The organism is Algoriphagus aurantiacus (assembly GCF_035156405.1).
Lineage (GTDB): Bacteria > Bacteroidota > Bacteroidia > Cytophagales > Cyclobacteriaceae > Algoriphagus > Algoriphagus aurantiacus.
In genome coordinates, this window is sequence record NZ_JAXRUT010000015.1 from 56,613 (window position 1) to 114,283 (window position 57,671).

Genomic DNA, 57,671 nt, shown 5'->3' on the forward strand with positions numbered 1-57,671 from the left:
ATGTCTTCAGTGGAACTGCCAAGAGAACCGCTAACAGATTTATTGTAATTCGCTAATAAAACACCTTCTTCCCCGTCATAAAGATTCATGTTCAAAATGGCTTTATTTGAAGCTCCACCAAATCCAACTAATAAATTCAATGCCAAGTTTGCCCCTTCTGACATGGGTTTATTAGTTTCAAATGTTCCCATGATAATAGCGTGAACCTCAAGAATATCTGCAAGTTCATTGGGTGTAAATTCGTCGAAGTTTTCAAAAGTTACTCCGAATTTTTTGAGTTTTGCATTAGTAGTAATAGGATCCTGAAACGCCACTGTTGAATTACCTTTTTTGTCTCTTTTTAGAAACCAGGAGTGCATTCCGTTTTGAACACTTATTCCTTCAGCTTGTTCCATTTTTTCAAGCTGATCAACTGACATGGATTTCATATCTTTAGGCCTCAATGTTATACTTGCATTAAAAGGCAGGATTGCAATTGTTTCATGAGTTTTTGCGTATTCTTCGAATTTTGGGTGTTCATATAAAGAAGTTTGTGCAATTGATATTGCACCCATCGAGATTAGAACTAGAGTTAGGAAAAAGTTTTTCATAAAATGTTATTGATGTTTTAGTTTAAGCATCAATAATAATTGCTTGAAGCCCCATAACCTATTTTTTTGGGTTTACTAAAAATAGTATTGCTTAACAGATTGATAGTCAGGGATGTTGATTTGTCATTATAATTGTGATTATTGTAATTATCTGAATAATGTAGTTCCTTTTTAAATTCAAACGTGAATGCTAAGCTCCTATCCAGTCTAAGTAATTGCCAGAATGAATCACCTCATAGCTCGCTTCAGGATAGGCTTTTGCCCAAGCGGCTGGGGCTTTGGGAGGTTTGTTGGGTTGGTATTTGAATTCAAAAGCCCGTAGCAAATCTCCCTCTTCTTCCACCCAGTCAATTTCCTGTTGATCGTATGTCCTCCAGAAATAGTTAATACAATGCATGTGGCTATAATTCTGACATTTCCTACGTTCTACCGCTAAATAATTTTCCCATAAATCCCCAACGTCCGCCCGCATATCTAAGCGGTTGAAATTTTGGATGATGGCGTTTCGAACCCCATTATCATAGAAGTACCAGCGACTATTCTTCACGATTTCTTTGCGGAGATTTCTACTATATCCGCCAATTTTGAACACAACGAATACTTTGGAAAGCAGATCCAAATAGCGCTCTACCGTATTTTTTGACATTCCAAGCTGCTTTCCGAGTTCTTCCAGTGAGACTTCTTTTCCTACTTGAAAAGCTACCAGTCGGAGCAAAGAATAGAGTTTGTCTGAATTTTTTACTCCATCGACCATCAGAATATCTTTCAAAAGATAGTCATTCATGATCTGGTAGAGGCAATCTTCCTTGTCCTTCCAATCGGGGTAACGCGTGAGCTCTGGATAGCCACCGAAAATCAAACGTCCTTCACGCTTTTCCAGTGTGGTTTTGAAATCTTCTATTTTCGCAAATTCCATCTGTGCTAGAGGATAAAGAAACAAGGTGTTCTTTCTCCCTACCAAAGGCTCACCTACCTGCTGGTGCATGTCAAATGATGATGAGCCCGTAGCGACTACTTGTATCCCATCAATACTATCCACTATTAGTTTTAGAATCAGTCCGATGTCCGGGATATGCTGTGCCTCGTCGATGACTAACAAGTTTTTGCCCGCCAGTAATCGACTGTAATTTGCCACTGACCTTTCCTGCAAAAGTGCTGCGTCCAACATATCTTCCCCATTGAGGATCAGGCTTCGTTGTGGATCGATATCTTTGGTAAACTGTCGTACAAGCGCAGTTTTCCCAGACCTTCTCGGGCCAAGGATCATTAATACCTTATTTGGCTTGAGCCTGCTGTGAAAATCAGCCTGTAGAGCTCTCGGGATATTTTGCACTGTCTATCGGGTTGAAATACAGTACAATGTATAGTTTTTTACTTGATTTTACTATTCAACTGACTCAATTAATGTAAATACCGTCAGTTGAATGACTCGATTAATGTAAATACCGTCAGTTGACTGACTCGATTAATGTAAATTCAGTCAGTTACTCTTTATTCTCATTATTTATCAAATTGGATCTGTCCAAGGTCTTTCGGGAGTTTGGCTGTTTTGACATCAACTTCAATACTTGTAGAATCATAATATGTAATCACCAGAGTGATAGTTTTCTCGGTAAATATTGAGAGGTTCAATTCGAAAAAACCGTTCATATCAGTGGCAGTTCCGGTGGTGGTTCCCTTGACTAGAATTGCAGCGCCAGGAACGGGTCCTTCCGATTTGTTAACTATTTGCCCTCTTACTATCGGATCTTTAGGTAAAGGGGTTTCAACATTGGAAGAAGAGGTTTGCGCAAAGCTGGAGTTCGAAAAGAACAACGAAAAAGCAGTCAGAGCTATCACTCCAACTGCTTTTGTAAAATTCAATAAAAAGTTAAGTTTTTTGATTTTCATTACTACCCTTAGTCAGTTTCTTTTTGCAGTGTGATTTTACCCAGATCTTTTGGCAATTTGTTCGTCTTCACTACCACTTCTGTGGATTCGTAGTCAATCATAGAGATTTTTAGGATTACAGTTTCTTCTTCGAAGTATTGCAGGTCCATACTAAAAACTCCATCTACATCTGTCACTGTTCCAGTAGTTGTGTCCTTGACATTGATGACCGCACCAGGAATTGGTTTCTTTTCTGGTGAAAGAATAAGGCCCTTTACAGTTTTTTCGGAAATATGTTTTCCTGTATCAGGAGCAGCAGTAAGCTTTGAGATAGAGAATGCTAAACCTCCAATGAATAAGCAAAGGATAGTCAGAAAACCAACTCTTAGCTTTCTTAAGTAGCGTTTGTGGGAATCATCTAATGTATTTTTCATAGTTCTACTAAATTTTAATAGTAAGAAAAATAAAATAGTTCACATATCCTAATCTTTTGATAATTAATTAGCTGGAGTGTGTTCCATTAAATAATCAGTGAGTAACGTGTACAAATGAAGGCTCGTTCCAGCTCCCTCATAGATTCCGTGAGACCGGTTTGGATAAGGCATCATCTGGAATTGTTTATTGTGTTTGATCAGTTCATTCATCAGCATTTCTGCGCCTTGATAGTGGACGTTGTCATCGCCAGTGCCATGTACGATCAACAGATTTCCTTCTAAGTTTTTTGCATAGGTGATGGGTGATCCCTTTACAAAATCCTCCATGTTTTCCTGAGGTAAGCCCATGTATCTTTCTTGATAGATATTGTCATAGATCAGTTGATTAGATACAGCTGCAACAGACATACCTGTTTGATAAATTTCAGGAAATTTAAACATCAAGTTCAGCGTCATAGAGCCACCACCACTCCAGCCCCAAACAGCAACCCGGCTTTCATCCAGATAAGGAAGCTTTAGCAGTTCTTTGGCAGCCAATCCTTGATCTTGGGCATTGATGACTCCTATTTTTCTATAAATACTTTTCCTCCAATCGCTTCCTTTCAAAGTTGGTGTGCCACGATTATCAATATCAATCATGAAATATCCTTTTTGCGCCAGTATAATATTGTAAAGTCCAACCTGAGTATCCGTGGCTACGGTGCTCCAAGGCTCACCATACACATGAAAAAGTACTGGATATTTTTTTGATTCATCAAAATCAACTGGGTAGATTATTCTTGCGTCCATTGTCACTCCTTCGGAAGTAGTCACTGTCGTGAATTTGATATCAGGAGTTTTAAGTGAAGCTAGTTTTTGGGAGTAGGCAGTGTTTTCTACAAGGTTTTTGATGATCGTGTGTTTTGGAAGGCTGATTAGTCGAACCGTTAATGGGTTGTTAGTACTCTGGTAATTGTGTATTGCAACTAGGCCATTTGGCGCGATATCATAGGTGTTTACTCCTTCAAAAGCTTCTGGAGTTACTCGTCGAAGATCACCTTTTCCAGCCAAATCAATAGCATACAAATATCGCTGAGTAGCATTGTCTGGAGAAGCGATGAAGTAAACCTCCTTATCTGTTACAGCCCCAAAAGAGGCAACATCAAATTCGCCAGGCGTGATCAACGTCTTTTTTCCTGTAGCTATCTCAACCTTATAAATATGTCTCCACCCATCATTTTCTGTCATTCGTAGAAAGGCTTTTCCATCATCAACTAGTGGTAAACTATTGTCGCTCCAGCCATTTCTGGAAAGATCCGGGTAGGCAAGATCCACCCAGGTTTCCTCCGTTTCTTCATAGATCTTTTTCAGTTCTTCACTTGAAGGATTGAAAGTCCAAATGGTCAGTTGATTCTGTTTTCGGTTCATCTGCTGGATCAATAATTGATCGGCATTGATCCATTGCATGCCAGGCAGGTAATTTTCCTTCTCTTCACCTGGAATTGGTATCCATTTGGTCGTTTTCGAAGCTATATCTATCAGACCGATTTTGGCTCCTGCGGGCTCTTGCCCGACCTTTGGATACTGTAAGGGAATTGGTTTGGAATAGACCGAGTCAGTATTATTGATCATATAAAAAGTGCCAATCTTTGATGCATCGATCTGCCAAAATGCGATGTTTGCGGCATCTGGACTCCAAGCAAAACCGTCCCGCTTTCCAAACTCTTCTTCGTAAGCCCAGTCAAATGTGCCATTGATGATCTTGTCAGTACCGTCATTGGTGAGTTGGGTGATTTCACCTGTTTTGAAGTTTTCCTGATACAGATTGAATTGATGCACGTAGGCTACATATTTATTGTCCGCGGAAAATTTTGCAAACATTAGCGAGGAAGGCTCGAACTGGCTTCCAAGCTGCTTTAATTGTTTACTTGCCAGATCATAAACCCAGTAATCGCCTTTGGTATTCGACCTCCACACTCGGCTTGAATTAGTGAAAATCAGGACTTTTGTCCCATCATCAGATAGGCTGAATGATTCGATGTAGATTGGGTTCCCGATGTTTTGCAGTGCTGAACCAGGGACGAACACACTTTTATCTAATGTTTGGCTATCCCATCTAGCCAATTCGTTTCCATTTTCTACGGTCACATAGGCCGCTCCGTTTTCTATCCATTGGATCGGCTGAAGTCTTTCTTGAGCAAATTCTCTAGAGTTATAGATTCTGTCGAGCGTGAGGAGTTCAGAGTTTTGGGCTGATATTTCGCTGATGATGAAAAACGCCAAAAGGAAGAAAATTGACTTTTTGAGTAAGAGTTTCATGATAAAGTAAGTAAGCAGTCTAATTACTAAAGTAAAGCTATATCTCCTAAATGGGATACTTAGGCTAAAATTTGAGAATAATCAATCAATCGAGTCGAAGACTGAATTTTATAAATTCCACCAATACGTGAACTTCAAAACCAATGAGCGATTTTTGGTGTAAAAGGGAGCGGGCAGGTAATTGTCTGTATAAACCAAAAACAGATCTGAAGCAGGCTTAAATCGCCACTGGAAGCGGGTGTTTAGATTAATATTTTCGATCTGCTCATTGTATTGGACGAAGGCTGTGAAAAATAGGGTATTTGTCATGGTGACATCAACTCTTGGTCCGATCAACCAAAAGCTGGTTGTATTCCAAGGCTCAGGTAAATGAATTTCATTATAGCCTGCATTCATCGTGATGCTCACATAGGGTTGAAATCTATAGCCAAGCTCAGCGGTGACGTTGTAGCGCTCGCCGTCTGCATAATAACCACCCAATCGTGTGGTAAAAGCATAAGTGAATACACTTTGTGGTTTGGAAGTATATTCTGCCCCCATGGCATACCATTGGTGTTCTGTACCAGTTGCAAGTGTGTCTCCGCTGTAATTTGTAGGGTCAAAGGGCCTCTGCAATTTCACATAGTCTGTGCTAGTCCAAAGCATAAAAGTGCTTTGGCTTCTCCATTTCAGATTATAAGCTAGGAATGAGGTGTTGTCTGTTTTTTCTCCCGTTTTATTGAAAAAGAACGTTGTGCTAAGATCAGGGCCGTGGCTCAGAATTTTTTCGCTTTTGGGAAACCAACGATAGCCTACCTGTGGGTTGATTTTATAAAATCCCCTTCTTGGCACATAGCCCACTTCTGCGGTATAGTCTTCAGATACGTATTCATGCTGCCAGTTCCAAGTGAGATTTCCGGCGGTATATTTCAAATTGGCAGCATGGACAAAGCCGTTGCCTATATTGTCGGGACCAAAACTCTGTAGAACCATTGCTTTTCCAGTCCAAAGGTTATTCGAAGAGGCTAGGTTATATTCCAAACCTACATTGCGGTTGAACTGAGAATAAATAGGGGCTTCTGAGGTAGGATCAGGATTATAATTGAGCGATTGCTTATTGATAAAGAGTCCTGTGATATTCGACCTTGCACCTACTTGTCGCTGAAGTGCCAAAACAGTGAAGTTTTGAGATGGCAATTCATCCTCTTTCACTTTTTCAGTTTGCATATTCATCGCTCCGACTCTCCAGTTTTTGTTGATTTTCCCACTCAGTCTTGCGCCAAATTGTATGGGAGCATTTAGTCCGATTCGTCTGGAGAAAAATGGGCGGATTGTGCTGTAGCCAAAACTTGCAAACAAGTCTCCGTTTTCCAGAAAAAATTGTCGTCTCTCTGGGAAAAACAATTCAAAACGATCTAGGTTGGTGACTTGTCGATCGACTTCCACTTGCGAGAAATCCGGATTTACAGTAAGATCCAAATTCAGAGAAGAAGTCAATCCTATTTTAGCATCCATTCCTACTTCCTTTCGGTATTCTGTCTCGCCTCCAGAAGACACTTCCTTGCTAAATCCTCCTAAAGCATATGGAATTACAGAAATATTGGCGCCAGTCTGTGGTGGAGCTTTGTCCCAAACAAGTATACCAGTGTAGGCTAAAGAAGCGGAGGGGAATTGTCGTGGAACCGGAGCCCAGCCTGATTTCTCAGTAGTTTTCAGATCGAGTCGGGAAAAGTTGATTCCCCATTCTGTGATTCCTTTTTTGTACCGTATTGATTTGAATGGGATTTTGGCTTCAAAAACCCACTTGTCATCGTAGTTAGTGACTTTGGAACTCCATTTATTATCCCAGCTGAGATCTACGTTGCCCCCGTTGAACATGATTCCATCCCATTGTGCACCCGCTGCATTAGCTCCAAAGGAAAAACCATTGGTCTGATCATCGAATGGATCCATGAAGAGCAGAAAGTTGTCATTCTTGCCAAAGTTGAAATCCCGGCGAAGTGACTCAACCATATAAGGGCCTTCTACTGCGTGGAAATTTTCTACCAGTAAATAGAGATGTTCATCATCATACGTCATCCTCACATCAGTCCTTACTTGGGCAAAGCTCGTGTCCATGGGCGTGATCATATAGAAATCTGTCGCGACTTCAGCGTCGAGCCAAGCTTGCTCATCCAAAGCTCCGTCAATCAAGATTTCTGAGGTGGCTTTCTGAATATGCAGCCGATATGAATCGTTGATTTTCTGTGCCGAAAGAATTGACATATTCACTATTCCCAACAGAAAAAACAGACTCAATTTGCGCATGGACTTACACTACTTAAAAGGTAGCTTAAGGGTTTTATTTTATGAATATTAGGTAAAAAATCAATAAACTTTTATTGTTTTAGCCTATAGCTTAAGGTTAGAATCAATTGTCGCCTTTGGTATTGGGAATTTCCCTCGGTATAGAAATTTACCCCTTCACTGATGTATCTATTTCTTCTGGAATTAAAGATGTCTGTAGCGTTAAAAACCAGAGTGCCTCGGTCTTGTAAAATACTTTTGCTGACAGAGAGATCCATAAAGAAAATACCTTTTCTTACTCCCTGAACAGTTTTCTGTCTTGCATCATAATTTGCGCGAAGCTGTATATCAAGCCCTTCAGCCACTGTAAATCTGGAGGTTTGTCGGAAGAGCCAAGAGTAAGTCTTAGTCTCATACCCGTTCTGGATATTTGTACCATCGATATCCGCGTGAAAGAAATTGGCATTGAAGTCAAGCTTCCACCAATCGTAAAGTTGGTAATCACTACTGAGTTCCACTCCAAATGAATTTTCTCCATTTAGGTTGAAAGGCAAGGTGGTAGAATTTCCTTCATCATCTACGGCACGTAACCGTTCGATTTTGTCAGATGTACTACGGTAGTAAACGGTGGTGAAAAGAGTCCCCTTGTCAAAATATTTAATGTGTCCTAGCTCAAAGGAGTTGGTGTATTCCGGGTTCAGGTCAGGGTTTCCACTGAAGAAATTCCGCGAATCTGAAAGTGTCACATAGGGACTTAAATCATTATAAACTGGGCGGCGGACACGTCGGCTATAGCTGATTTGAAAAGCATTTTCCTGAGTGATATTGTAGGTCAGGTGGGCGCTCGGAAAGAGGTTTGTGTATTTTCTTGGATTTTCTTCATTGGTTTCTTGCAGTGTAGTTTTCACATCTGTATGTTCTACCCGCAATCCACCTTGATAGCTCCATTTTTTTGAAGTATTTCCTACGATTCCGTAGGCCGCAAGTATGTTTTCATCATACAGGAAGATATTGTCAAGGCCAGGAATAGGTTCAAGAACTCCGCTTTCATTTGCTTCTTGCACGAGGTAGTCATTTTTCATTTCCCGGAAACTCGTTCTGAACCCGCTCTCGAATTTTCCTTCTTTACCAAATGGCTGTACATAATCGAGCATAGCCAAGTATTGATTTTCGTATTCATCATTTAGGGAAGTCTGAAGTACAGATGAGCCTGTGATTGGATTTCCCTGTGGCGTGTACCCAGCCTCGGTGAAAAGTTGATCAGAATTTTCCCAATAATTTAAATAAGTCAGTGTCCCGGTCAGTTCATGTCCCTTTCGCTCAAAATTTTTCTTATAATTCATTGAAATTTCTGAGTTTGGCTCCTCTTCCGTTTCATCCTGTTTCCTTAAGGTATAGCTCTGGAGATTGCTTAATGTATTCCAAGAATCTTCATAACGAATGTCTGTAATTCTATGCGCATCGCTTCTTCTCCACAGATAGGAAAGAGTTAGAATGCTATTTTCACTAAAGTAATAATCCAATCCACCGCGAATGTTATTATTAAGGCTTTTCACCACTCCTTCGTTGGTTTGGTTTAAGATAAATGTGGTGTCTTCTCCATAAGTTTCCTGATACAGTTCGCCTACATTTGGAGCTCTGCGATGGGTAAGGCTATAATTGATAAACCAATTGATCCGTTTGTGTCTATAATTAAGGTTAGCTGTGAAACCCAAGTTGGTAGGAACGCCTCCGACTATTTCGAATGAACCGTTGAATCCCTGATTATTGTCCTTTTTCAAAATAATATTGATCACGCCGGCCATGCCTTCCGCTTCGTAGCGTGCCGAGGGATTAGTGATGACTTCCACTCGCTCAACCATATTGGCAGGTAACTGGCGGAGACCCGCACTTCCCTTGAAACTAACCAGCCCAGAAGGCTTTCCATCAATCAATATCCGAACATTAGCTGAGCCTCTTAATCGCACGTTTCCCTCTGGATCTACAGCAATAGAAGGAAGATTCATCAGGATATCACTGGCATTTCCACCTGCATTTGCAAGGTCTTTCCCTACATTGAAAATCCGCTTGTCCAGAGAAAGCTCCATGATTGTTTTTTCACCTTGAACTACCACTTCATCCAAATCTCCTGCTGTGGTCTTCATCATTATACTGCCCATATCATATGAAGGAGAATCTCTAGAAATGGTAAAAAGATCGGATTTGTATTCTTCGTACCCCATGAATTCCACCAAAGCGTAGAATTCACCATTAGGAATATCGATTTGAAACTTGCCATTGTCATCTGAAAGACCTCCTGAGATCAAACTGTCAGCACTGGTATATATTCCTATAGAAGCAAATGGAAGTGGAGAATCAGAACCATCTTCAATGACTACTCCGCTAAGTATTCCTTTTTTGGATGATTGCTGAGCAAAAGAGGAATAACTAAAAAGAAAGCTCAATAAAAGCATCACTAAAATTTTGCTGGATGAGCACTTGCAATGGTTGGACATCAGATGTCTGTTTAGATATAGGTTTGGGTTGATTGGATTCCAAATCAAATCATGCGTTGAATTAAAATCATGGGAATATATTTCGATTTTCCGTCAAAATCAGTTAAAAAATTACCAAAGGTTGAATTTTGCGGACGAGTAGAAAACTCCAGTATCAGTTACGGTAAAGCTTATTTTCTTTTCAGAAGTCTAGCAACCGTCCTCCCTATCCAATCCAAGCGCTCAATAGGCCCTATCAGTGAGCCATGCATCATGTCCATTACGGGCATACCACCGGCTTTAGGTTGGTTAGGATAGATCAAAATAAAGCTGTGGTTTTTCAGCCAAATGTTAATCAGTTTAGGAACGCGCTCCAAGCGCGGGTGATAGGAGGCTTCCCCTTTTCGGCTCAGTACCATGATCAGATTATCGTCAGCTTTGAGGAGGATATCTAGATTTTCCAGTTCATCCCATTCTGGGAAAGGCCTAAAATCAACTCGAATTGGATGTTTTATGAGAATCTCACTGAGGTATGCTCTTGTTCCGTTTGTGGCATAGAAAATCATTCTTGACCCTGAATTTCTCGCAATATTCCAGACTTTTACCAGCCAAAAAGGAAAGCCTAATTCCATCTCAGCATTAGGAGGGATAAAAACCAAATGACGTCTGTGTGTGTCGAAAGGCTGATGTGGCTTATAAATGAACGTCGTTGTATTGCATTTGGTAAGTAGTGTCTCGGTCAGATTACCAAGAAAACTGTCGTCTATGGTTGTCTTTTCGTGGAGGCCAAGGACTAAGTCAGTGATTTTGTTTTCGCGAATAACACTTGATATTCCATGTTCGATATTGGTATCATAGCGCAGCAATTCGTATAGAAAATGATCAGTAGAACCTGCGGTTTTACTCGCTTGATTAAGCGTTTTTTGAGCCTTCATTTCGGCATTTGCATCTTCCAGTTCTGGATTGATAATGCTGAGCGCATAAAGATTAGAATGCTTTTGAGGTGATTTCAGCATGATGCTAAGATGAATTAGGTCATCAGATGTTTCTTGATTTCTCACTGGAATCAGGATACGTTCCTGTACATTGTCGCTTACATCTTCATCAAGTGGGGAATCCGCCAATGCGATTCTTTTCGCACCCTTCTGAGCTTCAAGAGAAGCAATGGTACACGTCACAAGGATCATAATGATGGTGCCGTTTAACACATATTCTGAGAGAAGACGGATTGGCTCTCCAGCTTCATCTGTTCCAATAATAATCTTGTATCCGACAGTTACAGCAGCCAAAGTTGCCGCAGCCTGTGCATTACTCAAACCAAAAATGACCCTGCGTTCATCCTTTGAAAACCCATAGGTCTTTTGCGTAGCAAATGCAGCCAGATACTTAGCTAGGGTGGCTACTATGGTCATAACACACGCAACAATAATCGTATTCCAACCATCAACAAATGCTGTGAAATCTACCAGCATTCCAACGCCTATTAAGAAAAAAGGAATGAAAATCGCGTTTCCTACAAATTCGATTCTATTCATCAAAGGAGAGATATGCGAAATTAGTGGGTTAACAGCCAAGCCTACAAGGAATGCACCAATGATAGGCTCTACTCCTGCCAATTCTGCTAACGCAGCCCCAGTAAAAACCAGCGCCAAAGTGAATACATATTGCGAGACATTGTCTTCATATTTCTTCAAAAACCATCGTGCGACTATAGGAAGTAAAAAAATAATAATGGTGGTAAACACGATTAAGGATATAACTAATTTTGTCCAAAAAATTGTATTTACTTCCCCTTTAGTGGCTCCTACGACGACGGCTAGCACCATTAAGGCCAATGTATCTGTGATGAGTGTGCCACCTACAGTGATATTGACTGCTTGATTTTTTGCAATGCCCATCTTAGAAATCATGGGGTAGGCTATTAGTGTATGAGATGCAAACATACTTGCCAGCAAAATTGAGGGCAACATTTCTAAATCCAAAATGTAGAGTCCAGCAGTTATCCCTAAAATCATTGGTATTAGAAAGGTGTACATACCGAAAACCATGCTTTTCTTACTGTTTTTCAGGAAATCTGCAAGATCGATCTCCAGCCCGGCTAGAAACATGATATAAAGCATTCCGGCTGTCCCCGAAAGGATGATGCCACTATCACGCTCTATCCAATTCAGCCCATTAGGGCCTATGATAGCACCAGCTATTATTAATCCGAGCAATGGCGGGATTTTTAGCCGATTAAGGGCAATCGGTGCAAGCAAAATGACCAACAGTATCAAAAGGAATTTGATTACCGGATTGTCAATGGGTAATACAAATTCCGAAAGTGGGTCTAGATGCATCAGGCTTTAATTTTAAAGAAATTTACATTTCCCCACTAACCAAATAAATGGTATATCCGAGGTACGATACCAAAAGAAGCGCGGCTTCCCAACGATCCAGTTTTTTTCTCTTGCCAGTAAACATGGCGACAAACAAGAAAATAGTTCCTGCCCCAAGAATGTACAGATCAGTATTGAAAGCTAGTGTATAATTGAGCGGATTAATCAGTGAGCTCACACCTAGAATCAAGAAGATGTTAAAGATGTTGGATCCAATGATGTTTCCGATGGCTATGTCGTTGTTCTTTTTCATCGAAGCAACTACTGAAGTAGCGAGTTCGGGTAGTGAAGTCCCTGCTGCAACGATAGTTAGTCCTATAATTTTCTCGCTGACTCCGAGTGATTGTGCCATCGCTACAGCATTGTCGACAACGAGTTTTCCTCCTACCACTAGTCCTGCTAATCCTACGAGAATCAGTGTCCAAATCTTGAGATTAGTATAATCCTTTTGGACTATATCTGAGCTGTCTGGTTCTGACTTCAGTTGAGTGAATACATAATAAAGAAAAGCGACGAAGAGAGCCAGTAAAATAATGCCATCTACTATCGAAAGTCCCGGAGACTCTGAGCTGAAGTAGTTGTTGGCAAGAAATAAAAGGACTACGGCTGCTAATAATGAAAATGGGATTTCCTTCCAAACTGAACTTGATTGCACCGTAAGCGGTGTTATCAACCCAGCTATTCCTAAAATTATAAATAAGTTAAAATTATTAGAACCAATCACGTTTCCGAAAACAATATCGGGATAACCTCCAAAAGAAGCGACAGAATTGACTACTAACTCTGGCGCAGATGTACCAAATGCGACTATGGTCAAGCCAATTGCTAGGTCTGATACCTTATGTTTTTTTGCCAAAACGGAGGCACCATCTACAAGCCAGTCGGCTCCTTTTACTAACAATACAAGACCGGCAATTAGAAGGATGATTTGAAGAATCATAGCAAATTTGTTTTTTCTTTTAAAGCTAACTGCTCACAAAAATCTTTCAAAAGTAGATTGAAAAACACAGGTAATTTTATGCTATATGAATAAATATTTTTTTACTCATATCTCATTCTGATCGCTTTTAATTTTTCAGAAGCTTTTGCACAAAGTGAAATCCCAAATCACATCAAAGAGAAAATCACCTATCCTGTATTCAATTCCATCCTTGGGTAGGTATGATGACCGTAGAAACTGGGACGTTACCTTATGACTCGTTGATTAATTACAAAGTTACCTTAGATGATCTATATGGTGAGGTGAAAGATTCTACTTCAATTCATCCAGTTTTTTTGGAGGTTGCAAGGACTTAAATCTCAACATAGCGAATGGAGTGCCTGCCGGAAAAATTCAGATTGCAGCAGTTATTCATGGTAAATTAGTTCAGGCAATTCTTTCTGAAGAGGGATATGAGAATAAATATCATAAATATTAAACTTCCAATCCAAACTTAGTTGCTATAAAAATAGTGAAAGGTAGGGGGATTAAATTTTATGTCTGCGGATGGAGTATGGGTTTTCATAATCTTGAAAATGAGAATATAACTCCAATGGTCAAAATGGCTGTATCGGTAAAAACAACTTTTATAACCTTGGATCAAAAGGGTTATTTATATCTCAATGGAAGTGATAATTGATCCCTAGAAATTACCGGGCTTTAAATATAATAGCCATGCCTTTGGTAACTAGGGAAGTAGCTAATATTTAACTATTTGCTTGTATTATTTAGGTTTACCTGTTATACTAAAATCTTTCGCTAGAAAAGGAATAGAGAATTTTAATTCTACATGGAAAACAATTTATAAGCTTTGATTCCATATGAGAGAATCGCACTGTCAGAAAAAATCTCAGTTTTAATTAAATCAGCATCTCTTAGATTCATCACTTCAAATTGAGAATGGATTTCGAGTGAAGAGTTTCAAAAATAAATTCGTTGAACGCATTATTCAAAATCACGGGGCGGTAAAGTATTAAAACAAAAAAAGAGCTCGGGCATGCCGAGCTCTTTTAATATTTATTTCCAGTACTAATTACTTCACTTCGAAGCTAGCTCTTCTAGCCATTTGTCTTGCATCTGCAGAAGACTTATCAACGCTAGTGTCTTCACCATAACCTTTGTAGGATAGTCTTGAAGCATCTACTCCAGAAGCTACCAATATGTCATAAACTGACTTAGCTCTTCTTTCAGAAAGTTTCATGTTATAATCTTCAGGACCCAATTCGTCAGCATATCCTTTGATCTCTACACTTACACCTGGATTCTTTTTCAGGAAGTTAGATACATAGCTAGCAGCGCTAGTAGAGTATCCAAGTGGCTTATCGCTATCAAATGCGTAGTAAACATTTACATAACCGTCGTTGATAGCTTTCTTGAAGAAATCAACTTCCTCTTTTACTTCTTCTACTGGACATCCGTCAGTTGAAGCTGGACCAGGAAGGAACGGACACTTATCCATGTGATCAGGAGTGCCATCACCGTCAGAATCCAAAGTCATACCTGAAGAATTTACTCTTGCTCCAGCCGGAGTGTTAGGCTCTTTGTCCAAGTAATCAGGAACGCCATCACCATCAGAATCTTTCAACATATCTTTAATACCGTTGATCTGAGTAGCAAGTTCTTCTTTAGTAGCATACTTGTCGGCTGCAATGAACCAATCAGCGTGCTCTTCACTCTTACCTAAGTAAAACTGAAGTCCAATTGTACCTGTCCACCACGTACTATTAGCTCCGAAAAATCCATGGTCAGCTGGGCCGATTGCAGTAGCACCATCCCAAGTGACAGTCTGTCTACCGTTAATAATGGTACTAATATCTCCTACTAAAGCAATGTTGTTACTTAATTTCAATTGAGGCGTAACACCAACAATAAAATTGTAGACATCATCAGTAAAACCACTGTGAAGATTCTCTTGAGGCTTTACGTTTCCGATACCAGCACCAAAATGGCCTAGTAAACCTAGAGATCTAGTAAATGATTCGAAATTCATGATTCTTCCAAGGTTAGAAACCATTTGAAGATTCAATCGGTAGTATTTAGTGTCAAATGAGCCAGTGTTAGCATCATCGCTTCCAGCCTCTTTCATTGAACCAAAACCGTAATCTAGTTTCAAACCGAACTTCTCGTTGAACATATACCTAGCGCCGAAGTCAATATGGCCAAGGTTGAGTGAGGGAGAAAGGAATCCTGGAGTGATTGGAGCCATTGGTTTATTAAAGCCACCTCCCACTTCAAGGGAAAATTTGTCGAATTCCTGTTCCTGTGCATGAGCTCCGAATGCCAAAGCGCCTGCCATAATTGTTGATAGTATTAGTTTTTTCATAACAAAAAATTTTTGTTCAAATTTTAAGTGTTGATTGATGTGAATACAAATTTATAAACTTTTAATTTACTACAAATCTAGCTGAATTATTTAAAACCCAATTGCGGATAAAAAATAAATCCATTCCTTTTTTCAAATTTAGTAATGAAATATTAACATAATTTATGCCATAATGAAATTTTTATACGAAATCCTCAAACAAAATAGTGTTTCGGGAGATGAATCTAGAACGTCAGAATTTATTTTACAATATATAGCCCAACGAAAGAATAAGTGGAATGTTTCACCAGATATCTATTTTGGAGAAAATTTTCATGATTGTATTTTATTGAAATTTGGTCAACCAAGAACTGCAGTCTTTGCTCATATTGATACTATTGGTTTTATGTCAAGGTATAATAATCAGCTGATTAGCGTAGGCGGTCCAGAGATAATTGAAGATACTATTTTAGAAGGGAAAGATTCTTTAGGTGAAATATCATGTAAATTAAAAGGTGACGAAAATAATATTTCTCATGATTTTCCTCGCGGAATTGATCCTGGAACTCGACTTTCTTTTTCTCAAAACATTAGAATTGATGAGGAATTTATTCAGGCTGCCTATTTAGATAATAGGTTAGGAGTTTATACCGCATTAAAACTTTGCGAAACTATTTCCAATGGTTGGGTGGTTTTTTCTACTTATGAGGAGCATGGAGGGGGTAGCATGCCTTTTTTGCTTAAATTTATTCAAAAGACATCACCTATAAAGCATGCACTGATTGCGGATATTACCTGGATTACGGAAGGAGTTCAATTTCATAATGGGGTTGTTATCTCTATTCGGGATAAATTTATCCCAAGAAAAAGATTCTTGGATAGAGTTATTCAACTCGCAAAGGAGAGTGGTGTTCCATTTCAACTTGAAGTAGAGGAGTTTGGAGGTAGTGATGGTAGAGAAGTTCAGTTTTCACCGTATGCAATAGACTGGTGTTTTATAGGTGCGGCTGAGGAGAATGTGCATACGCCGGATGAAAAAGTTTCATTGGTAGATTTGGAGGCAATGCTTAACATTTATCCATATTTGGTGGAAAGACTATAATTATTGGGCATGAGAATAAGAGTAAAAGACAAAGAATTTGAAATCTACTTGAGTGCTGTGGAAATTAATCTACGTAATGCCCAGCTTGGGCAAGCGATAACTCAGGATTTTGCAGGAGAAGAATTAGTAGTAGTAGGGGTTTTGAATGGTTCCTTTGTATTCATGGCTGACCTTTGTAGGCATATTGATTTGCCAATTTCTACCTCATTTATTAAAGTCAGCAGTTATTCTGGCACAGAATCCTCTGGAGAAGTACGCTCAATTTTAGGCTTGGAAGAAAAAATTGAGGGTAAAAATGTCCTCGTTGTTGAGGATATAGTTGATACCGGAATCAGCATGGATTATTTAATAAAGGCACTTTCTGAATTAAAACCTTCCAAACTTGCCATTGTTACTTTGCTTCATAAACCTGATGCTTTCAAGTTTAATTATGGGTTAGACTATGTCGGTTTTGAAATTCCCAATAAATTTGTGGTCGGTTACGGCCTTGATTACGATGGGTTGGGCAGAAATCTGCCTGATATCTATCAACTCAGTACTCCTTAAATAATAGACTTACGAATGTATAATATTGTATTATTTGGTCCTCCGGGTGCAGGCAAAGGCACTCAAAGTGAAAAACTTATTGAGAGATACGGATTTACTCATTTATCTACTGGGGATCTTTTCAGAAAACACCTTGGAGAGGGAACGGAATTAGGTCAGCTCGCAAAAAAGTATATGAATGAAGGTCGACTAGTGCCAGATGAAGTAGTGATTGGTATGGTGGAGGATAAAATCAATGAAACCAAAGATGCCCGTGGATTTATTTTTGACGGGTTTCCACGTACTACCGCTCAGGCAGAGGCTTTGGATGAAATGCTTTCAAAGCATACTATTGAAATCAGTGGAATGATTGCATTAGAAGTCCCTGAGAGTGTGCTTAGAGTTAGAATTAAAGAGCGAGGCAAAACATCCAACAGAGTAGATGACCAGGATGATGAGAAAATCAATACACGTATTAAGGTGTACTTAGATGAGACTCTGCCTGTGGCAGATTACTATGCTTCGCAAAACAAACTACAGAAAATCAATGGTGTAGGAGAAATCGATCAAATCTTCTCAGACATCACTTCGGTGATTGATAGCTACTGATTGCCTTAAATTTCCTAATTTTGCATTTCATATTTGGCTAGGCTTTTAAGCTTAGCCTTTTTTCTTTATCAAAAAATGGCTGATTCAAATTTCATAGATTACGTAAAGTTCTGCTCTAGATCAGGAGCAGGCGGACCTGGATCGACACATTTTCGAAGAGAAAAGCATGTCCCAAAAGGAGGTCCTGATGGTGGTGACGGTGGCAGAGGTGGACACATTATAGTAAGAGGGACTACCCAAGTTTGGACTTTGCTCCATCTGAAATATAAAAAACATGTGATAGCCGAAGCCGGCAAAAGTGGAGAAGGAGGAAGAAGAACTGGAGCAGACGGTAAGGACATTATATTAGAAGTGCCTCTAGGAACTATCGCTAAAGATGCTGAGACTGGAGAGAAACGCTTTGAAATCACTGAAGATGGACAGGAAGTAGTCCTTACAAAGGGAGGAAGAGGAGGTTTAGGAAATGATCATTTCAAGACATCGACCAATCAAGCACCTCATTATTCACAGCCCGGTGAAGACGGAATTGAAGAGTGGATCATCTTAGAGCTGAAGTTATTGGCAGATGTTGGATTGGTAGGCTTCCCAAATGCAGGCAAGTCCACACTACTTTCTTCTATTTCAGCCGCTAGACCAGAGATTGGAGATTACCCCTTTACTACCCTAGTGCCAAATCTAGGTGTAGTTGCTTACCGTGGAGATCAATCCTTTGTGATGGCAGATATCCCTGGTATAATAGAGGGTGCGGCAGAAGGCAAAGGTTTAGGGATTCGTTTCCTTCGCCATATTGAGCGTAATTCGATTTTACTTTTTATGGTGCCAGCAGATGCAGCTGATATTGGTGAGCAATACAGGATTTTATTAGGAGAATTAGAGAAATATAATCCAGAACTGCTCGATAAACGGAGACTCCTTGCAATATCCAAAGCCGATATGCTGGATGAAGAACTTGTGAAGGAAATGACAAAGGAAGTACCCGAGGGGATTCCTCACGTTTTCATTTCTTCTGTCTCGCAGTTCAATCTTGACAGGCTCAAGGATCTAATCTGGCAGGCTATCCACGAAGGTTAAGGTGTCAGTTTGTCAGAGAAAACGCTATGGCAACAATATTGTTAACCTCATTATGCCCAACTATTGTCTATTTCAATTATGAATAATAAAGAACAAGTGGATCAAGAAATGAATCTCAAGGACGAGAACATCAATGAGGATACAGTTGAAAACACTTCATCTGAAGTGGATTTCGAAGGTGTGGAACCTCAAACTGAAACAGAAGAGAATAAACTGGAATACGAAGTAGCTGATCTAAAGGATAAATACCTCCGTCTTTACTCAGATTTTGAGAATTATAGAAAAAGAACTGCTAAGGAGCGTTTGGATCTTATTTCTACAGCTGCAGAAGAAGTCTTGAAGGATTTGATCCCTGTGGTCGATGATTTCGAGCGGGCTTTCAAAGCTAGTGAGAATGAAGTAGAAGGATCAAAAGTGAGAGAGGGTAACCTTCTTATTTTTCAGAAACTAGTAAAAATACTAGGTTCTAAAGGTTTAAAACCGATGGATGACCTTATCGGTAAGCCATTTGACCCAGAAACTCAAGAGGCAATAACGCAGATACCTGCATCAAGTGAAGATCTGAAAGGTAAAGTTGTAGACGTAATCGAAAAAGGTTATGTCTTAGGAGATAAAGTAGTACGCTACGCAAAAGTGGTGATAGGAGCATAATATTATGGCGAAAAGAGATTATTACGAAGTACTTGGAGTTACCAAATCCGCATCTGCAGATGAAATAAAAAAAGCTTACAGGAAACTGGCTATTCAATATCACCCAGATAAGAATCCAGACAATCCTGAAGCTGAAGATAAATTCAAGGAAGCAGCAGAGGCCTATGAGGTTCTAAGTACTCCAGAGAAAAAGCAACGTTACGATCAATTCGGTCATCAAGGTGTAGGCGGTGCAGGAGGTTTTGGCGGTGGCGGAATGAACATGGAGGATATCTTCTCTCAATTCGGCGATATTTTCGGCGGTGGAGGCGGAGGAGGATTCGGATCTTTCTTTGGCGGCGGAGGCGGTGGCCGACGTACCAAAAAAGGAACAAATCTACGCGTGAAGATGAAAATGACACTTGCCGAGATAGCCAATGGCGTAGAAAAGAAAATCAAAGTAAAGCGCCATTTAATAGCAGATGGAGTGACTTTTAAGTCATGTTCTACTTGTCATGGATCAGGACAAGTCAAGAAGGTAGTGAATACCATGCTTGGCCAAATGGTTTCAGCAAGTACGTGTGGGGTTTGTGGTGGAAGTGGTCAGATCGTTGACAAGAAACCTGCCGAGGCTGATGCTAGAGGTCTTATAGTAAAAGAGGAAGTAATTTCTATCAATATCCCAGGTGGTGTTGCTGAAGGCATGCAGCTTAGTATGTCTGGAAAAGGAAATGAGATTCCTGGTGGAATCGCTGGTGATCTACTTATTGTTATCGAGGAAATTGAGGACAAGGTCCTTCAGCGAGATGGAAATAATGTTATATATGATCTGTATGTTTCCTTTATGGACGCTGCTTTAGGAGCATCTGTGGAAGTGCCTACCATTGAAGGTAAGGTTAAGATCAAGATTGATCAGGGAACCCAAAGTGGTAAAATGCTACGCTTGAAAGGAAAAGGGATTAAGGATATAAACGGATACACTAAAGGTGACCAACTTATCATGGTAAATGTGTGGACACCTACTCATTTATCGAGAGAGGAAAAAGAGGTATTAGAAAGTCTTCGGGATTCAGATAATTTCAAGCCTGATCCAGGGAATAGCGAAAAAACATTCTTTGATAAGATGAAAGAGTTCTTTTAATATAAAAAAAGCCAGAAGCAATTCTGGCTTTTTTTATATTTTTAAAAAACCTTTTTAAAGTCGCCTCGTAACCTAACCGTATGCTTAGAAAATTGTGTCTGCTTTTTCTGATGATGATTGGATGGGTAGCTGTGAGTAAGGCGCAACTGGTCAAAGAGTTCAAAGTGACAGAAAAAGACGGTTTTGATATGGTTGCTCTTGAGTTCACAACTTATAAGAGTACTACTCAGCTTAGGAAAACAAAGTCAAGTGATCCTGTCTATATTCATGGACATCTTGACCATACGAATATCCTTCCAGTTTTTTCACAGAAAAAATCAAATAATATTCTTCAGACCTCCCTGATTCATAAGAATGTGGAGTCTGAAAATTTAGGGAAAAGTATCACCTCGAAACTATTTTCTGGGTCATCCGATGACTTTGATCATAGCTGGAATGTTGCCTTGAGTACAAATTTTCTTTACCATCTTGATTTTAATTTGGGAATGGGTAAAGCGAATTTTGATTTGGCAAATCTTACTATAAGTCAGCTTAAGGTGAAAAGTGCCAGTGCTGATGTGACTATCCATTACGGAAGTGAATCTCCCAACCAGGTTCAAATGGATACACTTTTGGTAACCTTGAACATGGGAACAGTGTCGGTAAATAATGCCAATTTCACCAATGCCAAAAGAATGATTTTCGAAGTGAATTATGGTAAAATTGATTTGAATTTTTCTGATGGTATGCCTAATCCCAGTCATGTTATTGCTGCGGTAGGTGCGGGGTCACTTCATTTACGTTTGCCTTCGGACTCTTTTCCCATTAAAATAAAAATGAGAACAACTGCGATGTGTAAAACAACCTTGCCGAAATATTTAAAATCTTTAGAAAAAGGGACTTACGTTACCAAGGGCTATAATGCTAACGACCCAAGATTAATGGAGTTGATCATTGATGTAGGAGTTGGTTCATTAACTGTAGAATAATCCCTACTTTTTGGAATATGCTGAAAATAGAAAAGCTTAATAAATCCTACGGAGCCAATAAAGCACTTACGGATGTGGATTTGAATGTGTCGGAAGGAGTGGTTTTTGGTCTACTAGGACCAAATGGTGCAGGAAAAACTACTTTAATAAGAATTATCAATCAGATTATTGATCGAGATAGTGGCGAAGTCTATATAGGCGGAGATATTTTGGCACCGAAGCATATTGAGTTGATAGGATACTTGCCAGAAGAGCGTGGGCTGTATAAGAAAATGAAAGTCTGGGATCAGATGTTTTATTTTGCCAGACTGAAAGGACTAACTCCACAGGAAGCCAAGATAAAGATTAAATACTGGCTAGAAAAGCTAGAAATGGGGACATGGAAGGATAAGAAGATTGAAGATCTCTCTAAAGGAATGGCTCAAAAAGTCCAGTTTATTTCCACCATAATTCACAATCCCCCGCTTTTGATCCTTGATGAACCATTTTCAGGCTTTGATCCGGTAAATGCTGAGATTATCAAAAATGAGATCTTGGAACTCAAAGCTAAAGGAACAACTGTGATCCTGAGTACTCATCGTATGGAATCTGTAGAATTACTATGCGATCAAGTAGCTATGATCAATCGATCGAAGAAGATTCTTGATGGTACTATTAAACAAGTGAAATCCATTTATAGACCAGAAGTTTATTCAATTGTATTGGATCAACTCACCAGACACCTCCCTACTGAGTGGATAGCCAGAGAAGATGAAGGGAGTTTTAGTTTTACACTCCCACTCAGTGGAAAAAATCCTAATGAACTTCTTAATGAATTAATGCAATACGGACAGGTAAACCGATTTCAGGAACTGATCCCCAGCATGGAAGAAATTTTTATTCACCAGGTAAAGTCAACAGAAAATGGATAAGATCTGGTTAGTGATTCAACGAGAGTACGTGGCTCGCGTCAAAAAGAAATCCTTTCTACTTGTCACCTTATTAACACCATTGATTTTTCCTGCTATCATGGGGGTTTTCGTGTGGATAGCTTTGGAGGAAGAGGATAATCAAGCACTGAGGATCATCGAGGTGGTAGATGATAATAAGCTATTTTTCCTAGAGAGTTCTGAGCAATATGCATTTTCGTTTTCGGATACAAGTCCTGAGGAAGCCAAAAAGCTCGTGCAGGAAGGGGATCGCTACGGTTTTTTACATATTCCAGAGTTTGACATAAAGGATCCTATAGGGATTTCATTTTATGGAGAAGAAAATCCAAGTATGAATTTGATCAGCTACTTGGAGAATAATCTGCGAAAGAAAATCGAAGAACAACGGCTTTTTGAAAGTGGCATTGATCCAAAAATCATCAATGATGTCCGTACAAAAGTAGCGATCAAGGCCATAACACTTGATGAAGAAGGAACAGAAACAGTTAGTGATGCCACGGTGAATTATGCAATTGGTTTCGTAGCGGGGATTTTGATTTACATGTTCATTTTCATCTACGGCAATCAGATTATGCAGGGTGTCATAGAAGAAAAGTCTAGTCGAATCGTTGAAATATTGGTTTCTTCGCTTAAGCCGTTTCAGCTGATGCTTGGCAAAATAATTGGTATCGCGGGAGTTGGACTCACGCAGCTTTTGATTTGGATAGTGTTAATTGGCACGCTGACTACTATAGTCACTGGATTTCTAGGTCTGCAAATGCCTCAGCAGCAGGCCATGGAATTGGCCAATCCGGAATTGGCGCAGGGTATGGCGCAAAATACAGAGATGGGGGAAATCCTTCAGGTAATCGCAGGCATCAATTATATTCAGATAGCACTCAGTTTTGTATTCTATTTTTTAGGTGGGTATTTACTCTATGGAGCCTTGTTTGCTGCGATAGGCTCTGCAGTAGATGCACCCTCAGACGCACAACAATTTATGTTACCGGTGACTATTCCGCTGATTGTAGCCTATATGGGCTTGTTTGTATTTGTTCTGAATGACCCAAATAGTACTACGTCATTTTGGCTATCGGTTGTTCCACTGACTTCTCCGATTGCCATGATGGGAAGGGTGAGTTATGGTGTTCCGATATGGGAACTGGCTCTGTCGATGGGGCTTTTGATCGTAGGTTTTCTGTTCACTACTTGGGTGGCAGGAAAAATCTATAGAATTGGTATTCTTATGCACGGAACCAAGCCAAGCTACAAAACACTCTGGAAATGGATAAAAACCAATAATTGATTTGAGTATAATTTTAATGCTTGTCCACAAACAGGAAGAATAAAAACAAAAAATCCGGGTTGTTAGTCCGGATTTTTTGTTTTAGAACGGGTATTGATTAGCGTAGATATGCAGAAAGCATCCAAACTACTTTTTCCTTTGCGGTAATGTAATCACTCATGAGAGATGATGTTCCCTCATCACCTGAAGCTCCAGCTGCTTCTAGCGTATCTCTTTCCAATTGTAATAAGGTACCTAAATTGCTTTTTACGGTTTCAACCATTTTGGTAGGATTATCGATCTCTTTAGCCTCCTTGATAGTAGCTGTCTCGATATATTCATGGTAGGAGGAAAGTGGCCTTGCTCCCAAAGTAAGGATTCGTTCAGCAATTTCATCTACCGCTAGATTTGCCGCATTATATAGCTCTTCAAATTTGGTATGAAGTTCAAAGAAATTTGATCCTGTAACATTCCAATGAAAATTTCTCAAATTCTGATAGTAAACCTGGTAATTAGCGAGTAGGTCATTAAGCTTTATTACTAAAACCTTACTTTCTTTGATTTCTAATCCGATGTCGTTCGTTTTCATATTTCTGTTGTTATATTTTCTCAGCTTGATTTAAAGTATAAATTTACTTTTAGGGTCGATGCCTTCCTAACTGATAAAATCTATCTTCAAGTCATACTATCTATGTGATTGGGAAGTTAGTAACGGTAGTAATTCAAGTTTGATTAATGAAAAAAAGATTTCAAGACCTTACCTCCTTAGATTTTTACACCAACAAGAAGCAAGTTAAATGGCTCGTGGTAGCGGCATCCTTATTTATCGGGGCGGGTTCTATTTGGTATACCAATAGCTTGGTGGAAGAGCTTCGTGAACGAGAAAGGAGGCAAATTGAATTGCTTTCCAGTGCACTGGAATATGCTGCCACTACGTTGGAAAACCTGACTTTTATCAATCAGGAGATTATTCAACAAAATTACTCCATTCCTATCATTATGGTGGATGATTCCGCCAATCCTATTGAATTCAGAAATATACCTTTCAAGAATAATTCAAGTGCGGAGGATTCCGTAGAAACACTGAAAACGGAACTTGCAGAAATGCGGGCTGAATACGAACCAATCTTACTTCCTGAGGCTGATATTCAGGTGTTTTATAGGAATTCTGAATTGCTAATTAATTTGAAATACTATCCCTATGTACAGCTGGGCATTATCATGATTTTTGGTACTTTGGCTTATGCTCTTTTTAATCAAAGTAAAATCGCCGAGCAAAATCGTGTTTGGGCTGGACTGACCAAAGAAACTGCTCATCAACTTGGAACTCCTATCGCCTCACTTATGGCTTGGATAGATTACTTGCGTAATTCTCCAGTTTGGGAGGAAAATAAGGAAATCATCACTGAAATGGACAAGGACGTGGTGAAATTGAGGATGGTGACGGAACGATTCAGCAGTATTGGGAGTAAGCCTGTAATCCAGCCTGAGAATGTATTTGAAGTGATAGAGGAGACAATCAACTACCTTCGACCGAGGATTTCAACGAAGGTGGATATGAATATTCATGCTGATTCGAAAGACTTGGAAGCCATGATGAATAAGCCACTTTTTGAATGGGTTATAGAAAACATTTGCAAAAATGCCGTTGATGCCATGCGCGGAAAAGGCCAGATCGACATTGAAATTCTTCAGGACAGTGACAAATTTGTGATTGTGGACATCACCGATACAGGCAAAGGAATGGAAAAAAGAATGTACAGAAGAGTTTTTAATCCTGGATTCTCAACTCGACAAAGAGGGTGGGGACTGGGACTTACACTGGCTAAGAGGATTGTGGAAGGCTATCATGGTGGAAGAATTTTCGTCAAGCATTCTGAAGTTGGCAAAGGAACCACTTTTCGGATTTTGATTCATGGAAGTCATGAAGGAGCCTCGCAGTTTATTACCGAAGGAATATTGGAATACTGATGTTGGGATTTACGAAGTTTGATTTACGATTTTCGAGGTCAATTTGAACCTCATGTGACCAAAACATGGGTTGATTTTTTAATGCTGAATAGCCAATGCAGAAGTTTGACGGATGCATCATCTAGTATTTTCAATTCTTAATTTTTCAATTTTAAATTCTAAAATTCCCTTCACTCTTTTTTCCTTACCTTTGCACCCTTAATTTGATGTCTCCCATGAGTTTGAAAGAAGAAATCCAGAAGCGTAGAACCTTTGCCATTATTGCTCACCCTGATGCAGGAAAGACCACTTTGACTGAGAAGTTATTGCTTTTTGGTGGTGCAATTCAGACTGCCGGTGCGGTGAAATCGAATAAAATCGATACTGCCACAAAATCTGACTGGATGGCAATAGAGAAGCAAAGAGGTATCTCCGTGGCGACTTCTGTGATGGGATTCGAATACAAAGACATTAAGATCAATCTGCTTGATACACCTGGTCACCAGGATTTTGCTGAAGATACCTACCGTACATTGACGGCTGTAGATTCGGTAATAATGGTAATTGACTGTGTGAAAGGGGTGGAGATTCAGACGGAGAAACTTATGGAAGTTTGTCGTATGAGAAACACACCGGTGATCTGTTTTATCAATAAGCTCGATAGAGAAGGTCGGGATCCTTACGAATTGATTGAGGAAGTGGAGCAAAAGCTGAACATTCAGTGCCGACCGCTTTCTTGGCCTATTGGTATGGGAAAAAGCTTCAAGGGTGTTTACAATTTGTTTGATCATAAACTCAATCTTTTTACTCCTTCTCAGCGAAAGTTAAGTGACGTGCGCCAGTCATTTGAAGATGTAAATGACCCTGAACTGGAAGAGCTGATTGGGAAAAGTTATGCCGACCAACTTCGGGAAGATGTGGAGTTGATCGAGGGGGTTTATCCTGATTTTGATCCTACAGAGTATTTGGAAGGAAAAGTGGCTCCGGTTTTCTTTGGCTCAGCTGTGAATAACTTCGGTATCAATGAGATGCTGGATACATTCATCAAAATAGCCCCGGCACCAAAAAGCCGTAGAACTGAGGATCGTGAAGTGAAGCCTGACGAAAAGAAGTTCTCGGGTTTTGTATTTAAAATCCATGCGAATATGGATCCAAATCACCGGAACAGAATCGCTTTCTTGAGAATTTGCTCTGGGACTTTTGAGCGGAATAAGCCATACAATCATGTGCGAGGACCAAAGCCTTTGCGCTTTTCCAATGTGACACAGTTTATGGCGCAGGATAAGGAAATGATCGATGAGGCATTTCCTGGTGATATTGTAGGTCTTTATGATACTGGAAATCTAAAAATCGGTGATACGCTTACGGATGGGGAGGACATGCAGTTTGTAGGTATTCCAAGTTTCTCACCAGAGATATTCCGTGAAGTAGTGAATAAGGATGCGATGAAAACCAAGCAGCTTGAAAAAGGCTTGAAGCAACTTATGGAAGAAGGAGTCGCGCAGCTCTTCACCTTTGATATGGGATCTAGAAAAGTAGTCGGGACTGTCGGGCAACTTCAGTTTGAAGTAATCCAGTTCCGATTAAAGAATGAATACAACGCTACGGTGGAGTTTCATCCAATGAATCTTTATAAAGCCTGCTGGATCACGAGCAAGGATAAGAAGCAGTTAGATGAATTTGTCCGCTCAAAAAACCGCCACATCGCTCATGACAAGGATGGCAAACTGGTCTTTATGGCCGAGTCAAAAGCCTGGCTTCAGATGGTTATGGATAACTATCCTGAGATAGAGTTTCATTTTACTTCGGAGTATTAAGCAATACGTTTTCAAAGTAGGATAAGTGCCAGCATCACTAGGTTTATTCCTATTCTGAAAATGAAGGCAATGTTATTCTTTATTGGATTCTCAATTTCTTCCTTGTGCTTCACACTCTGAAAAAGGAAATAAGTTGAACAGATAATCGTCAAGGAGACGATGATGATCGATGGAATAATTAGAAATTCTAGCCTATTTATTCTCCTAATAAGGACACTCACAATAAAGGAAATCATTGTCGCCACACTTCCGATGGAATGGGCTTTTTGGATTTGAGATAGAATATTGACTTCCGTATTTTTCACAATGAATGTCTGAGGTTGTTTTTTGAAGAAAAGAAAGACGAGGGTCTTAGAATAAGTTTCACTTTATGATTTGGTACATCGGTCACCCGGCATCGGTCTTCGCGTTGTTTAAAAACACCTCTTCAAACTCAAATCTCTGCCCATTAAAAAGCCCTTTATCACTAAGCTTCAGGTCTGGGATTACCAGCAAAGCCATAAAACTGAGCGTCATAAATGGAGAATTTAGCGATGCTCCCATTTCCTTAGCTAGCTTATCAATGCTAGTGTAAGCAGCTGCCACTTCGTAGCCATCGGATGCTGACATAATCCCACCGACTGGAAGAGGAAGAATTTCTTCCTGATCTCCAGAAACTGCGGAAACACCTCCTTTGGCTTCAATAATGAGATTCACTGCTTTACATATAGATTCATCGTCTATGCCTACTGCAATAATATTATGTGAGTCATGTCCTACTGAGGAAGCGATGGCTCCGGTTTTAAGCCCAAAGTTCTTAATGAAGCCCACTGCTGGTGGAGCATCTTCGTAGCGGTTGACCACAGTGATTTTCAGGATGTCTTCAGGTGGATTTGATTCTGCCAAGTCATTCTTGACCAGTATCTCTCCACTGATTTCCGGAGTGATCAATTGACCATCCAAAGCTTCGATCACTCTTACCTTCGATCCATTGGCTTTGAGCTGAAAGTCTTCGGGCCTTTTCAGAGAAGTATGGAAATTGTTGATGATTTCGTTTTTGATAGAAGGGATCAATGTCTTGCCATTTTCTGCTACTTTTTCTCCATTGATATAGGTACTGATGACCTGGAAATCTTTTAAATCTTTCACCAAAATAAAATCTGAGGGGTCACCTTCCTTTAATTGCCCCACATTCATGGAGTAATGAGCTATGGGATTGAGACAGGCAGCTTGGAGAACATTGAAAACATCTTTGCCTTTTGCGACAGCCCGGGCAGCAAGCTCATTGATATGAGAAACCGCTAGATTATCCGGGTGCTTGTCGTCTGAGCAAAACATGATCATCTCAGGATATTCATCAATCAGATCGATCAACGCCTCAAAGTTTTTGGCAGCAGACCCTTCACGGATAGCGATTTTCATCCCAAGCTTTAATTTCCCCAATGCTTCTTCAGCTGTGAAGCATTCGTGATCGGTACTTGGACCTGCACTTACGTATTTCTCTGCAAGTTCTCCCTTAAGTCCAGGAGCATGTCCGTCGATGGGTTTACCGTATTTCTTTGAAATACGGATTTTCTCCATCACTACTTCATCCCGATTGACTGTTCCCGGCCAATTCATCATTTCTGCCAAGTAATGAATTTCGGGGCGCGACATCAGGTTTTCTATATCCGCCGCATTGATTTCTCCCCCAGCCGTCTCGAAAGGCGTTGCGGGTACGCAGGAAGGTGCACCGAAATAAAATTTGAAAGGCACCTGCCTTCCATTGGCTATCATGTATTCCACACCCTGCATTCCGCAGACATTGGCAATCTCATGCGGATCTGAGACAGTGGCCACCGTGCCATGCACCACGGCCAATCGGGCAAATTCGGAAGGGACTAGCATGGAGCTTTCCACATGCACGTGCGCATCGATAAATCCCGGCATCAAATAAGGCAAGGAAGAATCAGTTTCGATTTTTTTCAGTTTGGATATTTTGCCGTCTTGGGTAGTAAAAGCGACGGAGTAGATTTCACGGTTTGGGATATCGACGAATTGACCTTGGATATGCATAAAAATGTATGGAGATATTAATTGGAGAGGATCTGTATAAGAGATTCGCTTCTATGGGTTGGGGATTGGTTTAGATTAAAACTACTATATTTGCGCAGTAATAAAAAAACGAATCAAGCGGGTTTTTTGAATGAATAAAATCGTCATTGCCATCGATGGATATTCGGGATGTGGTAAGAGTTCTACGGCCAAAGCAGTTGCAAAGGATCTGGGATATACTTACATCGATTCCGGAGCAATGTATAGGGCGGCGACTCTGCACTTTTTGAATCACTTTCTCTCACCAACCAATCCACAGGACGTGGAAAAAGGACTGAAATCACTTGAGATTTCTTTTCATCTGAATCCAGATACGCATAAGCAAGAGACTTATCTGAATGGACTGAATGTGGAACATGAGATCCGTACCATGCGAATTTCCAATAAAGTGAGTGAAATAGCTACAGTGGCTGCTATTAGGAAAGAGTTGGTAGCGCAGCAGCAACGTCTTGGAAAGAAAAAAGGAGTTGTCATGGATGGTCGTGATATCGGGTCAGTGGTTTTTCCTGATGCGGATCTGAAAGTATTTATGACTGCGGATTTGGATACTCGAGCTGTAAGACGGCAAGAGGAGCTGTTGGAAAAAGGTGAGCTAGTTGATCTTGAAGATATAAAAACCAATCTTTCAGAGCGAGATCGAGTGGATTCTTCGCGTGCAGAAAGTCCTTTGAAGAAAATGCCAGATGCTATGGAGGTAGACACGAGTAATAGTACCTTTGCGGAACAAGTGGGAAAGATTGTCCATGTGGCAAGACAAATCATTAATAAACAAGAGAGCTATGCAGGTAAGCATTGATAAAAACTCTGGTTATTGCTTCGGAGTTGAATTTGCCATAAAGATGGCGGAGGATGAGATGGAGCAAAGTGATCAGCTGTATTGCCTAGGCGATATCGTGCACAATGACATGGAGGTTTCCCGGCTCAGTGCAAAGGGTTTGGTAGTGATAGATCGCGAGCAACTTTCAGAATTGCATGATTGTAAGGTATTGATTCGAGCTCACGGAGAACCTCCAGAGACCTATAGAACAGCAATAGAAAATAACATAGAGTTGATTGATGCCTCCTGCCCCGTAGTGCTGAAGCTTCAGCATCGTGTAAAAAGCGCTTTTGATAAGATGGAGCGTGAAGAAGGACAGATTGTAATCTATGGCAAAAAAGGCCATGCGGAGGTGATAGGATTAACAGGTCAAACGCTGGAAAAAGCTATCGTAGTGATGGAGGATTCTGATTTGGATAAAATTGATTTCTCTAGACCGGTGACTCTTTTCAGCCAAACGACTAAAAGCACTAAGGGGTTTTACGAAATTTCTCAAAAAATAGAGGAGAGAATTCAGGCAGCGAAACAAGAAGTGAATCGGGAGAGTTTCAATGCCAATGATTCAATCTGTCGCCAGGTCTCTAATCGTGAACCTCAATTATTACGGTTTTCTCAGGAGAATGATGTGATTTTATTTGTGTCAGGCAAAAAAAGCTCCAATGGAAAAGCGCTTTATCAAGTTTGCCTCGGGCAAAATGAAAGAAGCTACTTCATAGAAAATGAGACAGAAATAAATCCAGACTGGTTTCATAAAGATGAAAAAGTAGGGATTTGCGGAGCGACTTCCACACCAATGTGGCTGATGGAGCAAGTGAAATCTTATGTGGAATCACTCGAAGAAGGAGTGCTTTCAGTTTAAAATAGAGTTATTTAAAAATTCAGGGAGCCATTCTTCCAAAAGTTCAAACATTAAAGTTCATATACCCTCAAATTAAAAAGGTTATTTATTAGATTTGGGGCGTTTTTCAAAAGCTCATAGTTCAAAAACAGATATGTCTAAAATAGTGAAGCTTAAGAAAGGTTTTGACATCAATATGGTGGGAAAGGCTAAGCAAGAGCTTGCTGATTTCGCCCCGGCTCAAACCTTCGCAATTAAGCCGACAGACTTTATAGGGCTTCAGCGTCCTAAAGTACTTGTCAATGAAGGAGATACCGTAAAGGCAGGTACTCCAATCCTGATCGACAAAGCATTGGATCAAGTAGTTTATGCGGCACCTGTTTCCGGCAAAGTTGTCGAAGTGAAAAGAGGGGATCGTCGCAAATTACTTGAAATCAGTATTTTGGCGGATTCTACCATCACTTACGAGCAGTTTGGTCAAGTTGATATTGCTTCGCTTGATAGAGATGCTTTGGCAGCTAAATTGGCAGCAAGTGGCATTTGGCCGAATATCATCCAAAGACCTTTCGGTATAGTAGCAAATCCTGCGGATACTCCTAAAAGTATTTTTATCTCTGCTTTTGATACTCATCCTCTAGCTCCTGATTATGCTTTCGCATTAAATGGGCAAGAGAGATATCTTCAGGCGGGTATTGAGGCTTTGGCGAAACTGACGAGTGGCAAAGTTCATTTGAACGTAGATGGTTCTAAGGCTGTTCCGGCTGTTTTCTCAAATTTGAAAGGCGCACAAGTGAACAAGTTCTCTGGGCCACACCCTGCCGGTAACGTTGGAGTACAGATTCACCATCTTGATCCGATCAACAAAGGAGAAATTGCCTGGACTGTCTCTCCTTATGGAGTTGCTCAGATCGGTAAGTATATTCTAGAAGGCATTTATGATGCTTCCAAAGTGATTGCGGTGACTGGATCAGAGCTGACTAAAGCTGCTTATGTGAAGACTTACAGCGGAGCTTGCGTTTCTACTTTTGTGAAGGGAAATCTTAATTCAGGTCACGTCAGAGTAGTGTCTGGAAATGTACTTACTGGAGAAAAGATTTCTTTGGAAGGTTTTATAGGTTTTTATCATAACCAGATCACAGTGATTCCTGAAGGGGATTACTATGAATTTATGGGTTGGGCGAAACCTACCACCAGATTGAGTTACCACAGAGCATTAGGCTTGCTTTCTTTCCTTACGCCAAATAAAGAGTTCGTTTTGGATTCTAATGGTAGAGGAGAAGAAAGAGCTTTTGTACAAACTGGTGTTTTTGAATCTGTGACTCCGATGGATATTCTTCCCGTTTATCTTTTGAAAGCTATCATGGCTGAGGATTTTGACGAGATAGAAGAATTGGGGATCTATGAGATCGTGGAAGAGGATTTGGCCCTTTGCGAGTTTGTGGATGTGTCTAAGCATCCTGTGCAGGAGTTGGTGAGAAAAGGAATTGAATTAATCCAATACAGTTAATCCATATGAAGTTTCTAAGAGATTTATTGGACAAGCAGAAACCACTTTTCGAAAAAGGTGGAAAGCTTGAAAGTCTATATTACGCGTTTGAGGCAGGGGAGACATTTATGTTTAGCCCCAAGCATACTACAGGTATCAAAGGAGCACAAGTAAAAGATGCTATTGACCTGAAGCGAATGATGATCACAGTGGTAATCGCTATGATTCCATGTTTGCTATTTGGTATATATAACACAGGTCACCAGCATTTCTTGGCCACAGGTGAAACGGCAGGTCTTTGGGAAGACTTCGGTGACAAAACCTGGATTGGCGTCAAGTTGGTATTGCCTATCATAATCGTAGCATATGCTGCTGGGGGGATTGTAGAAGCTATTTTTGCAGTTATCCGAAAGCACCCAATCAACGAAGGATTCTTGGTGACGGGGATGCTTATTCCATTAGTTGTACCTGCTACTACTCCACTATGGCAAGTTGCTTTGGCTACAGTATTTGCTGTAGTAATCGCCAAGGAGGTTTTTGGAGGTACAGGGATGAACATTCTAAATGTTGCCATGACGGCAAGAGCGTTTTTATATTTTGCTTATCCAGCGCAGATTTCCGGTGATCAGGTATGGACTTATCTGGGAGACAAAGCTGCGGTAGATGGCTTCTCAGGAGCCACTGCCCTTTCCGTTGTATACAATGCGGGAGTAGATGGAACGCAATCCGCTGTAGAGGCATTAGCTAGTCACAACAGCGTGCTCGGCTCGGGTTTATATGAATTTGCTAATCTTTTCATGGGATGGATCCCGGGATCTATTGGAGAAACATCTACTTTGATGGCACTTGTAGGCGCATTGATATTGATTGGTACAGGTGTAGCAAGCTGGAAAATTATAGTTTCTGGATTTGCAGGTGCTTATATCATGGGATTAGTGATGAACCTTTTAGCGGTAAATGAATACATGGCATTGCCACCTCAGTATCACTGGGTGATGGGAGGTCTGGCATTCGGGATTGTCTTTATGGCAACCGATCCTGTGTCTGCTTCTCAAACTGAAACAGGGAAATGGATTTACGGTCTTTTGATCGGGATGTTAACAGTGATCATTCGGGTAACTAATCCAGCTTATCCTGAGGGAATTATGCTTGCAGTTCTGTTTATGAACGTGTTCGCTCCATTGATCGATTATTATGTAGTTAAGGCAAACAAAACAAGGAGGTTACAACGTGCAACAGTCTAATACTTATATTATTACGTTCTCCGTCATCTTGACGGTAGTTTTGGGGTTACTTCTTTCAGGTACTTCGCAGTTGCTAGGTCCTATGCAGAAAGAGGCAATTGCCTTGGACAACAAAAAGCAAATATTAGGAGCTGTGATCTCTAGCGAAGAGATTGCTGCAATGACTCCTGAGGAAGTTAATGAGTACTATAACAGCAGAATTGCTTCTGTGGTAGTAGATATTAATGGCAAGGAAGTAACTGAGCAGGGTGGTGTAGCAGTTACTGCAGAGACGGTTGATATCGCCAAGAATTACAAAAAGCCAGCTGAGGATCGCTTGTACCCAGTTTACATTTATCATGGAGAAGGAAATCTTGATGACGTGGTCAATTACGTATTGCCACTTTATGGAGCTGGTCTTTGGGATGCCATCTGGGGGTACATCGCTTTAGATACAGATATGAATACTGTAGGTGGTATTACTTTGGCACACGCAGGAGAAACTCCTGGCCTGGGAGCGAGAATTACTGAACCGGGTGTTCAGGCAAGATATGAGGGAAAAACAATTTTTGACGAATCTGGTGAGCTAGTCGCTGTGGAGATGCAAAAAGGTGAGGGCAGGGATTACTCAGATAATCCACATGAAGTGGATGGATTGTCAGGAGCTACTATTACTGCCAAAGGAGTGAATAATATGCTTCAGAACTATCTAGGATATTACAAGGCATACATTGAAAATAAAAAGTCATCTACCGCTGTAGCTGTACTTTAATCGAACTATCAACTCAAGAATTCTATAAACATGAGTGCTGAAACTGTAGAAAAAGCGATTGCGAAGAAGCCCGCTGAGGCTTTACTCTCGAAACGCCGAAAAAAATTAGTCTCTGACCCCTTGGTGGATGAAAACCCAATTACCATTCAGGTACTTGGTATTTGTTCGGCATTAGCGGTTACCACCCAGATGAAGCCAACCTTAGTAATGGCTATCTCAGTTATTTTCGTGGTAGTAATGTCTAACCTGGTCATCTCTTTGATGAGAAATACCATCCCTAGCCGTGTCAGAATTATTGTACAGCTTGCCGTTGTTGCCACCTTGGTGACGTTGGTAAGTGAAGTTCTCAAAGCATTTGCTTACGATATGTACAAAGAACTTTCTGTATTTGTTGGATTGATAATTACCAACTGTATCGTAATGGGTAGGCTTGAAGCATTTGCTTTAGGAAATAAACCTTACGATTCAATATTGGATGGTTTTGGATCTGCTTTGGGTTATTCTTGGATTATCCTTACTGTGGCCTTCTTTAGAGAATTGCTTGGTTCCGGTGCTATCTTTGGACTTCCAATTTACGCCTCTATCTCTAGCATATTCGGTCCAGATTTCAATTTGGCTACTAATGGCTTAATGGTATCTCCTGTGGGTGCATTTATCATCCTTGGATTGATCATTTGGGTACAGCGTACCAAAACAGGCTATGTCGAACACTAAAACCAACTGAAGAAATGGATTTATTTAACTTAGGTATTCGGTCGATCTTTATCGACAATATGGTTTTCGCTTACTTCCTTGGAATGTGTTCTTTTCTGGCCGTATCCAAAAAGGTAAGTACAGCAATTGGTCTTGGTGCAGCAGTAATTTTCGTATTGACTGTGACAGTTCCAGTTAACTGGTTATTGAATGAGTTTGTATTGAAAGAAGGAGCCTTGTCTTGGGTCAATGGAAGTTTGGCCACAATTGATCTTTCATTCTTGAGATTCATCATGTTTATTGCCATTATCGCGGCGATGGTTCAGCTTGTGGAGATGGTAGTAGAGAAATTTGCTCCTGCGCTTTATGGTGCATTGGGTATCTTCCTTCCATTGATCGCAGTGAACTGTGCTATTCTTGGTGGGTCACTTTTCATGGCTCAGAGAGATTATACTTTAGCTGAATCTACCGTTTACGGCTTTGGATCAGGCACAGGATTCTTTCTAGCAATTGTAGCCTTGGCTGCTATTCGTGAGAAGTTGAAATATTCACATGTTCCTAATGGATTGAAAGGTTTAGGTATTACCATGCTTTTGACCGGTTTGATGGGCATGGCATTTATGTCCTTTATGGGAATTGATTTGTAACGACATTCAGTTTAAGAATAATCGAAAGCTCTGGGATAGTATCTCAGAGCTTTTGTTTTTAGTGGTAATTGATTTTTATCAATTAGCTTGTAACTTTTGACTTTCAACTTACAATTCAATTAACCCTGACTCTTATGAAAACCTTATTAACATGCTGCTGCTTTCTCGCACTTACATTTTCAGTTTCTGCGCAAAGTGGGGATTGGATCGAGCTTTTCAATGGCAAAAACCTTGATGGCTGGAAGATTTCAGAAAACTCTCAATCTTTTCAAGTCGAAGATGGTGTAATCAAAGTGGCTGGTCCACGTGGGCATGCCTTCTACATGGGAGACGTAGCAAATCATGACTTCCACAATTTCGAAGTGATAGCTGAAGTGAAAACCATGCCTGGTGCAAATTCAGGTATTTTTATTCATACCGAATACCAAGAAGATGGCTGGCCAAATGTAGGCTATGAAATCCAGGTTAATCAAAGCCATTCTGATTGGAGAAAGACAGGTAGTGTATATTCTTTCCAAGACGTAAAAGATGTCTATGTGGAGGACGGCGAATGGTACACTGAGCATATAATCGTAGAAGATGATGTAGTCACTGTGAAAATCAATGGTGAAACGGTCAATGTGTATGACCAATCTAAAGACGAGAATCGCAAAGGTGATCTAGGCACCAAAAAAGTTGATCACGGTACCATCGCTCTGCAGGCTCATGATCCTAAGTCAGTTATATATTACAAAAGCGTGAAAGTTAAAATTCTTCCGGATTAATTCAGATAGAAAGTATTTAGAAGCACAATCCTGATTATTATTGAGTAATAATCAGGATTTTCATTTTACAACCATGGCATTTACTTACAAACGTATCATCTCCTATTTTCTTAGAGGACTGTTGTTCATCACTCCCGTTGCAGTAACACTTTACATCATTTTCCAAACGATCCTTTTTCTGGATAATTTGATTCCGGTTCCATTGCCGGGAATCGGAATTTTGATGGTTTTGGCTTTGATCACTTTTGTAGGCTATCTCGCAAGTCTTTTCTTTGCCAAACCTATTTTTGAATGGTTTGAGCGTGGGTTAATTAAGATTCCATTAGTAAATCTAATCTACACCAGTATCAAAGATCTGATGGGAGCTTTTGTGGGTGATAAAAAGAAATTTTCCTCACCAGTCAAAGTACAGCTTAGCGATACATTTATACGTTTGGGTTTCATTACTCAGGAAGATATGTCTATTGTGGGCGAACCAGATATGGTAGCCGTTTATTTCCCGCATAGCTACAATGTCTCTGGAAATGTCTTCCTAGTCCCCAAAGATAAAGTAACTCCTCTACTAGATGTGAAAAGCTCTGATGTGATGAAATTTATGGTGTCTGGAGGAGTTTCCCCTTTGGTTTAAGGCTTGTGATACCTCACAAAAGCAATCCATTCACCATCCGACGACCAGCTATGCACGTTGATTGTACCTTGCCCACCATAAAAGATATCAGTTAAATCTTTGATTTCTTTGGTCTCCACATTAAGCAGGCGAAGTTTGACATCCTTTCCAAAAGGATGGGATCCTTTTTGATCTTCCAGATAGGAAATAATAACTGCTGATTTATTGTCAGGAGAGGGGTGCGGAAACCAATTGTCGAAGGAATCATCGGTGAGTTGTTCAGTACCAGCACCATCGGGCTTCATTCTGTAGGCTTGCATTCTTCCTGTGCGATTCGAGTTGAAATAGATCCACTTTCCATCATAGGAAAATTCTGGGCCATCATCAAGTCCTTCAGCATCGGTAAGCCTCTTCTCCGCACCTCCTGCTGTAGGAATGGCATAGATATCCCATGCACCATCTCGCTCAGCGGTGTAAACTAATGTTTTTCCATCTGGACTGATTCCATGCCAATAACTTGGATGATCTGGAGTGATTAATTTTGGCTCTCCTCCTGCCATAGGCACTGTATAAATGCGGGAACTAGTACCCTCGTCACTTTTGCTGATGACCAGCAGTTTGCCGTCAAAGCTTAGCCCGTGATCATTGTTTGCTCTTGAGATCTTATCCGGCTGGATTTGTCCCAATTTATTCCCGTCCAAATCTACTTTCTCAAGAAATCCTCCTGAATTAATGAGCAAGAATTCTCCGTCCCTGGACCAATTGGGAGCTTCGAAATGTCTATTTTCTTTTAAAATTGTTTTTTGTTCTCCTGAGTTGACGTTGAGAATAACTAACTCACTGGAAGTTCCCTCGGGTACTTGTTGAGCGATTGCCAAAGTGGAAAGAAATAGAAAGAGAATTGAGAAAAGAACTTTAGTGTTAGGCATAATGGGTTTATGTTGCTTAAGTTCTTAAGATAAGTAACTGCGAGCAAACTTATTGCATCACTTCCACAACCTGCTCTTTTCTTTCTATAAAGCACCCTATTTCCCAAATGATTTGGTTTTGCAGCTTCATAGAGTCTTCAAACCAAGCTTTATTTTCGGGATCTACAGCAAGCATCAGACCTCCGCTAGTTTGGGGGTCGCAAAATTTCACTAACTCCATCCCTACCACGCCTTTGGTTTTGGCGCTGTAAGCATTCCAATTCCGGTAAGTATTGTCAGGGAAAATAAACTGATTGATGTATTCCTGTACTCCTTGGATCATTGGAAGTTTATATAAATCAATCTCTGCAGAAAGTCCTGCTCCTTCGCACATTTCTATCAGATGTCCTAATAGTCCGAAGCCAGTGACATCAGTCATGGCGTGCACTTCCTCATGATTCCCCAGAATTTCTCCGACAGAATTCAATCTGCAAGCAGTATCAAGTAAGCTGAGGTAATCCTTATCAGAGATCTTTTGTCTCTTTAATGCAGTCGCTAATACACCTATACCAAGGGGTTTGGTTAAGTAAATGATATCCCCGGCCTTTGCTCCATTATTGGTTTTGATTTTATGAGGATGAATAACTCCATTGACTGAAAGCCCGAAAATCGGGTCTTTTGCAGCGATGGAATGTCCACCAGCCAATTCGATTTTGGCAGCTTTGCAAATAGTCTTTGCGCCTTCCATGACTTTAGCGGCAAGCGCAGGCGCCAGCTTTTCCACTGGCCAGCTTAGAATGGCATTTGCAAAAATAGGTTTGCCACCCATGGCATATACATCCGAAAGAGCATTTGCAGCAGCGATCCTCCCAAAGTCAAATGGATCATCTACGATAGGAGTGAAAAAATCAACGGTATTGATTACGGCTAAATCCTCAGAAACCTGATAGACTGCCGCGTCATCTTTATGAGAATTCCCTACCAAAAGATTGGCGTCATGCTGAGAGAAAGGCCCACTTTCTGATAAAATCTGGTCCAGAATCGCTGGAGCAATTTTGCATCCACAGCCGGAGCCTTCACTCCATTCAGTCAATCTTGTTGGCGAGTTTTCCATTAAATTGGGATTTAGCTTCGAGTAGTTTTTTGATGGATGTTTCCGGATCCTTGCCAGAAAGATCTAGTTGAATTGTATTGCCTTGGGCATGCTTATCCAAGTCAAACGTATAGGCTTTATCGTAATAGATGAGCATGTTTGTGATCCATTCGGCATGATTTCCGTCTACGATTGCTTCTATCGCCTGTGAGGTGCGTAATCCACCAAGACGCTTTTTCAGACGTAAAACTGCCTGGATTAATTCATCTACAGGCAAAACGGCATATTCTTCAGCTATCAAGTCTATCCGTTCTTGGTCAGTTTTTAGAATATCAACCAGGGGTGCGTCCAGCATTTGATGATAAAATCGATCTGGAAGAATTAATCTGCCGATTTTTCTACTTTCATTTTCTACCCAGATTGATTTGCTTGGATCTTGCTTTCGTAAAGCTTCTGCAAATAGATTTTCAAATTGTTCCACAGTGGGTTGAGCTGGTTGTCCGATTGACCCAAAAGAAGATCCTTTATGATTTGCGAGTCCTTCCAAATCGACAACCTGTTCGCCTGTTTCCTTAAGTTTTTGCAGCAATCTAGTTTTGCCGGTTCCTGTTTTTCCTCCCAAAGTAATAAGGTTCCAGTCCTTTCTGACCAAGTCAAAACTATAAGTTCTATATATCTTATAACCTCCTTTCAGACGAAATACCTCAAATCCAACCATGGATAGAAGCCATGATAGAATCTGACTTCGCATTCCACCACGCCAGCAATAGATAATTATTTTTTTTTCGGGAAATTGCTTGAGCGTCTCTTTGAGAATCAAATGAAAGCGAGGTCCTACAAGTTCAAAACCCTTGATAGTGGCTTCCTGAGATCCCTTTTCCTTATAAAGCGTGCCAACTACAATTCGTTCTGAATTAGTAAGGATAGGGATGTTGACAGCACCCGGTATATGACTTTGGGCAAATTCTCCTTCACTTCTCGCATCGATCAAAGGATATTGATCTCGCAAACCCCAAAAATCATCTAAGGAAATTAATTGCTCTGCCATAAAGTATGAAGATAAAAAAAGCCGCAAGGAATTCCTTGCGGCTATGAATGTAATATAGTCAACTAATTAAAGCTGAGCATCTAGTTTTTGAGATAATATAGATTTTGGAACTGCTCCAACTTGCTTATCAACGATTTCTCCTCCTTTGAAGAAAAGTAGTGTAGGGATAGATCTGATGCCGAAAGCCTGTGCTACGCCTGGATTTGCGTCCACATCCACTTTACCGACTACGGCTTTTCCGTCATATTCGCCAGCCAATTCTTCGACTACGGGGCCGATCATTTTACACGGGCCACACCATTCTGCCCAGAAATCCACTAGGATTGGTTGTTCTGATTTGATGATTTCTTCAAAGTTTGCATCGGTAATTTCTATTGCTTTTGCCATTGTATGTTTGGTTTTTAATTTCTTAGATTTCAAATATATGTGCAAAAGCCATTAGCGTATTAATAAGTTCCGGGGGATTTGATTTTTTTGTCTATAGGGGATTGAGGAAAGTTATCAGGTACTTGCGAATTAATAGTATTCGTATTCTTTTCTCTCTATAGGTGTTGTTCCAAAATATAGGTCATTTGTAATTTCCTCTATGAGTTTTCCTTCGGAATTATAGTAGTATTCAAATGCAGGTCTGTATTCAGCACTTATAATCCTGAGGGACTTAGCCACTAACAAACCTATGTCATTGTAATTATATTTATAATGATAAAAAGGTCCAGTCATCCCAGTCTGAGAATAATATTCTCCCACAATGATTTCTGAATTTTCGGACTCGTATAAATACTCATTCAAATCGAAGTTAGAATCAGTTCCTCTCTTATAAGAGGAAAGCCTACCCAAGTCGTCGAATGTGTAACTGGAATACTGTTTATAGCCTCCTTCAATCCCACTCATTACAATAATTTTTTTACCATCATTTTCATAAAAACGCTGAAAATTATGGGAAAAACTAAAGCCCGATGGAGTTGGAAAGAAAACGCTAGTCTTATCAAGCATTCCATTAGCTAAATAAATGTTTAAATCAATTTTGGTAGTATCTCCATTTTGTATTCGTACTGTGAAAAGCTCTCGCTCTTTCGAGTCATAATAATAGTCCGTCCTAGATTGGAGGGTCTCTGGACCATAATAAAAATATTCGCTCTTGAGTTTTCCTACAGGAGTTACAAGTGGTCCTGCTAATACTTGATGTAGTTTTAATAAGTTTTCATCGAGTGTTTCGGGTATAATTGGATCTTCTGGATTAGTACAAGAAATTAGAAATCCAACTGCGAGTATATTCAATAAAGTTTTCATACATCATAAGTTTATTCCGTGAAACTAGTTGAATGTAAGGGGAATACTTTAAAAACTAATTAACAGGGAGGCTGTTTTTTTTATTTCTATAGTCTTCTTAATTCATTAAACAACCCGATAAACCACCTCAGGAATTTCCTTCAGTTCTTTGATCATTTCTGCACTTGGATCAATGGAGAATCTCTTTGAGAAAAGCTCCAATGCAATATTTTCTTTGCGATCCACTACATCAAAATATAGCTTAGCATCTCCCTTATATTTTTCTGTGATTGCCTGTAGCTTCTCCATCAGATCAAGTGTTAAATCATCCAAGTCAATATTAACCCGAAGACCTTTTACCATTTTGCCACGAATCTCGTCTAGAAGCGTGATGTTGCCGATTTTAAATTCCAGTTCATTTTCTGCCCAACGCTTGCCTGCCACTGTGCCAGTGATAAACAAAAACCATCCTGGCATAAAGTATTCTTTGAACCTCACATAATCATCTCCAAACAGAAAGAAGGTAAAGGCTCCCTGATAATCTTCCAAAGTCAGTGTGCCAAATGGCTTCCCATTTTTTGTTGTTCTATGAGCGAAAGTAGATACCGAGCCTGCCAGTTTGATGTCAGTTTTATTTCTCAAACTTTCCAAATCATTTAGGTCAGGCAAGGACGCATTCGTGAACGATTCAATTTCCAACCTAAACTGATCGAGTGGATGACCGGAAATGTAAAGTCCGACCACCTCTTTTTCTATATTCAGTTGCTGTAGTTGAGTGAAAGGCTCCATAGGCGCAATGGTTGGAAGCGGTACTTCCATGTTTCCTGCACCTCCTCCAAAAAGACTCACCTGATTACTTTCTTCCTCTTGCTGTACTTTCTGGGCATACTTGGTGGCCTTCTCGATCAAATTCAAATCCCCGTCCGCAGATTCTAAATATTGCCTTCTGTGATGTTGAGGGAAGCAATCAAATCCGCCTGCCATCGCAAGAGCTTCCATAGTTTTCTTATTCAGGGCTTTGGAACTTACGCGCTTCGCAAAGTCAAAAATGTTTTTATATGGCCCGTTTTTCTCCCGTTCTTCGATGATTGCATTGACTGCTGCTGAGCCGGCACCTTTAATTGCTGCCATTCCAAACCGGATTTCCCCAGCTGCATTTACTGTAAATCCATTTTTGGATTCATTCACATCAGGCCCCAATACTGGAATTCCTGCCCGCTTACATTCTTCCATGAAAAATGTCACCTGAGTGATGTCATTCATGTTGTTACTGAGTACCGACGCAAGGTATTCAGCAGGGTAATGCGCCTTCAAATAGGCCGTCTGATAAGCAATCCACGCATAGCATGTTGAGTGGGATTTGTTAAATGCGTAAGATGCAAATGCCTCCCAGTCAGTCCAGATCTTAGCCAATTTCTTGGCATCATGCCCTTTGGCCGAAGCTTGCTCCACGAACTTTGGCTTCATTTTATCCAATACATCCTTCTGCTTTTTACCCATTGCCTTACGCAATACATCCGCCTCACCTTTGGTGAATCCGGCGAGTTTTTGGGACAAAAGCATCACTTGCTCTTGGTAAACTGTAATTCCGTAAGTTTCCTCCAGGTATTCCTTCATGTCCTCCAGATCGTACTCGATCGGCTCGGTCCCATGCTTTCGCTTAATGAAGGAAGGAATATAGGCCAAAGGTCCTGGACGGTACAAAGCGTTCATTGCAATCAAATCCGCAAAAACCGTAGGCTTCAGTTCGCGCATGTATTTCTGCATCCCGGCAGATTCATATTGGAAGATACCGACTGTCTCACCTCGCTGGAAAAGCTCGTAGGTCTTCGCATCATCAATTGGGAAATGATCAGCATCTAGCTCAATGCCATGCCTTTCCTTCACAATTCTGATTGCGGTTTTTATGAGAGTCAGCGTTTTTAGACCCAAAAAGTCCATCTTAAGCAAACCTGCTGATTCTACCACAGAGTTGTCAAACTGCGTACAAACCATGTCTGAATCCTTGGCCAACGCTACCGGGACAAAATTGGTGATGTCAGATGGAGTGATGATCACACCGCAGGCGTGGATACCAAGGTTTCGCACAGATCCCTCCAGCATCGTGGCCTGATTGATCGTTTTTGCAGATTCATCCTGGCCTTTTGAAATCCGGATCAATTCATCAGCTTTCGCAATCATTTCGCCCTGACCTTTCAGTTTGTCCGAAAGTGCAGCTCTATTTCCGGCCAAGCCAAAAAGCGCTTTCAATTTGATGTCGGGCACCAAATTGGCCAATCTCCCTGCTTCTGCAAGTGGAAGATTCAATACCCTTGCTGTATCTCTAATGGCTGATTTTGCAGCCATCGTACCATAAGTAATGATCTGGGCTACCTGATTAGAACCGTACTTCTTGATTACATAGTCAATTACACTTTGACGGCCTTCATCGTCAAAGTCAATATCGATATCGGGTAGTGAAATTCTATCCGGGTTAAGGAATCTCTCAAAAAGGAGATTGTATTCGATTGGGTCAATATTGGTGATGCCCGTGCAGTAGGCAACTGCAGATCCTGCTGCGGATCCACGTCCAGGACCGACCGAAACTCCCATTTTTCTTGCTTCCACAATGAAATCCTGTACGATTAAGAAGTAACCTGGATATCCTGTATTTTGAATAGTGGCGAGCTCAAAATCTAAACGTTCTTCGATTTCTGGAGTTATTTCCTTGTATCGCTTTTTTGCGCCATCGTAAGTCAAGTGTCTTAAGAAGGCATTTTCCCCACGTTTACCTCCATCTACTTCATCTTCTGTATGCTTAAATTCTTCGGGTATTTCAAATGCGGGAAGGAGCACTTCGCGGGCAAGTTTATACGTCTCGATTTTCTCAGTGATCTCATTGGTACACTCGATAGCTTCCGGCAAATCCGCGAAGAGTTTTTTCATCTCATCGGGAGTCTTGATGTAAAACTCATCATTTGGGAAGCCGTAGCGGAACTCACGGCCTCGCTTTCCAATGTACTTTTTCGGCTTGTCGTAAAGCTCGCCATCTTTCACACAAAGCAGTACATCATGGGCTTTTGCATCTGATTTCTCATTGTAATAGGAGTTGTTTGCCGCGAAATATTTTACATCATATTTCCTAGCAAATTCCAACAGCACTTCATTTACTTTCTCCTCCTCCGGAACCCCGTGTCGGTTTAGCTCTACATAGAAATCCTCACCGAACTGCTCCTTCCACCATACAAAAGCTTCCTCTGCTTGAGTCTCACCCACATTCAAAATTAAAAAGGGTATCTCTCCCCAAAGTCCGCCAGTCGTAGCGATTAGGTCTCCTTTGTATTGAACCAAGACCTCCTTATCAATTCTAGGTAAATAATAAAATCCTTCGATATTGGCATAGGAAGCCAATTTTGCCAAGTTGTGATATCCGGCTTTATTTTTTGCTAATAAGACAGTTTGGAAGCCGTCGTCTTTGTTGGATTTGTTTCTTCTATCTCTACATAAATTAAATTCACATCCCAAAATAGGCTTGATGTCCTTTCCTATTGCTTCTTTCACAAAGTGGAAAGCTCCCATCATATTACCATGATCAGTCATCGCAATAGCAGGCATTCCAAGCTCTTTTGCCCGAGCCACCATCGCAGGGATCTCACAAGTAGCCTGAAGTACCGAATATTGACTGTGCACATGCAGGTGCGTAAAAGGAATGTCAGTAAGATCAGAGATATCAGCTTTTCCAGCTTGTTTCAGTACATCCTTTGCGGCAGCTTTTTGAGTGTCTTTTGCTTGCGAAAAGTTGGCTTCCTCTAACTTTGGCGCTTCATAGATTACTTCCGGAATTGTAATTCCGGCCTCAGGAGCTTGTACTCCTTGGGTGATCAATCCAAAGAAACAGCGGGCTGTAGCGTCTACATCATAAGCTGCATCATGCGCATCACCAAATCCTTTCCCAAAAAGTTTATTGTGTAACTCTGTAAGTGTTGGCCACTTGAATTTGCCTCCACGACCGCCTGGAAGAGCGCAAAACTCCGTAGAAATATCTTTTGTGTCCAGCTGTTTTGCCGTCAGTGGCATAGTAGCTTCCGCCCGATAATACTCCGAACCAACAACATTGACATCAAACTCGACATTGTGTCCCACCAAATACTTAGCTTGCTTCACATCACCTTCAAAGATTCCAAGGATATGCTTAAGGTCATGACCTTCGGCTAAAGCACGCTTAGTGGAAATCCCGTGAACTTTCTCGGCATTGTAAGGAATGGTAAAACCTTCGGGCTTAATGATGTAATTATGATTGGAAATCAGATTTCCCTTAGCATCATGAAGTTGCCATGCGAGTTGGACTAGCCTAGGCCAGTTGTCCACATCGGACATGGGGGCATTATAATCGCGGGGAAGACCGGTGGTTTCGGTGTCAAAAATTAAATACATACAGCTTTGGGAATTGAGACTTCAAATTAGGGCTAATCTCTGAAAGGAGACAAGTGAAGTGGGGGTAATTGTCGGGGAAAATTGAAATAACTAACCCTAAGTTTGCCCCAAAATGAGAGAGTAATATTAAACTTGTACAAGTTATTTTCCTTTACTCGATGATTAAAAGGAGATAGCTTTTTTCAATATAGAAATCCGAGTTAGTATAGCGGGATTTGCTTTCCCCTACAAATTCTAAATCATCTGAAAAGACCAGATGGTTTTCATGGTGTATTACCTGATTTTGAGTTTTATTCTTACCGCCTATTTCCAAAAGGATTTCTCCTTTTGGATAGGTGAACGTCTAAGGAAATCTTCTAATTTTTCAATCTTTTAATTTTACAATTTCATAGGGATGCTTCATTTCCTGGCAATTTTCCAACCTTTTTACTTTCCAGCTTCCTAGTCTCAGCTACCTTCTCAATATCTTATAGTCCACATCCAAGCTCGCTTGCTTTCGATGGAAGTCAGGATAAACTCCCTGACTATGTCCTGATATTTAGTGCCCGACACTTCTCTCCCCTTCATTTTTTTTGGCAGGGTGATGATTTCTTCCGGTTCCCCAAAAGTAATTTTCTCTGCTTCCACGATAAGCATGCCGTCGTTGATGTCATAGGCTAAAATTAAACCTGGAAGCCCGAATTGTTCTTCAGGACCGATTGAAACGGGAATATCGGAGGCGAACCACGCAGTGACCTTTTGGCCTTTGATGCTGTCTTCACTCACGGCTTTCATGCACATGTGTCCGAGAATATCGCGTATTTCGTTCATTACTCTCCATTTTGGAGCATTTAGGCTGTCACGGACTATATAAGTTTTGCCCATTTGATCCATGTATTTCAGATAGGTTTGATCTTTAAGATTGTTTTCAATGAAATAGTCTTCTACTTGCCAAGAGTAGCTGCGTACTTCATAGGGTTCACCGAAGGTGTAGAGACTTTTTTCTGGCCAAAACTGGAGTTTCATCCGGGTGCTGTAGCCTTCAGGATTACTCCAAGTGAGTAGGATTCTGTCCTTTTCCTGCTCGGTTATGTAAGGCAGGCTGGAATAGATTTTATCATAGAAAATACGGTATCGGTATTCTACCTCGCCCACAATATTTTGGGCTCTTAGTCCTGTGGAAATAAGTATTAGGATAAGCGTCTTTAGGTATTTTGATTTCATTGTTTTGATGATTTAAGAATTGGCTGAATCAGAATATGCTGAATGGATTTGCAAAATATAGCAACATTGAAACCTATCTTTTTAACTACAAACACCTATATAAATATAGAGAAATCAATGGCTTTTTTACTGAGGGACTAGGTGCAGGTGTTAATTCTAATACGATGGCTATTGAGCCACATGCCGCAACGGTTACCGGGCGAAGGAGCCAATTTTCCAATTAATAGACTTGCCACTCGGTAACTTTGCGACTTTAGAACTTTCCCACTTTTCAACGTACTATGCTATCTATAATTTTTCACTTCTACTCCCCGCATATTGTAGGTCACTCCGAGTAGGAAATATCTTGACAAAGTTTCAATTCGTCCAGTGGAAACGTAGTTTTGCCCTGCATACTGGCTGATGGTTTGATTTTGCTTGAAGATGTCATAAGCCGAGAGCCTCACTTCCCATTTTTTAGCCTTGCCGAGTAGTTTATAGACAAATGCATTGAGAATAGGTACTTTCTGATCAAATCCGAAACTTTCGTTTTCATATCGGTTGTAGTTGAATTTCACATCTAGGTAGAAATCTTTGGGAAATTTTATGTTCATATTGGTATAAGCACTCCAGTTTATTATGTCCTGGTTTTGGGAGGGGTTCTGTTCGTATTTGGTTTTGCTCAGACGGAACGATGAGCCAGTGTATAGGCTTAGCCATTCTATCGGGGTCAAGTCTAAATTTACCCCAAAGTTATTGCTCAGCGTTTGTGTCTCTGTCTCGATGGAGTTGATTAGAGAGAGGCTTTTAGTATAAGATGGATTTGCCGATATGTATGCGGTAGCTTTGGTCTTCACGATAGGAAAACCAAAACCTAGATATGGGTAATAACGCTGTCCGCCGGAAACATTTCCTGCCTTGTAGGTAGTGACAAAGGTTTCGGGATCTATGGTCTGGTTTTGTACGACTTGGCTCTGGTAGAATGTTGAATTGAATGAAAACCGGAAATTTATAAATGTGGCAGGATCATACATGTTGTATCCGGTATTGAATGAATGGGATACTTCGGGCTGTAAATCGGGATTTCCTTCCCGGATATACAGTGGATTAGATATGTCCTTGTATGGCTGTAGGTCGGCGATATTTGGCGGAGTGACACCCATGGAATAACCTGCGTTGATACGCTTGTTGCCCTTCATCGTTTTCCAGTAAGATACATTAGGGGTAAGATTGAGGTAGCTTTTGTCCACTCGGCCTAAGATCTCGCTCTCTTCTTCCACTGAAAACTGTCCGTTCAATCGGTAGTTGGAGGCGGCTAGGCCCACGCTTAAGTTAGAGCCTTTGTTGGCATATCGGATACTGGAACCGAACCTGTTGTAGGTAATTGTATTGTCAAAAAACCGACTTAGGTCAGGATTTAGCTCTCGGGTATCACTTGATTCCACATCGTATACTTGTCGGTTTGTTTCGCTCTTTGATTGGCTGAAATTGTAGAAAGTCTCCCAGAAGAATATTTTTTTGATGGGTTCGACAAAGAGCAGACTGGACTTGATCAGGTTAGAACCATTTAATGCTTGGTTCAATTGATCCAAGTTTCGGAAATAGGTATTTGGGTCTGTTGAGTTCATGAGGTCCACAACGGATTTTTGGATGCCATTTTGGTCTGCCTTGCTATAAGTATCACTGATGCTGGCAGCAAAGTTTCGTCCGTTTTTTTTGAATTTATGCCTATAGATTGCAGTGCCTTGAAAGGCCCCTGACCATTTATCCGATTGGTTGTTCCGGTCCATTTGGCTTCGCTCTGTGCTACTGCGTATCAGCTCCTGATGGCTGGCCAACGCTGTAGTAAGTGTACTTAGCCTTCCCTTTGCATTAATGGTGATGGTGTTAGCGCTGTCTAATTCGTTTTGAAAACGAAGGTTTACCCGATGGTGACCTGCCATGTTGTTTTGTAAACTTTGGTCGGTGGAAGTGAAGGATGTATTGTCCTGTAGGAAGTTGGTTCTGCTATTGAAGCTCTCTAGCGTTTGGTCACTGCGGCTATAGAAATAGTTGCTGCTGAAATCCTTCTTGTCCTTCAGGTAGTTATAATTGATGCCAATGGCTTGGTTGTTGGAGTAGCCAGAGTTGAGGTTGTTGAAGGGGATTTCGAAGGATTCTTCATTGTCCCCACCTGAAAACGAAATATAACTCATCCCACCGCTTCCATTAAAACCAAAGTCCCCAGTGTCGCCAAATTGGAAAGCATTGCTCCCTTTAAACTCCTGCAGGTCATCCCAGCTCAGACCGGATTGGTTGACATTATTGCCATAGCCGATGACCGAAAATTGGTGTACTTTATCAAACTTGTTGAAAGAGGCATTTGCAGACCATCTTCCGTCTGTACCTGCTGCCGCGGAAAGCTTGCCAAAACCTCCTTTTTTGGCTTCCTCCTTCAGCTCAACGTTCAAGGTTTTTTCCTTCACTCCATCTTCCACACCTGTGAGCTTGGACTGTTCTGACTTGTCATCGTATAGCTGAAGTTTGCTTATTGACTCTGCATTCAAGTTTTGCGTGGCCATTTTGGTGTTTCCTCCAAAAAAACGCCTTCCATCCACTGTTACTTTCTGTACTTGTTCCCCTTGTGCAACTATATTTCCATCCTTGTCGATTTGTATCCCGGGCAGCTTGCGGAGCAATTCTTCCAGGGTCGCTCCAGGGGGCACTTTGAATTTGCTTGCATCGTACTCAAGCGTGTCTCCCCGCATCATCAACGGCGCTTTGGCGGCTTTCACTACCACCTCATAGAGTTCCTGTAAGATGGGCATCAACTGAATCTCATCGACTTCCAAGTCACCTGTTTCGGGAAGAACCAGTTCCTTTTGGATGGGAAGGTAGCCCATATAGGTGGCTTTGATGAGCAGCGGTTGCTTATCTACGTTTTTGAATTGGTACTCTCCGTCTTTATTAGTCAGGGTGTATGCCACCAAGGCCGAGTCTTTTGGGCTAAGAAGTAGCACAGAGGTGTAGTCGAGCGGGATATCCGTGGTGTCTTTCACCACTCCCCGAATAGTAAGTTTGGATTGAGCATGGGAGGCAAAAGTGATGAAAGCTAGAAGAAGGTATGAAATGAGGAATTTCATTTTTTTTCAGTTTTATATTTTTAACAATAATTTTCTTGACTAAAAACTATCCCACTAATCCCTACCAATTCATCTTTGCAGGTTGAATTAGTAGTGTGAGATGATAAGCTCAGGATTAATTGCATAGTTTTTCAATCCAGCTAAAAAAGTTGAAGATGAGCGACTTTTACTTTTTGCAACCCTTATTCGACCTTCTTAAATATTACTCTTGAACCTCAAATTCTAATAATATATGCCCCTTCACTTCTCTCTTCTTCGAATAGTTATCTTTTTAAACAAATCAAAAATTCCTTCTATCAAGTAGTGCCTTCCAACGAAAAATTCGGCAAACACCTAATTATTATGCTAATGTATATTTTAATACTACTAGTATAGTAATGATCTGATTAAAAGTGGCTGAATATTTTGTTAAAGAATGTTATTTGGGGAGATAGGGTGGGGATAAGTGGAATTAATTCCAAGTTCATAAGTGACAAATACTTCTTTGAGGTAGTGGCTTTTTGAAAAAATTATTTCCGTCCTTAAGTGGCAAAAATGAAATACCGATAAATATCTTCGCCTTAATAATACCAATCGGTGGAATAAATCCTGACCTCATAAAAAACTAGCTATTACCGATTGGGCCAAGTACTGACACATTCATGTACTATGTGATTTTTTTATGTTACTGAAAATCAAAAAAAATAAATTTTCATCTCTTGTCCTCCCAAGGCATGTAAATCACCTTTTTGGTTTCAAAAAACTCTTCTTTGAAGTAGTCTTCCAGATGGTAAACGACATAGGACTTGCCTAATTCCTCCATTTCTTCATCGACTTCACCGCCTTTGAGATAAAGGATACCGTTGGGATACTCGTTGATATCTTCCTTGCGGATCTTATTTTTCACCCAGGGATAAAAATTAGCCATACGAGTGACTGCCCGGCTGGTCACAAAGTCGTATTTCCGTACTAATTGCTCAGCTCTCGCTTGTTGGGCTTCCACGTTGGTTAGCTTCAACTGTTTTACCACGTCTTTTACCACGGTGATTTTTTTTCCGATAGAATCCACCAGATGAAAATGTGTCTCCGGAAACATGATCGCCAAAGGAATCCCCGGAAAGCCGCCGCCTGTACCGATGTCCAATATTTTCGATCCAGGCTCAAAGGGAATCACTTTCACTATTCCCAAAGAATGCAACACATGATGCACATAGAATTCTTCCATATCCTTTCTGGAAATCACATTAATTTTGGAATTCCAATCATCATAAAGCTCCTGAAGCTTGTCGAACTGTGCAAGCTGAGTTTCGGTAAGGTCGGGAAAGTACGACTGGATAAGCTGAGTGCCAGAGTTCATCAAATGTGTTTTTGTTTGCCGGCGGCAATTTCGTAAAGTAATTCTCTGGATCTGTGAAGTTGTGCCTTCACAGTTCCCAACGGTTTTTCAAGTTCTTGTGCAATTTCCTCATAGGAAAGCTCATCGAAATAGCGAAGCTGTACGAGTTTTCGATATTTCGCTGGAAGCTTGTCCACGAAGATTCTCACCATCTCGATCCGCTGCGTGCGGATGAACTCATCCTGCGGGTTATTGTCATCATCTTCCACGTCAATCGTGACAGAATTTCCTCCATCATCAGACATGGTTGTATTCAGGCTCATGGTTTTGAGCTTTTTCTTTCGGATGAAATCAATGGTATTATTCGTGGCAATCCGGAAAAGCCAGGTGGAAAAGGTATAATCTTTCTTAAATCGATGTAGGTTTTTAAAAGCTTTGGCGAAAGCCTCCATGGTGAGATCTTCAGCATCGTCAGCATCCCGGATCATTTTCAAGATCATGTAATAAACAGCCTTTTTGTAGCGCTTCATCAAAGAGGCGTATGCTTGCTGATCTTTATGCTGTACCGCCTGATCAATTAACTCAAAGTCTTCGAGTGCTTTCTTAGAAAAACCGCGTTCGTTTATTTCCATTGGATGTCTTTTGCCTGGTGGGATATTGTCCCTAAAATCCAAAAGTAACCTAAATACAAGAAATCAAGCATCCAGATGTTTTTTGGTGGTTTAGTTCCTTGGATCTTTTTCTCAGCAGCTTTGAAAATGTGTACTACAAGTAAAGACCTCAGTAGAATAATACCGAAAACAATGGAAAAATGTTCCCAGGTTTGGGCTAAACCGAAATAAATAAGTAATCCTAGCCCTCCAAGCCAGAATAATGCATGAGAAAAGGAGTATAGTCCAATCTTTCTCTTGTCTTCACTCCGATAATACTTTCCTACGTGTAGATGCCTTTTCTTTTGAATCAGATATTCTTTGCGGGTTTCCTTAGGTTTTGAAATGGTATTAGCATCAGGATCCAATACAATAGAGGTATTTCGACCATTTGCATATAGGTTTACAAACAGATCGTCATCTCCGCCTTCTATGTGCCAAAGCCCTTTGAATGCTTTTGCATTCATGAAAAAATCTTTCCGATAACAAAGATTCCTACCAATGCCCATGAACGGTTTTTTCCATAGTCCAAATGAGATGTAATACAAACCAGTTAGTAAGGTTTCAAATTGAATCCAATTATTTAAAAAGCCCGCTTTCTGTTCATAGCCCGAAAAACCAACAGCAAATGTTTTGTTCTGATTTCTCACTGGGGCTGTCATTTTTCGGATCCATTGATCTGTTTTTGGTAAACAATCAGCATCGGTTAAAAGCACGACATCATTTTTGGATACTTTGATGCCTAGCGTGAGTGCATATTTCTTGGCCGTGACGTGAGCGGGAGTGTATTTGATGGTAACGGATCGGAGTTTGGGATAACTCTCCATCATTTTCTCCAATAATTTCTTGGTTTTATCTGAGGATCGGTCATTGACGATCATGACATCGAAAGTAGGGTAATCTTGTTCGAAAAGCTTAGGAATGAGAGTCTGGAGGTTTGAAAATTCATTATGAGCACAAACCACCACGGTGACCCCTTCTTCATTTGTGGAAGTAGATTGAGTTTTATCGCCAGAGTAAAAGGCTGACCGTCCAAAAATAACCAAGAGGTAAACAGCTTGGATAAGTATTCCAACACCGAAGAAAAACCAAAGTAAAAATAGGCTCATAGGTCGTTTTTGCAGCGCAAATATAAAATCAAATTCAGCAAACCGTTTAAGAATAAGCTTATATTTTTGTGGGCTGAATGGGACTGTCTGTAGAACGTCTCTCCAGCAATCCATTAGCGATATGAAGTTTACATTAGAATATAGTGATTCCAAAAGTAAAGCCAGAGCAGGTGTAGTGAAAACTGACCATGGTGAAATTCAAACACCTATTTTTATGCCTGTGGGAACAGCTGGTTCTGTAAAGGCAGTGCATCAACGGGAATTGGATCAGGATATCAAAGCTCAAATCATCCTCGGGAATACCTATCATTTGTATTTGAGACCAGGGCTGGAGGTACTTGAAAAGGCTGGAGGACTTCACAAATTCAATGGTTGGGAGAAACCAATCTTAACAGATAGTGGAGGATATCAGGTATTTTCGCTTTCGGGAACGCGTAAAATCAAAGAAGAGGGTGTGATGTTTAAGTCTCACATTGATGGTTCTAAGCATCATTTCACCCCAGAAAATGTGATGGATATCCAGCGGACAATTGGCGCTGATATCATCATGGCTTTTGATGAATGTACTCCTTACCCTTGCGAATATGGCTATGCTAGGAATTCTATGGAGATGACTCACCGCTGGCTGACTCGTTGCATTGATCGCTTTGATGCAACTGAAGGAAAATATGGCTACAACCAGACACTTTTTCCTATCGTGCAGGGGTCTGTTTATAAAGATTTGCGTAAGCAAAGTGCGGAATTTATCGCCTCTACCAACCAGCAGGGTAATGCTATCGGCGGACTTTCAGTGGGAGAGCCGGCTGAGATGATGTATGAGATGACGGAGTTGGTAACTGATATTTTACCTGCAGACAAACCTCGCTATTTGATGGGAGTAGGGACTCCGGCGAATATTCTGGAGTGTATCGCGTTGGGAGTAGATATGTTTGACTGTGTAATGCCTACTCGAAATGCTCGAAATGGCATGCTATTTACTTCTGAAGGATTTATAAATATCAGAAACGAAAAGTGGAAGGATGATTTCACAGGAATTGATCCTGCTATTGGGGGATATGTGAGTACGTTTTATTCTAAAGCATATTTGAGGCATTTGACAATCAGTAAAGAGATTTTGGCTGCACAAATTGCCAGTATTCATAACCTGAGTTTCTACCTTTGGCTTGTTGGCCTGGCTAGAGAACATATCCTAGCCGGTGATTTTGCCGTTTGGAAAGATCAAATGGTGAAAAAAGTGAGCACCAGACTTTAATATGAAACTACTCGACAAACTGATCATCAAGGATTTTCTAAAGACCTACTTTTTTGTAGTAGTCATGTTGATTCTGGTGGTTTTGGTTTTGGATTTTACGGAAAAGAATGACACCTACATCAGAAATGAGGTTCCTTCTGGAGAGATCTTTAAGTACATGATCAACTATGGCTTGTATTTGAACAACCTCTTGACTCCTATCACAGTCTTCATATCCGTTATTTTTATCACTTCCAAAATGGCAGGGAGAACCGAGATAATTGCAATACTTAGTAGCGGAGTCAGTTTTATGAGATTGTTGAGACCCTTTCTTTTTGCGGCCATCATGATAGGAGGTGCTAGTTTTTTATTGAATGGGTGGGTTTTACCAGGGGCAACTGAAGGAGTGAGTAAATTTCGAATAAACTATTTGGAAAATGAAAAAACATCCTCCGAATCAAATCTTCATATCCAAGTCGGCGAATATTCTTTAGCTTATATAAGCCGATTTTTTACCACTTCGAATACTGGCTATAATTTTACGCTGGAGACAATCAAAGATGGAGAACTATTGGCTAAACTTTCTTCAAATACTATCGAATGGGATACAGCCAAAAGGGCTTGGACTTTAAAAAATTGGAAACTCCGAGTACTAAAGGAGCGTGAAGAAATTTATACGGATGGGGAGAAGCTCGATACTACGCTTTCCATTGGACCAGAAGATTTTGATTTGCCTGAAAATCATCATGAAACATTAAAGCTCCCAGAGCTTGGAAGACAAATTAGGATTTTGGAAGCACGGGGAGCTGATAATGTGGGTTTTTATAAAATAGAGCGTTATGTGCGATTTATGTCTCCATTTGCTGCGATAATTTTGACTTTTATCGGGGTAATTATGTCCGCAAGGAAAACCCGAGGTGGTTCAGGGTTTCAAATTGCAATGGGCTTTTTGCTCGCTTTTGTGTACATCATCTTATTTATACTCTCCAGGACATTTGCTGAAAACGGAACTGCTTACCCAATTTTCGCAGTCTGGCTACCCAATATCATTTTTGCAGCAACAGGCCTTCTCCTGTACAAAACTGTCCCTCGCTAGATGAGCGCTACGATCAAGGATTACTTGATGCTTCATCTGATNTCGCAGTCTGGCTACCCAATATCATTTTTGCAGCAACAGGCCTTCTCCTGTACAAAACTGTCCCTCGCTAGATGAGCGCTACGATCAAGGATTACTTGATGCTTCATCTGATTGTGCTCATTTGGGGTTTCACCGCTATTTTAGGGTTACTGATCAGCTTGCCTGCGATAGAACTTGTTTTTTATAGAACATTGATAGCTTCGGTCGGAGTTGCAGGACTTTTCTTGCTCAAAAAGAAAAATCTACTCATTCCTTTTCCTGCTATGATCAAAGTGACTGGGGTAGGTTTTGTGATTGCTATGCACTGGATCCTGTTTTTTTGGTCAGCAAGAGTTTCCACAGCATCTGTTTGCTTAGCAGGGATGGCGACGACCTCACTTTGGACAGCTTTCGTAGAGCCACTATTCAACAGGACTAAAATAAAGTGGTATGAAGTCGGCCTTGGCTTGATGGTGATTTCTGGTCTTTTGGTGATTTTTAGTTTTGAATCAGGCTATTGGTTAGGCTTGAGTATGGCGCTAGCATCTGCATTTTTGGCGGCAGTATTTTCTGTTCTGAATGGAAAACTTGCCCACAAGCATAATCCATATCAAATCACTTTCTATGAAATGGCAGGAGCTTGCTTATTTACACTGCTCTTTATGCCTATTTATTCCAATTTCATGACAGATGAAGGATTGCAACTTAACTGGATTGATTACGACTGGTTTTGGCTTTTTATACTGGGTGGGATTTGCACAGTGTATGCATTTTCTGTTTCAGTAGAATTGATGAAGAGGCTTTCGGTCTTTTCGATCAATCTGACGGTGAATCTGGAGCCTGTTTATGGGATTGTCCTGGCTGTATTGATTTTTGGAGAAAGCGAAAAAATGACTCCACAGTTTTACTTGGGGACGGCGATTATTCTAGTGTCAGTGTTGACTTACCCTGTATTAAATTATCTGAATAAAAGGAGGAAACCAATAAGGCCGCTGGGGTAAATTCTAGAGAGTTGTAATATCCTTCAGAGTTGCTAATGCCATTTTTAATTCATCTTTTGAAATTTCTCCTATTTTTTCGATCAGTCTATCTTTAGAGATGGATCGGATATGAAAAACCATCAATTCAGACTCCAGTTTCAAACCATTCTTTTGAGATGGTTCTAGAATTGGGTTTCCCTGGTAGTTTTTGACTTTGGAAGTCAAAGGCGCGGTAATCACGACCTGCAAGAATTTGTTCATCAGATTCCCACTAAGAATGACATCGGGCCTTCTGCCAGCCTGCTCAGATCCTATCACGGGATTGAGATCAGACATCCAGATCTCACCTTGCCTCATCTTCAATCTGCTTTAGGTAATTGCCCATGCCTTCTTCTGCCACCATGAGAATATCATCGTCTTGAGCTGCCTGCTTATATGATTTGACATATTCAGCTCGCTTAAGATGGTCGAGATAGAGATTAAGGGCATTTTCTACCAATTTATTCTTGGGTAGAGATAGCTTTTTTGCATAATCAGCGAGCCTTTGAAGAAGGTCGTCGGGAAGTGTACTAGTGTAAGTCGCCATTGTAATTCGTATTTATGATTCACAAATATAAATCACAATATGTCCATTACCAAGCTTATTTTCAGCATTTTACAATATTTCTTCAAAGTTAGAACAGCGATCTTCCCATTTTATTACAGGTGGCTTCTTCTCA

The 57,671-nt window shown here is 40.6% G+C and carries 50 protein-coding genes and 1 pseudogene (2 of these 51 cut by a window edge); 24 read left to right on the forward strand and 27 right to left on the reverse strand.

The window, feature by feature from the left end:
• From SYJ56_RS15315 to SYJ56_RS15355, 9 genes are all read right to left on the reverse strand, one after another.
• Positions 1 to 590, reverse strand: the 5' portion of a protein-coding gene (locus SYJ56_RS15315; RefSeq protein WP_323835544.1) for a hypothetical protein. The gene continues 52 nt to the left of window position 1, outside the view; the window shows 590 of its 642 coding nt (coding positions 1-590); its start codon is at positions 588 to 590; its stop codon lies beyond the left edge, outside the window.
• 190 nt (positions 591 to 780) lie between these two features.
• The gene (locus SYJ56_RS15320; protein WP_323835545.1) at positions 781 to 1,923 is read right to left on the reverse strand and encodes an ATP-binding protein; all 1,143 of its coding nucleotides are present in this window, start codon (positions 1,921 to 1,923) and stop codon (positions 781 to 783) included.
• Positions 1,924 to 2,090: 167 nt separating this feature from the next.
• Entirely contained in the window at positions 2,091 to 2,480 is a 390-nt protein-coding gene (locus SYJ56_RS15325) for a carboxypeptidase-like regulatory domain-containing protein (RefSeq protein ID WP_323835547.1), read from the reverse strand.
• 8 nt (positions 2,481 to 2,488) lie between these two features.
• A complete protein-coding gene (locus SYJ56_RS15330; protein WP_323835548.1) occupies positions 2,489 to 2,893 on the reverse strand; it encodes a carboxypeptidase-like regulatory domain-containing protein in 405 nt (134 codons plus the stop codon).
• 63 nt (positions 2,894 to 2,956) lie between these two features.
• Positions 2,957 to 5,191, reverse strand: a complete 2,235-nt coding sequence (locus tag SYJ56_RS15335) for a S9 family peptidase (RefSeq protein ID WP_323835549.1) — start codon at positions 5,189 to 5,191, stop codon at positions 2,957 to 2,959.
• Positions 5,192 to 5,299: 108 nt separating this feature from the next.
• On the reverse strand, positions 5,300 to 7,477 hold the full coding sequence (locus tag SYJ56_RS15340) for a DUF5916 domain-containing protein (RefSeq protein WP_323835551.1): 2,178 nt from the start codon (positions 7,475 to 7,477) through the stop codon (positions 5,300 to 5,302).
• Positions 7,478 to 7,548: 71 nt separating this feature from the next.
• Positions 7,549 to 9,909, reverse strand: a complete 2,361-nt coding sequence (locus tag SYJ56_RS15345; RefSeq protein WP_323835553.1) for a TonB-dependent receptor — start codon at positions 9,907 to 9,909, stop codon at positions 7,549 to 7,551.
• A 212-nt stretch (positions 9,910 to 10,121) separates the two neighbouring features.
• Complete coding sequence (locus SYJ56_RS15350) at positions 10,122 to 12,269, reverse strand: cation:proton antiporter (protein WP_323835555.1); 2,148 nt, start codon at positions 12,267 to 12,269, stop codon at positions 10,122 to 10,124.
• Between the two features lie 22 nt (positions 12,270 to 12,291).
• Positions 12,292 to 13,248 (reverse strand): calcium/sodium antiporter, encoded by a 957-nt coding sequence (locus SYJ56_RS15355; protein ID WP_323835557.1) that lies wholly within the window; start codon positions 13,246 to 13,248, stop codon positions 12,292 to 12,294.
• 499 nt (positions 13,249 to 13,747) lie between these two features.
• On the opposite strand from SYJ56_RS15355, the pseudogene SYJ56_RS25935 reads away from it, so the two are divergent.
• A pseudogene (locus SYJ56_RS25935) lies at positions 13,748 to 13,927 on the forward strand (DsrE family protein); the annotation flags it as partial.
• A gap of 393 nt (positions 13,928 to 14,320) precedes the next feature.
• On the opposite strand, the gene SYJ56_RS15360 reads toward SYJ56_RS25935, so the two are convergent.
• Positions 14,321 to 15,610 (reverse strand): OmpA family protein, encoded by a 1,290-nt coding sequence (locus SYJ56_RS15360; protein ID WP_323835559.1) that lies wholly within the window; start codon positions 15,608 to 15,610, stop codon positions 14,321 to 14,323.
• A 172-nt stretch (positions 15,611 to 15,782) separates the two neighbouring features.
• On the opposite strand from SYJ56_RS15360, the gene SYJ56_RS15365 reads away from it, so the two are divergent.
• The 9 genes from SYJ56_RS15365 to SYJ56_RS15405 all read left to right on the forward strand — a co-directional run bounded on the left by SYJ56_RS15365 (position 15,783) and on the right by SYJ56_RS15405 (position 23,849).
• Positions 15,783 to 16,691 (forward strand): aminopeptidase, encoded by a 909-nt coding sequence (locus SYJ56_RS15365; RefSeq protein WP_323835562.1) that lies wholly within the window; start codon positions 15,783 to 15,785, stop codon positions 16,689 to 16,691.
• A 9-nt stretch (positions 16,692 to 16,700) separates the two neighbouring features.
• Positions 16,701 to 17,237: a hypoxanthine phosphoribosyltransferase gene (gene hpt, locus SYJ56_RS15370; protein ID WP_323835564.1), complete on the forward strand. Its 537-nt coding sequence runs from the start codon at positions 16,701 to 16,703 to the stop codon at positions 17,235 to 17,237.
• A 15-nt stretch (positions 17,238 to 17,252) separates the two neighbouring features.
• Entirely contained in the window at positions 17,253 to 17,825 is a 573-nt protein-coding gene (locus SYJ56_RS15375) for an adenylate kinase (RefSeq protein WP_323835566.1), read from the forward strand.
• A gap of 75 nt (positions 17,826 to 17,900) precedes the next feature.
• On the forward strand, positions 17,901 to 18,896 hold the full coding sequence (gene obgE / locus SYJ56_RS15380; protein WP_323835567.1) for a GTPase ObgE: 996 nt from the start codon (positions 17,901 to 17,903) through the stop codon (positions 18,894 to 18,896).
• Between the two features lie 78 nt (positions 18,897 to 18,974).
• Positions 18,975 to 19,547, forward strand: a complete 573-nt coding sequence (locus tag SYJ56_RS15385) for a nucleotide exchange factor GrpE (protein WP_323835568.1) — start codon at positions 18,975 to 18,977, stop codon at positions 19,545 to 19,547.
• 4 nt (positions 19,548 to 19,551) lie between these two features.
• The gene (gene dnaJ / locus SYJ56_RS15390; protein WP_323835570.1) at positions 19,552 to 20,667 is read left to right on the forward strand and encodes a molecular chaperone DnaJ; all 1,116 of its coding nucleotides are present in this window, start codon (positions 19,552 to 19,554) and stop codon (positions 20,665 to 20,667) included.
• Positions 20,668 to 20,747: 80 nt separating this feature from the next.
• Complete coding sequence (locus SYJ56_RS15395) at positions 20,748 to 21,635, forward strand: hypothetical protein (protein ID WP_323835572.1); 888 nt, start codon at positions 20,748 to 20,750, stop codon at positions 21,633 to 21,635.
• Between the two features lie 17 nt (positions 21,636 to 21,652).
• Positions 21,653 to 22,546, forward strand: a complete 894-nt coding sequence (locus SYJ56_RS15400) for an ABC transporter ATP-binding protein (protein ID WP_323835574.1) — start codon at positions 21,653 to 21,655, stop codon at positions 22,544 to 22,546.
• Complete coding sequence (locus SYJ56_RS15405) at positions 22,539 to 23,849, forward strand: ABC transporter permease (RefSeq protein WP_323835576.1); 1,311 nt, start codon at positions 22,539 to 22,541, stop codon at positions 23,847 to 23,849. Before SYJ56_RS15400 ends, SYJ56_RS15405 begins: the two co-directional genes overlap by 8 nt.
• A 97-nt stretch (positions 23,850 to 23,946) precedes the next feature.
• Here SYJ56_RS15405 and SYJ56_RS15410 read toward each other — a convergent pair whose 3' ends face one another.
• Positions 23,947 to 24,417: a Dps family protein gene (locus SYJ56_RS15410; protein WP_323835578.1), complete on the reverse strand. Its 471-nt coding sequence runs from the start codon at positions 24,415 to 24,417 to the stop codon at positions 23,947 to 23,949.
• A 146-nt stretch (positions 24,418 to 24,563) separates the two neighbouring features.
• On the opposite strand from SYJ56_RS15410, the gene SYJ56_RS15415 reads away from it, so the two are divergent.
• Both SYJ56_RS15415 and SYJ56_RS15420 read left to right on the forward strand, forming a co-directional pair.
• Entirely contained in the window at positions 24,564 to 25,799 is a 1,236-nt protein-coding gene (locus SYJ56_RS15415; RefSeq protein WP_323835580.1) for a sensor histidine kinase, read from the forward strand.
• Between the two features lie 215 nt (positions 25,800 to 26,014).
• On the forward strand, positions 26,015 to 27,595 hold the full coding sequence (locus SYJ56_RS15420; RefSeq protein ID WP_323835582.1) for a peptide chain release factor 3: 1,581 nt from the start codon (positions 26,015 to 26,017) through the stop codon (positions 27,593 to 27,595).
• An 11-nt stretch (positions 27,596 to 27,606) separates the two neighbouring features.
• On the opposite strand, the gene SYJ56_RS15425 is transcribed toward SYJ56_RS15420, so the two are convergent.
• On the reverse strand, positions 27,607 to 27,900 hold the full coding sequence (locus SYJ56_RS15425) for a hypothetical protein (protein WP_323835584.1): 294 nt from the start codon (positions 27,898 to 27,900) through the stop codon (positions 27,607 to 27,609).
• A gap of 82 nt (positions 27,901 to 27,982) precedes the next feature.
• Positions 27,983 to 29,629 (reverse strand): adenine deaminase, encoded by a 1,647-nt coding sequence (gene ade / locus SYJ56_RS15430; protein ID WP_323835586.1) that lies wholly within the window; start codon positions 29,627 to 29,629, stop codon positions 27,983 to 27,985.
• A 130-nt stretch (positions 29,630 to 29,759) separates the two neighbouring features.
• Between ade and cmk the strand changes: the two genes are divergently transcribed.
• The 9 genes from cmk to SYJ56_RS15475 all read left to right on the forward strand — a co-directional run bounded on the left by cmk (position 29,760) and on the right by SYJ56_RS15475 (position 37,536).
• Positions 29,760 to 30,464 carry a (d)CMP kinase gene (gene cmk / locus SYJ56_RS15435; protein ID WP_323835588.1) on the forward strand — a complete coding sequence of 235 codons (705 nt, stop codon included), beginning with the start codon at positions 29,760 to 29,762 and terminating at the stop codon, positions 30,462 to 30,464.
• Positions 30,448 to 31,344 (forward strand): 4-hydroxy-3-methylbut-2-enyl diphosphate reductase, encoded by an 897-nt coding sequence (locus SYJ56_RS15440; protein ID WP_323835590.1) that lies wholly within the window; start codon positions 30,448 to 30,450, stop codon positions 31,342 to 31,344. The genes cmk and SYJ56_RS15440 overlap by 17 nt, the downstream gene beginning before the upstream one ends.
• Positions 31,345 to 31,477: 133 nt before the next feature.
• Positions 31,478 to 32,830 carry a Na(+)-translocating NADH-quinone reductase subunit A gene (locus SYJ56_RS15445; protein ID WP_323835592.1) on the forward strand — a complete coding sequence of 451 codons (1,353 nt, stop codon included), beginning with the start codon at positions 31,478 to 31,480 and terminating at the stop codon, positions 32,828 to 32,830.
• A gap of 5 nt (positions 32,831 to 32,835) precedes the next feature.
• Positions 32,836 to 34,053 (forward strand): NADH:ubiquinone reductase (Na(+)-transporting) subunit B, encoded by a 1,218-nt coding sequence (locus SYJ56_RS15450; RefSeq protein WP_323835593.1) that lies wholly within the window; start codon positions 32,836 to 32,838, stop codon positions 34,051 to 34,053.
• Positions 34,040 to 34,804, forward strand: coding sequence for an NADH:ubiquinone reductase (Na(+)-transporting) subunit C (gene nqrC, locus SYJ56_RS15455; RefSeq protein WP_323835594.1), 765 nt, complete (start codon positions 34,040 to 34,042; stop codon positions 34,802 to 34,804). The genes SYJ56_RS15450 and nqrC overlap by 14 nt, the downstream gene beginning before the upstream one ends.
• Before the next feature lie 30 nt (positions 34,805 to 34,834).
• Positions 34,835 to 35,518, forward strand: coding sequence for an NADH:ubiquinone reductase (Na(+)-transporting) subunit D (locus SYJ56_RS15460; RefSeq protein ID WP_323835596.1), 684 nt, complete (start codon positions 34,835 to 34,837; stop codon positions 35,516 to 35,518).
• A 14-nt stretch (positions 35,519 to 35,532) separates the two neighbouring features.
• Complete coding sequence (gene nqrE, locus SYJ56_RS15465) at positions 35,533 to 36,144, forward strand: NADH:ubiquinone reductase (Na(+)-transporting) subunit E (RefSeq protein ID WP_323835598.1); 612 nt, start codon at positions 35,533 to 35,535, stop codon at positions 36,142 to 36,144.
• A 134-nt stretch (positions 36,145 to 36,278) separates the two neighbouring features.
• Positions 36,279 to 36,908, forward strand: coding sequence for a 3-keto-disaccharide hydrolase (locus tag SYJ56_RS15470; protein ID WP_323835601.1), 630 nt, complete (start codon positions 36,279 to 36,281; stop codon positions 36,906 to 36,908).
• A 73-nt stretch (positions 36,909 to 36,981) separates the two neighbouring features.
• Positions 36,982 to 37,536, forward strand: coding sequence for a DUF502 domain-containing protein (locus tag SYJ56_RS15475; RefSeq protein WP_323835603.1), 555 nt, complete (start codon positions 36,982 to 36,984; stop codon positions 37,534 to 37,536).
• Here the strand turns inward: SYJ56_RS15475 and SYJ56_RS15480 are convergent.
• The 11 genes from SYJ56_RS15480 to SYJ56_RS15530 all read right to left on the reverse strand — a co-directional run bounded on the left by SYJ56_RS15480 (position 37,533) and on the right by SYJ56_RS15530 (position 53,624).
• Positions 37,533 to 38,444 carry a TolB family protein gene (locus SYJ56_RS15480; protein WP_323835605.1) on the reverse strand — a complete coding sequence of 304 codons (912 nt, stop codon included), beginning with the start codon at positions 38,442 to 38,444 and terminating at the stop codon, positions 37,533 to 37,535. The genes SYJ56_RS15475 and SYJ56_RS15480 overlap by 4 nt on opposite strands.
• 49 nt (positions 38,445 to 38,493) lie before the next feature.
• A complete protein-coding gene (selD, locus tag SYJ56_RS15485) occupies positions 38,494 to 39,537 on the reverse strand; it encodes a selenide, water dikinase SelD (RefSeq protein ID WP_323835607.1) in 1,044 nt (347 codons plus the stop codon).
• Entirely contained in the window at positions 39,509 to 40,564 is a 1,056-nt protein-coding gene (mnmH, locus tag SYJ56_RS15490; protein ID WP_323835609.1) for a tRNA 2-selenouridine(34) synthase MnmH, read from the reverse strand. The genes selD and mnmH overlap by 29 nt, the downstream gene beginning before the upstream one ends.
• A 66-nt stretch (positions 40,565 to 40,630) precedes the next feature.
• Positions 40,631 to 40,951: a thioredoxin gene (gene trxA / locus SYJ56_RS15495; RefSeq protein WP_057939681.1), complete on the reverse strand. Its 321-nt coding sequence runs from the start codon at positions 40,949 to 40,951 to the stop codon at positions 40,631 to 40,633.
• Between the two features lie 129 nt (positions 40,952 to 41,080).
• Positions 41,081 to 41,854 carry a hypothetical protein gene (locus SYJ56_RS15500; RefSeq protein ID WP_323835611.1) on the reverse strand — a complete coding sequence of 258 codons (774 nt, stop codon included), beginning with the start codon at positions 41,852 to 41,854 and terminating at the stop codon, positions 41,081 to 41,083.
• Between the two features lie 105 nt (positions 41,855 to 41,959).
• Positions 41,960 to 46,246, reverse strand: coding sequence for a DNA polymerase III subunit alpha (gene dnaE, locus SYJ56_RS15505; protein ID WP_323835613.1), 4,287 nt, complete (start codon positions 46,244 to 46,246; stop codon positions 41,960 to 41,962).
• Between the two features lie 459 nt (positions 46,247 to 46,705).
• Entirely contained in the window at positions 46,706 to 47,449 is a 744-nt protein-coding gene (locus SYJ56_RS15510) for a GLPGLI family protein (RefSeq protein ID WP_323835615.1), read from the reverse strand.
• A 284-nt stretch (positions 47,450 to 47,733) separates the two neighbouring features.
• The gene (locus tag SYJ56_RS15515) at positions 47,734 to 50,550 is read right to left on the reverse strand and encodes an outer membrane beta-barrel protein (RefSeq protein WP_323835617.1); all 2,817 of its coding nucleotides are present in this window, start codon (positions 50,548 to 50,550) and stop codon (positions 47,734 to 47,736) included.
• Between the two features lie 691 nt (positions 50,551 to 51,241).
• Complete coding sequence (gene rsmG / locus SYJ56_RS15520; protein WP_323835619.1) at positions 51,242 to 51,886, reverse strand: 16S rRNA (guanine(527)-N(7))-methyltransferase RsmG; 645 nt, start codon at positions 51,884 to 51,886, stop codon at positions 51,242 to 51,244.
• Positions 51,886 to 52,497: an RNA polymerase sigma factor gene (locus SYJ56_RS15525; RefSeq protein ID WP_323835621.1), complete on the reverse strand. Its 612-nt coding sequence runs from the start codon at positions 52,495 to 52,497 to the stop codon at positions 51,886 to 51,888. Before SYJ56_RS15525 ends, rsmG begins: the two co-directional genes overlap by 1 nt.
• Positions 52,488 to 53,624 (reverse strand): glycosyltransferase, encoded by a 1,137-nt coding sequence (locus SYJ56_RS15530; protein ID WP_323835623.1) that lies wholly within the window; start codon positions 53,622 to 53,624, stop codon positions 52,488 to 52,490. The genes SYJ56_RS15525 and SYJ56_RS15530 overlap by 10 nt, the downstream gene beginning before the upstream one ends.
• A 121-nt stretch (positions 53,625 to 53,745) precedes the next feature.
• Between SYJ56_RS15530 and tgt the strand changes: the two genes are divergently transcribed.
• The 3 genes from tgt to SYJ56_RS15545 all read left to right on the forward strand — a co-directional run bounded on the left by tgt (position 53,746) and on the right by SYJ56_RS15545 (position 56,973).
• Positions 53,746 to 54,876 (forward strand): tRNA guanosine(34) transglycosylase Tgt, encoded by a 1,131-nt coding sequence (gene tgt / locus SYJ56_RS15535; RefSeq protein ID WP_323835625.1) that lies wholly within the window; start codon positions 53,746 to 53,748, stop codon positions 54,874 to 54,876.
• Between the two features lies 1 nt (position 54,877).
• A complete protein-coding gene (locus SYJ56_RS15540; protein WP_323835627.1) occupies positions 54,878 to 55,951 on the forward strand; it encodes an LptF/LptG family permease in 1,074 nt (357 codons plus the stop codon).
• Between the two features lie 113 nt (positions 55,952 to 56,064).
• Positions 56,065 to 56,973: a DMT family transporter gene (locus SYJ56_RS15545; RefSeq protein ID WP_323835629.1), complete on the forward strand. Its 909-nt coding sequence runs from the start codon at positions 56,065 to 56,067 to the stop codon at positions 56,971 to 56,973.
• A gap of 3 nt (positions 56,974 to 56,976) precedes the next feature.
• Here the strand turns inward: SYJ56_RS15545 and SYJ56_RS15550 are convergent, their stop codons facing one another.
• The 3 genes from SYJ56_RS15550 to ispE form a co-directional block, all read right to left on the reverse strand.
• On the reverse strand, positions 56,977 to 57,309 hold the full coding sequence (locus SYJ56_RS15550; protein ID WP_323835631.1) for a type II toxin-antitoxin system PemK/MazF family toxin: 333 nt from the start codon (positions 57,307 to 57,309) through the stop codon (positions 56,977 to 56,979).
• Positions 57,296 to 57,538, reverse strand: a complete 243-nt coding sequence (locus SYJ56_RS15555) for a ribbon-helix-helix domain-containing protein (RefSeq protein ID WP_323835633.1) — start codon at positions 57,536 to 57,538, stop codon at positions 57,296 to 57,298. The genes SYJ56_RS15550 and SYJ56_RS15555 overlap by 14 nt, the downstream gene beginning before the upstream one ends.
• A gap of 69 nt (positions 57,539 to 57,607) precedes the next feature.
• On the reverse strand, positions 57,608 to 57,671 hold the end of the coding sequence (ispE, locus tag SYJ56_RS15560; RefSeq protein WP_323835635.1) for a 4-(cytidine 5'-diphospho)-2-C-methyl-D-erythritol kinase. Its footprint extends 746 nt past the window's final position; only the last 64 of its 810 coding nucleotides appear in the window; its start codon lies off the right edge, out of view; the stop codon is at positions 57,608 to 57,610.

Excerpts from the sequence above, each read along its gene's own strand:
- SYJ56_RS15325 (WP_323835547.1), bottom strand. The coding sequence starts at position 2,480 with ATGAAAATCAAAAAACTTAACTTTTTATTGAATTTTACAAAAGCAGTT.
- SYJ56_RS15330 (WP_323835548.1), bottom strand. The coding sequence starts at position 2,893 with ATGAAAAATACATTAGATGATTCCCACAAACGCTACTTAAGAAAGCTA.
- SYJ56_RS15335 (WP_323835549.1), bottom strand. The coding sequence starts at position 5,191 with ATGAAACTCTTACTCAAAAAGTCAATTTTCTTCCTTTTGGCGTTTTTC.
- SYJ56_RS15340 (WP_323835551.1), bottom strand. The coding sequence starts at position 7,477 with ATGCGCAAATTGAGTCTGTTTTTTCTGTTGGGAATAGTGAATATGTCA.
- SYJ56_RS15345 (WP_323835553.1), bottom strand. The coding sequence starts at position 9,909 with ATGCTTTTATTGAGCTTTCTTTTTAGTTATTCCTCTTTTGCTCAGCAA.
- SYJ56_RS15350 (WP_323835555.1), bottom strand. The coding sequence starts at position 12,269 with ATGCATCTAGACCCACTTTCGGAATTTGTATTACCCATTGACAATCCG.
- SYJ56_RS15355 (WP_323835557.1), bottom strand. The coding sequence starts at position 13,248 with ATGATTCTTCAAATCATCCTTCTAATTGCCGGTCTTGTATTGTTAGTA.
- SYJ56_RS15360 (WP_323835559.1), bottom strand. The coding sequence starts at position 15,610 with ATGAAAAAACTAATACTATCAACAATTATGGCAGGCGCTTTGGCATTC.
- SYJ56_RS15365 (WP_323835562.1), top strand. The coding sequence starts at position 15,783 with ATGAAATTTTTATACGAAATCCTCAAACAAAATAGTGTTTCGGGAGAT.
- hpt (WP_323835564.1), top strand. The coding sequence starts at position 16,701 with ATGAGAATAAGAGTAAAAGACAAAGAATTTGAAATCTACTTGAGTGCT.
- SYJ56_RS15375 (WP_323835566.1), top strand. The coding sequence starts at position 17,253 with ATGTATAATATTGTATTATTTGGTCCTCCGGGTGCAGGCAAAGGCACT.
- obgE (WP_323835567.1), top strand. The coding sequence starts at position 17,901 with ATGGCTGATTCAAATTTCATAGATTACGTAAAGTTCTGCTCTAGATCA.
- SYJ56_RS15385 (WP_323835568.1), top strand. The coding sequence starts at position 18,975 with ATGAATAATAAAGAACAAGTGGATCAAGAAATGAATCTCAAGGACGAG.
- dnaJ (WP_323835570.1), top strand. The coding sequence starts at position 19,552 with ATGGCGAAAAGAGATTATTACGAAGTACTTGGAGTTACCAAATCCGCA.
- SYJ56_RS15395 (WP_323835572.1), top strand. The coding sequence starts at position 20,748 with ATGCTTAGAAAATTGTGTCTGCTTTTTCTGATGATGATTGGATGGGTA.
- SYJ56_RS15400 (WP_323835574.1), top strand. The coding sequence starts at position 21,653 with ATGCTGAAAATAGAAAAGCTTAATAAATCCTACGGAGCCAATAAAGCA.
- SYJ56_RS15405 (WP_323835576.1), top strand. The coding sequence starts at position 22,539 with ATGGATAAGATCTGGTTAGTGATTCAACGAGAGTACGTGGCTCGCGTC.
- SYJ56_RS15410 (WP_323835578.1), bottom strand. The coding sequence starts at position 24,417 with ATGAAAACGAACGACATCGGATTAGAAATCAAAGAAAGTAAGGTTTTA.
- SYJ56_RS15415 (WP_323835580.1), top strand. The coding sequence starts at position 24,564 with ATGAAAAAAAGATTTCAAGACCTTACCTCCTTAGATTTTTACACCAAC.
- SYJ56_RS15420 (WP_323835582.1), top strand. The coding sequence starts at position 26,015 with ATGAGTTTGAAAGAAGAAATCCAGAAGCGTAGAACCTTTGCCATTATT.
- ade (WP_323835586.1), bottom strand. The coding sequence starts at position 29,629 with ATGCATATCCAAGGTCAATTCGTCGATATCCCAAACCGTGAAATCTAC.
- cmk (WP_323835588.1), top strand. The coding sequence starts at position 29,760 with ATGAATAAAATCGTCATTGCCATCGATGGATATTCGGGATGTGGTAAG.
- SYJ56_RS15440 (WP_323835590.1), top strand. The coding sequence starts at position 30,448 with ATGCAGGTAAGCATTGATAAAAACTCTGGTTATTGCTTCGGAGTTGAA.
- SYJ56_RS15445 (WP_323835592.1), top strand. The coding sequence starts at position 31,478 with ATGTCTAAAATAGTGAAGCTTAAGAAAGGTTTTGACATCAATATGGTG.
- SYJ56_RS15450 (WP_323835593.1), top strand. The coding sequence starts at position 32,836 with ATGAAGTTTCTAAGAGATTTATTGGACAAGCAGAAACCACTTTTCGAA.
- SYJ56_RS15460 (WP_323835596.1), top strand. The coding sequence starts at position 34,835 with ATGAGTGCTGAAACTGTAGAAAAAGCGATTGCGAAGAAGCCCGCTGAG.
- nqrE (WP_323835598.1), top strand. The coding sequence starts at position 35,533 with ATGGATTTATTTAACTTAGGTATTCGGTCGATCTTTATCGACAATATG.
- SYJ56_RS15470 (WP_323835601.1), top strand. The coding sequence starts at position 36,279 with ATGAAAACCTTATTAACATGCTGCTGCTTTCTCGCACTTACATTTTCA.
- SYJ56_RS15475 (WP_323835603.1), top strand. The coding sequence starts at position 36,982 with ATGGCATTTACTTACAAACGTATCATCTCCTATTTTCTTAGAGGACTG.
- SYJ56_RS15480 (WP_323835605.1), bottom strand. The coding sequence starts at position 38,444 with ATGCCTAACACTAAAGTTCTTTTCTCAATTCTCTTTCTATTTCTTTCC.
- selD (WP_323835607.1), bottom strand. The coding sequence starts at position 39,537 with ATGGAAAACTCGCCAACAAGATTGACTGAATGGAGTGAAGGCTCCGGC.
- mnmH (WP_323835609.1), bottom strand. The coding sequence starts at position 40,564 with ATGGCAGAGCAATTAATTTCCTTAGATGATTTTTGGGGTTTGCGAGAT.
- trxA (WP_057939681.1), bottom strand. The coding sequence starts at position 40,951 with ATGGCAAAAGCAATAGAAATTACCGATGCAAACTTTGAAGAAATCATC.
- SYJ56_RS15500 (WP_323835611.1), bottom strand. The coding sequence starts at position 41,854 with ATGAAAACTTTATTGAATATACTCGCAGTTGGATTTCTAATTTCTTGT.
- dnaE (WP_323835613.1), bottom strand. The coding sequence starts at position 46,246 with ATGTATTTAATTTTTGACACCGAAACCACCGGTCTTCCCCGCGATTAT.
- SYJ56_RS15510 (WP_323835615.1), bottom strand. The coding sequence starts at position 47,449 with ATGAAATCAAAATACCTAAAGACGCTTATCCTAATACTTATTTCCACA.
- SYJ56_RS15515 (WP_323835617.1), bottom strand. The coding sequence starts at position 50,550 with ATGAAATTCCTCATTTCATACCTTCTTCTAGCTTTCATCACTTTTGCC.
- rsmG (WP_323835619.1), bottom strand. The coding sequence starts at position 51,886 with ATGAACTCTGGCACTCAGCTTATCCAGTCGTACTTTCCCGACCTTACC.
- SYJ56_RS15525 (WP_323835621.1), bottom strand. The coding sequence starts at position 52,497 with ATGGAAATAAACGAACGCGGTTTTTCTAAGAAAGCACTCGAAGACTTT.
- SYJ56_RS15530 (WP_323835623.1), bottom strand. The coding sequence starts at position 53,624 with ATGAGCCTATTTTTACTTTGGTTTTTCTTCGGTGTTGGAATACTTATC.
- tgt (WP_323835625.1), top strand. The coding sequence starts at position 53,746 with ATGAAGTTTACATTAGAATATAGTGATTCCAAAAGTAAAGCCAGAGCA.
- SYJ56_RS15540 (WP_323835627.1), top strand. The coding sequence starts at position 54,878 with ATGAAACTACTCGACAAACTGATCATCAAGGATTTTCTAAAGACCTAC.
- SYJ56_RS15545 (WP_323835629.1), top strand. The coding sequence starts at position 56,065 with ATGAGCGCTACGATCAAGGATTACTTGATGCTTCATCTGATTGTGCTC.
- SYJ56_RS15550 (WP_323835631.1), bottom strand. The coding sequence starts at position 57,309 with ATGAGGCAAGGTGAGATCTGGATGTCTGATCTCAATCCCGTGATAGGA.
- SYJ56_RS15555 (WP_323835633.1), bottom strand. The coding sequence starts at position 57,538 with ATGGCGACTTACACTAGTACACTTCCCGACGACCTTCTTCAAAGGCTC.